We start from the raw sequence: 56,888 nt of genomic DNA, 5'->3' as shown, positions 1-56,888 counted from the left end.
TTCAATATACAGAATTTAATTTTCAAAAGTGTTCAATTTGAAATTGCAATTTTCGAATAAATAGTGGGAGGTAAATTTTGATTCTTATGTATATGAATTTGATAGTATATTTGCTATCAAAAAAAGGGAGTAATGCGCGAAAAAAGCTAAAATTTGAAATGTACGAGCGTTTAAACGATCATAATGAATTTTATGAGTATTTGAATTCATTGACAGTTAAGGAACAGGCAAAATTGTTATCACTTATTAAGCAAGTAGAGCTTAATGGTATAAGTGTCGCTATTCAGCAACATTGGGTAGGAGTAATTGATTCAAATATTTTTGAACTTAGGGCTAGATTCTCTAATAAACGGATGAGAGGTTTGTACTTTCACGTAGATGGTGACAAGTACATAATTACGCATGGTTTTACAAAAACGACCAAAAAGACGCCTCTTCGAGAAATTAAGCATGCTCATGATATAAGAAATGAATATTATGAAAGGAAAAATTATGAGTAAAAGTATTGATGATGTAATTCAAGAAAAAATGAAAAATCCGGGATTTAAAAAAGCATTTGAAAAAGATATGGCTCAGTTTAGTAGCTCAGTGGCACTTTTAAAAGCTAGAGAAGATGCGGGCTTAACGCAACGTGAACTAGCTGAAAAGGCTGGTGTACCTCAAAGTACAGTAGCTCGTATTGAACGTGGATACAGTACGAGTACCAAAACGCTTTCTAAACTTGCAAATGCAATGAATAAAACTATGAGAATTGTAATTTCATAATAATCAAAAAAGCCCACAACTTCTACAATTTGTAAAAGCTGTGAGCTTTTTCTTTGTTTTAAATTAACGATCTTCGTGGTTAGTGAAGTAACGGTAATCTTTACTCTTGTCGAATAATACGGCACGAGCGTTTTCACCATTTGAGATGGAGAAGATTGCGTCAGGGTATTTATCCTTAACTTCGTCTTCAATAAGTCCTCTCATCATTTCGTTGTTAGCCAAAACTGAACCAGTCAAAGCAATCTTCATTGGCTTTGGATCTTCGTAACGATTAAGACCAATAATAATATCGCGAGCTAACAAGTGAGCTTGATGTTGGATGATCTTGATTGCGTCATCGCTGCCTTCATCTGCAAGCTTAGCAACATGAACTGCCATGCCGGCAACTTCAGGATTAGACATTCTGTAGAATTTAGCGTTACATTCATCCATGTGTTCTACGCCGAATAACTTAGTGAACATTGGAATAAGTGCGTTATCTTCACGCTTGTCCCAGCTAAGAAGTGCAGATTGCATAGCTGAACGAGCAATAGCATAACCTGAACCTTCGTCACCTAAAATGTTACCGTAACCACCAACAGCGATTAAGTGACCGTTTTGTAAGCCGTTGTATACTGAACCAGTACCAGCGATAACAAGAGCACCGTCATCACCTTCAAGACCAGCATAAAGGGCTAAGAGTGAGTCAGTAATAGCACGGGTAGGTAAGTTGTTGATTCTTGATGAAATAGTAGCAGCAACTTCAGGTGCGTTACCAACAACTGAAAGACCGGCAATACCTACTAAAACGCGCATACAGTCGCCGTCAATCTTGTTTAACAATTCGTTAATAGTATCTGAGATGTTTTTAATTCCGCCTTCGTAATCAGCGTTAATTTGACCAGGACCGCCTTCTGCGCGACCAAGTTCTTTGCCGTTTTCGTCATATGCAATGGCAGTTGAGTGAGTACCGCCTGCATCTACACCAATTTGGTATGTAAGAGCCATATTCAAATCTTCTTTCTATATTAATTTATCCATATGATAACGTATTCATTTTATTACATTTTTATATTATAGGTCTAGTATTATTTTTCCATGTTAACGCTAACACTGATACTTTTGTTTATTTTTATGTAAATTACTAAGGTAATCAAGCTGATTAATAAGCCGGTTATGAGAATCCATGGAATATAAATCAAAGTTATCTGATGTTTACCGGGATTAAGGTTAAAACTCAGAAAAGCATTAGCAAATAATACTTTATTTTTATGAAGAATTTTACCATTATCAATTACTAACCAGTTAATACTACTTGGGATAGTAGATTTCATGGTCATTTTTTTATGAAGGGAAAAATGATTGGATTTGATAACCAAGGCAGAGGGTTGAGTAATTTGAGGTTGAATTTGCTTAAATGAATGCATTTCTTGGGCTAGCTTTTTGGTATCTAAACGCCATAAATTTGCTGCATTTAAGTCTAAATTGTCTTTTTTCAGAGTAATAGCAATTTGGATACGTTGGCCACTTTGTCTACTTCCTAAATTTATCAGTCGAGTATTTGAATCACGTACTGTAAGGTTAACGAAACTACCGTTAACGTACATATCAATAGCGTTGTCATCAATATCACCAGGCAACTCGAGATAATAAGAAGAATTTGTTTTAGGCCTAAGGTTAAAAATTAGACGAGCTGATTTATTCTTTCTCTTTTTGGAATATTGCATCCAGCCGCCATCCCAACTTGAAACATTAATCTTTTTTGGATCGGGCCAAATTACATTATGGAAGAGAGTAGTAGTATTGCCAGTTGCCGCTTGTAAAAATTGAGTTTGATTTTTAGTGATATTACTAGGATCGAACTTCATCTTTTTGGTAGAAGTTGGTGATAAAAATAAAAGTGGCAGTGCATAATTATTTTTCATTAAAATTAATTGGTTAAATCGTTTTTGTAAATGATAATCACCAACGTCGATTCTTTGATTTTTATTATCATATTTCATTTGTTTTTTTTCTTTAAGTGGGGTGATTTCTTCATTAGGAAGAATGTAATATTTAATGCCAAAAAGATCGTCAGTAATTGGAGTACCGCCAAAATTGGTATAAGAATTGCTGTTATTAACAAAACCTAGATTATTTAACAGCGACAGCACATGTTGGTTGGAGATGGAATTGAAGTTGCTCAAACCATAATAATTAGCACTAAATGGATCATCATCGGAACGATAAAAATTCTTTTCGGTTCTATATAAGCTTTGATCATGATTAGTTTCATAGTTAGTAACTTGCGTTGTATTTTTTACAAAATTTTGATAATCGTAATTTTTTTGATAGGCCAAATTTCCTAATGATAAGACCAAATTAATTACCAATTCCAATTCAATTATTAAATAAAAGAATATTGCTGCATAATTGTTTTTATTATAAATAAAAGCGATAAACAGTAAGCCCAAAGCTAAAAAAGCTCCTGTGGCAATTTGAGCATTTTCATTTAAGAAATCAAATGATTGATCATTAAACGTGACAAAAAGAATCAGTCCCAAAGCAACAATAGCTAATGGCAGAACTTGCCATAGTTTGATTTTTTCTTGCTGATTTAATGCGATGATTGCTAAGTTTAAAGCTAAAAAAATCAACACAAAACTAAAGCGACCAGGGTACCAGACAGGAAATTGACCTAAGTGCCATAGTAAGACTAATGGTGTCCAAAATAGTGAAGCGATTAAAAATAAAAGCAGGAGGCCATTAGCTAATTTAGTTTTCCAATTAATTTTTTTATTTAGAAAGTAAAGAATAGTCAACAACAAAAAAGGAAGAGGAATAAAAATATTTGGCATCCCTTCTTGCATTTCATGAAAATTATAAGCACCATCGGCAAGCTTAGTTATTTGATTATATGGGATAAATTGAAATCCCCATGACCAATTTGCAGAAGATGCTGCCTTTCCTTGCAACATTTCAATAAAAACTGGCAATAACATAAAAGCATCTAAAAAAGACCCCAAAATACTTTTTATTAAATATGATTTAAAAATAGACCATTGCTTTTTTCTATTGAAGAAGAAAATCTGGGTCAATAAATAAAGAAAGCCAAAAGCTAATGTCATAAATGCGGTATAAAAATTGGTAAACCACAGTAAAAATGTGATTAAGATTAGATGGCTTTTCTCTTGCTTTAGCGTGCGATCGATTTCATTAATTAAAAGAGGCAAAAGTATAACTGAATCTAGCCACATCAAGTTGAAGTGGTTGGCGATAACATATCCTGATAATGCATAGGCGCTGCTTGCAGCTAAAGCGTAGAATGGCATATTTATTTTTTGCTGCCAGTAATAATAACTAGTTAAGCCACTTGTAGCGATTTTTAGTCCGATAATTATTAAAATAGCTTGCGGTAATAAATTTTCTGGAAATAAGAATAAAAGTAAATTAAACGGGCTAAAAAGATAATAAGCATCTGTTGCTAACATCGATCCGCCTAATCCATTTGAAAAGGAATAAATTAAGCGAAGGGGATGAGAAAACAAGTTATTTCTAAAAAAAGCGAGGAAATCAACATATTGTTGCCCCAGGTCTACTGTTAAAACGCCATTTTTGGTATAAAAGAAGTAGCTGAAGAAAATTAAACCAGGTAAAATAAAACTTAATAAAAAAAGAAGATTTTTTTTAGCAGTAAATAATTTATGGATAGTAAAATAATTATTCATCTTAAAATTTAGCTAAGCTCCATTCTCAATCGTAGAATTAACGTTCAGTTTTTGTTAAAATACATACAGTTTTAGTAAGGGACGATATACGTGGATTATTTTAGAAAAAATAGTGGGACTGGTTCAAATAAACAGTCTTCTACTCCAATAAGAATGCGAATCATCGTAGGGGTTATCCTTGTGCTTTTTGCGATGTTGATCGGACAACTGGCTTATTTACAGCTAGTATATGGATCTCGTTTTAAAGCAGAAGTACAACAATCGGATTCGACAGTTGTTTCAAATCAGGTGCCGCGAGGTGTTATGTATGATGCTAAGGGACATGTATTAGTAGGAAATAAGGCTACTAATGCTATCACTTATACTAAGAGTGCTTCGACCACCACAACGCAGATATATCAAATTTCTAATGCGTTGAGCAACTATATTAAGATTACAGATGAAAAGCCGACAAAGCAAATGATTGCCGATTATTATTTAGCTGATGAAGATAATAATACTAAGATTTCAGCTGAATTGCCTAAATCAGCTAAGGTAGATGCAAGCGGAAATAAGAAAACTAATTCCGAGGTTTACCAAGCCGCAATTGCTTATGTTGAAAAAATGGATCCTAAGTTAACTGAAAAGCAAAAAACGGCCGCATTGATCTTTAATAAGATTTCTGGTGCCTATACTTTATCAACTATTTATATCAAAAATAAGGGCTTAACTGATAAGGAAATCGCTCAAGTGGGTGAACACCTATCAGAGTTGCCAGGTGTCGGTATCGGAACTGACTGGCAAAGATCTTATCCAAATGGTTCATCTATCCAAAGTATTATTGGTTCAGTTTCTACTGAAAAATCCGGATTACCTAGCGATAACTTGCAGTACTACTTGAGAAATGGCTATTCTCGTAATGATCGAGTAGGTACTTCATATTTGGAAAAGGAATATGAACCGCTATTAAAAGGAACGAAGTCAACTAGCAAGGTAACTACTAAGTCTAATGGTAATATTCAACAGACTAAGACAGTTTATGATGGACAAGCTGGTGCCAGCTTAATGTTGACGATTGATGCCAAGTATCAAAAGGAAGTTCAGGCATCTTTGAAGCGAATTTATGGTTCAGCTATTGGTGCAGGAGCAGCTCGCTATTCTAACGGTGCCTACGCCGTGGCAATGAATCCAAATACGGGAGCATTATTAGCGGTAGCTGGTATTAACCGTAATACGAATACAGGCAAGACTACCGATAATGCCTTAGGTGTAATCAATCAGTCATTTGTTATGGGGTCAGTAGTTAAGGGTGCAACTGTTTCTGGTGGTTTGATTAATAAAGTTATTACTCCTACTAGCAACACTTTGCCCGATACGCCAATTTATCTTCCAGGTTCACCAGTTAAGAAATCTGTTTACCCAGTCGGAACATTCAGTTCATTGGATGCCGAAACAGCGCTAGAAGTTTCAAGTAACATCTATATGATGAACTTAGCAATGAATTGGGTTGGTGCAAAATATGTACCTAAGACCTACATCCATATGCCAGACAATGCTTTTAATACTTTAAGAAGAAACTTTGCAATGTTTGGTCTTGGTCAAAAGACTGGTGTTGACCTTCCTGGTGAAGTTGCCGGAATTGAAGGTAAGTCCTTCAATTCTAAAGGAAATATTCTTTCTGGTTCAGTACTTGACTTGGCATATGGTAACTATGATGCTTATACACCAATTCAGCTTGCTCAATATGTATCTACAATTGCTAATGGTGGTTATAGAATGCAGCCATATATTGTGCAGTCTGTTGGGAAGACAAGTAAAGACGGCAAGAAGATTTATATTAACTACAATAAGAAGCCAAACGTTCAACAGTCTATTCCATGGACTCCAGATGAATTAAACGTAGTTAGAAAAGGATTCTGGCGTGTAGTACATGGTACAAATGGTTGGGGTACTGCTCACTACTTGAAAGATGTTAAACCATCAGTTTCAGGTAAAACTGGTACTGCCCAAACTTTCTACTATGATGCTGAACACCCTAATAGAAAACATAATATTGAATTAATTAACGCTACTTTCATTGGTTACGCTCCATCTAAAAATCCAAAGCTTGCTGTAGCTGTGGTGTTCCCAGGTCTTGATCCAGACATGGAAGGGAAGTATACTTTGCAAGTCGCTAAAGCAATGATTCAGGATTATTTTAAACTTCATTCAACAAAATAAAGAATTAACACTGGTCAAATTGCTTGAAAAATGCTATTCTAGTACAGTCAGAATAAAAGTGTAGGTGGTGAAAAAAATGGCAGATAACATCATTTTAGAATGCACCGAATGTGGCGATAGAAGTTACTTATCTAAGAAGAACAAGCGTAAGCATCCGGAACGTTTATCTTTGAAGAAGTATTGCCCAGTTGAAAGACGCGCAACACTTCACCGTGAAACTAAGTAATAAATCAAAGTAGCAGGTTGTGTGCCTGCTATTTTTTGTAGGTAAAAAATGAAAAAGTCAGAATTAAGAAAAATACAAATAAATAAATTAAAGCGTTTTGCCAAAACTGAAGATAAAAAATTAGAAGATACAATTTTACTTAAAAAGTTAATGGAATCTGATTTAATCAAAAATAGTCAAACTATTGGAATAACTGCTTCTCTACCTTTAGAGGTGGATACTTCCGAAGTAATTGCTCATTTATGGGATGAGGGTAAAGAGGTATATTTGGCCAAAGCTGAAAATGATCAAGATCATACTTTAAATTTTTTGCATTACACATATATGAGTAAATTGAAAAAATCTAGTTTTGGTGTAGAGGAAATCGCTGACCCAGATGCTATGGTTAATAATCATTTGGACTTGGTGATTGTGCCTGGATTAGCATTTGCACTTGATTCTCACGTTCGTCTTGGTTTTGGTGGCGGCTATTACGATCGCTTTTTAGCAAAATATAATCCTAAGACTGTATCACTAGTGAATTCTCAGATGCGATTCCAACATGCTGAATGGCCTGTTGAAAACACTGATATACCAGTTCAGACGCTGATAACTACTGAAACACATTAATTAATTTAAGGAGGCTGGAATGAAGCAAAAAATTAACCTCTCACAAATATTTGTGACCTTAGGAATTTTAATAGTTTTATTAATAGTCTTTTTAGTTGAAGTCTTTTTAGGTGGCTCCGAAAACGTCAATGTTTTGATGAAAATGGGAGCAATGAATAATTATGCGGTAGTCGCTGGTCATCAATGGTGGCGTTTATTTACTGCTCAGTTTTTGCATATTGGTGTCATGCATTTAATATCAAATGCTGTCATTATCTATTACATGGGTCAATATATGGAGCCAATTATGGGTCATACGCGCTTTTTAGTTACGTATTTATTGGCTGGAGTTGGTGGTAATTTATTTAGTTTGACTTTTAGTTCAGATCGAAGTTTAAGTGCAGGAGCTTCAACAGCCTTGTTCGGACTTTTTGGGGCTATGGTTGCCATTGGCTTGCGTAATTTCCATAATCCAATAATTAGTTTTTTAGGAAGACAAGCTTTTGTCTTAGCACTGATTAATTTAGCGTTAGATATTTTTGTACCCGGTATTGATATTTGGGGTCATATTGGTGGTTTAATAACTGGCTTCTTGCTAGCTATCATTTTAGGTGATCGCGTAATGCGGACGTATAATCCTAAGTGGCGCGTTTTAGCGGGCGCTGTTTTGATCGTTTATATAGTGTGGACTGTTAGAACAGGAATGGTTATTAACTTTTAAATGAAGACTTTATACGATGTACAACAACTTTTAGAAAAATATGGCATTTTAGTTCATGTTGGTAAAAGAATCTGGGATATTGAATTGATGGCGCTCGAACTTGATAATATCAATAAAGCCGGTTTAATTGATAAACATGATTATATGATTGCAAAATTGATTTTACGTAGAGAACATAGAATCGAAGAACTAAAAGAGGAAGATAAAAAGAAAAAGGATAGCAAGTAAATTAGTTTAGCGGTATCATTATATTTGTAAGTTTTTATGGAAGGGCAGATTAAGGTTTATGTCGAGTTTTTTAATTATCTTAGATTTAGTTTTATTAGCCATTATTTTAGTTTTTGTAGGTATTTGGGGATGGAATAAGATCCAAGCCAAATCTATCGGCGGTGAATTGACTAATGAAGAATTTAAAGCAGGCATGCGCAAGGCACAAATTATCGATCTGCGTGAAAAAGAACCGTTTAAGCGCAAGCATATTGATGGTGCCCGCAATTTGCCATATACAATGCTTAAATACCAATATAATGAACTTAGAAGTGATTTACCGGTTTATCTTTACTCAGATTCAAACACAATTACTTTGAGAGCTGCCCGTTTCTTAAAGAAGAAGGGCTTTGTTTCAATCCACTGGCTTAAAGGTGGTTTTGAAACTTGGGATGGTAGAACTAAAAAGTCTAAATATTAATAAAAAAAGACACATTTAGAGCTGAAGGAGCCTAAATGTGCTTTTTTGTATCAAAAATAAAATTGAAAAGATGATGATATGCAAAAAGTACTAGCAATAGTAGGGCCAACTGCCATTGGTAAAACAAATTTGGCAATTTCTTTGGCGAAAACATTAAATGGTGAGATTGTCTCTGGTGATTCTATGCAAGTTTACCAAGAAGTGGAAGTCGGTACAGCTAAGGCAACTAAAGAAGAGCAGGCAGAAGTTAAGCATTATTTAGTTGATACACGATCAGTATTTGATGAATATTCTGTCAAAGATTTTGTTGGTGAAGCTACTAAGGCGATCACAGATATTAGTGAAAAAGGTAAATTTCCTATTTTAGCAGGCGGAACAGGCTTTTACGTTAATGCTCTGTTGAATAAAATGCAGTTGGGAGAAAAAAAGGACGAAGACAGCGGAACTTCCCAAAAGTGGGAAGTTTATTTAAAGCAGAATGGACCGCAAAAGTTGTGGGATATTTTAAATGAAAAAGATCCAGAAGCTGCTAAGAAAATCCCAGTTCCTAATTCGCGCAGAACGATGCGGGCATTAACGGTGATTGATCGTACAGGTGAAAAATTTTCACAACAACAAAAAAAGATTGAACCTAGATATGATTATCTGATTATTGGTTTAAATTCTGACAGGCAAGAAATTTATCGCCGAATTAATTTGCGCGTTGATCGCATGATGCAAAAGGGGATGCTAGAGGAGGCAAAGTTTATTTATCAAAATAGGGATAAAGAACATCAAGTATTGCAAGCTATCGCATATAAAGAATTTTTTCCTTATTTTGAAGGCAAAAAAGCTTTAGACGAGTGCGTTGAGCAACTTAAAACTGCATCTAGGCGGTATGCGAAGAGACAGCTGACATACTTTAGAAATCAGTTGCCAGTTAATTGGTTTGATCCATTAAATGATCCTGATTGTAAGGCAAAAATTATTGAAAAAGTAGAGGCATGGAAGAATGAATAATATATCAGATGAATTGCAAAAAATAGTAAAAGAAGTAGATAAACAAATAGCTCCTAAATTGGCAGAAATTGAGGATCAGATTGTTTATAACCAGGCTAAGGTATTGCAAGCATTTCAAGATAATAGCGTAGCAGAAGCTGATTTAAACGGTGCTACAGGCTATGGTGATGATGACATTGGTCGTGATAAGTTAGATCGAGTTTATGCGCAAGTCTTTGACACGGAAGATGCATTAGTGCGCCCTCAGTTTGTTTCAGGTACTCATACTTTGTTTACAGCATTGAATGGTAATTTGAAATATGGCGATACTTTGACTTATTTGACGGGGATGCCATATGATACTTTGCAAAAGGTAATTGGTTTAACTGATGACAAGCGTGGCACTTTGGCTGAAAAAGGCGTTAAGTTTTCATATGTTCCGCTAAAAGATAATTTGGTTGACTATGATGAAGCTGAGAAGATTCTCCGTAGAGATCAGCCTAAGGTGGTAGCGATCCAGAGATCACGTGGTTATTCGACTCGTAAGACTTTTACTATCGACCAAATTAAAGAGATGATTGCTTTTGTTAAGAAAGTTAGTCCACAAAGTATTGTCTTCATTGATAATTGCTACGGTGAATTTTCTGAAAAGCATGAAGCAACCGAATATGGCGCAGATTTAATGGCCGGTTCTTTAATAAAGAATGCCGGTGGTGGTCTTGCTAAGATGGGTGGCTATATTGTCGGTAAAAAAGATTTAGTGGAAAATGCTCGTCTTGCACTTACCGCTCCAGGTTGCACTGATGAAGGAGCAACAATTGGTAACTTGCATGACTTCTATGAGGGCTTTTTCTTAGCACCTAATGTAACTGGTATGGCTGAAAAAGGTATGATTTTTGCGGCAGCCTTGTTTGCTAAAATGGGAATGAATGTCACTCCCGCATGGGATGAAAAGCGTAGCGACATTATTGAAACAATTATCTTTAATGATCCTGACAAAATGATCAAATTCGTTCAAGAAGTACAAAAGAATTCTCCAATTGACTCTTTTGTTACTCCAGAAGCAGTTCCAATGGAAGGCTACGAAGATAAGATTATTATGGCAGCGGGGAACTTTGTTTCAGGCTCAACTATTGAGTTTTCTGCAGATGGTCCAGTTAGACCACCTTATGCGGTTTATATGCAAGGTGGCTTAACATATGCGCATGATAAAGTAGCTGTTATTAATGCTGTAAGGGATACATTCTTTAATCAAAAATAATTTTAATTTTTTACTAGACCAATTTGACATTTATAAATTGGTCTGCTATTGTATTAGTCAGTTCTAGGAGATAAAAATAAATCATAGGACCATATCAATTTAATATTTTTGTTTTTATAGGTGGATAAAACTATGAGTAAACAATATACTGCAGAAGAAATTAGAAAAGAAGTTGAAGATAAAGACGTTAGATTTTTACGTCTTTGCTTTACTGATATTAATGGTACTGAAAAGGCTGTTGAAGTACCTAAGAGTCAATTAGACAAAGTTTTGAATAACGATATTCGTTTTGATGGTTCTTCAATTGATGGCTTTGTTCGTCTTGAAGAAAGTGACATGGTTTTATATCCTGACTTTTCAACTTGGACAGTTTTACCTTGGGGTGATGAACACGGTGGTAAGATTGGACGTTTGATTTGTTCAGTTCATACAACTGATGGCAAACCTTTTGCAGGTGACCCAAGAAACAACTTGAAGCGTGTTATTGGTCAAATGAAAGAAGCAGGCTTTGATACATTTGATATTGGTTTTGAAATGGAATTTCACCTTTTCAAGTTAGATGAAGATGGTAATTGGACTACCGACGTTCCAGATCATGCATCATACTTTGATATGACTTCAGATGATGAAGGCGCAAGATGTCGTCGTGAAATCGTTGAAACTTTGGAAGGTATGGGCTTTGAAGTTGAAGCAGCTCACCATGAAGTAGGTGATGGTCAACAAGAAATTGACTTTAGATTTGATGATGCATTGACTACTGCAGATAGATGCCAAACCTTCAAGATGGTTACTCGTCAAATTGCAAGAAAGCATGGTTTGTTTGCTACATTTATGGCTAAGCCTGTTGAAGGCCAAGCTGGTAACGGTATGCACAACAATATGTCACTCTTTAAGGGTAAGCGTAATGTCTTCTACGATGAAAATGGTGAATTCCACCTTTCAGATACTGCTCTTTACTTCTTAAATGGTATTTTGGAGCACGCTCGTGCAATTACTGCAATTGGTAACCCAACTGTTAACTCATACAAGCGTTTGATTCCTGGTTTTGAAGCTCCTGTATACATTGCTTGGGCTGCTAAGAACCGTTCACCACTTGTACGTATTCCTAGTGCTGGTGAAATTAACACTCGTTTGGAAATGCGTTCAGCTGACCCAACTGCTAACCCATATCTTTTACTTGCTGCATGTTTGACTGCTGGTCTTAACGGCATTAAGGAACAAAAGATGCCAATGAAGCCAGTTGAAGAAAACATCTTTGAAATGACTGAAGAAGAAAGAGCAGAACATGGTATCAAACCATTGCCAACTACTCTTCACAACGCAATTAAGGCATTTAAGAATGATGATTTAATCAAGTCAGCTTTAGGTGATCACTTAACTCATAGCTTTATTGAATCTAAAGAATTAGAATGGTCTAAGTATTCACAATCAGTTTCAGATTGGGAACGTCAACGTTACATGAACTGGTAAAATAGCTAATTAATAAGAATCCTCATAGTTCGAAGCTATGAAGGTTTTTTGTTGTATAATCAAAAATGGATATTTTGATTATAACGATGGAGAAAAAAGTTGAACAAAAAGATAAAAGTTGGGTTAATTACTTGTTGTAGTTTGTTACTTTTGACAGGGTGCAGTCCCGTGAGTCATAAAACGCAGCATCAAGAAAAGAAAATAGCGGTAGTCAAAAAACATTCTTCTAAGAAAATCGTAAATGAAGATGGAGTCAGGTTATCTACAAAGCTGACACCTAAAGAAATTGCAAGTGCTATTACGGTGTGTGCTGCAAATAAATATCATGGAACTTGGGTAAAAGTATTAAATGAAGCAAGAACTAATGGCTTAAAAATTAGTTTTCATAATCGAAGCGATTATCCCAAAATCACTAATGGTCAGGGATATGTATATGGAGTAAGTGCTGATAAACAAAATAGTGGAGCATGCTATACATTAAATGATGACCAGATTTTTATCTATGATAATCAAACTGAATTAGGCTCAATTACAGTAGATAAAATGGTTAAATATTTAAATACACATAATAGTGCTGGCATTGTTAAAAGACTAGCTAATGATGTGGTTTTAGGTACAGCTGATAATAATTCAAATGGCTCTAGTACTACGAAAATAGCAGGCGATAGAGGTTTAGATAATGCACCTGCAGAGATGCTAGGAACTTGGTACTCATATGATAATCATGAAAAAGCAACCGTAACTTTTACTGAACATACTATCGAAGAGACAGAAGATGGGCGTACAGTTACGACAGAACTGCATAAAATGAACCCAGATCGTGATCGCGGTGATCATGATCAAGATAAGGCTTATTGGGCTAAAACCAAGCATTGGGCAACTATTTCTAAGTTTAAAGTGCCTGAAAGCAAGCCAAAAGATAATAAGCTGTACTATAACATCTATGGTTGGAATGAAACCGCTGGCGATGGTGAGTTTTATGCTCTCCATACAGAAGAAAGTCAACCTGTATTAATATTAGCTGGAGGTGCAGGCATATGGACCGATGCGGTATATTGGAAAACACCAGAATTAGCTCAAAAATATGCTGGAAAGAAGTTCCATGATTTGCGTTATCGAGAAATGGATTAATTTGCTAAAAAAGCTTTAATGAATTTAACAAAATCAACTTTCTAATGTAAAATGCTATATAATAAAAATGCTAATTAGTATCCCTAATTTTCGTTAGGGGTATTTTTGTATTATCGGGAAGAATGTTGAAAGTATTGCAATGAGCAAAAAGATATTAGTATTAATTTTTTTAATAGCTACAGCTCTAAATCTCAGTGCTTGTAGTCAAAATTCCACTCAGCATGATAAAAGTGTCGACAACAATACTCAAAAGCAAGTTTCAAAGAATTTAACTGCTAATAAATTAACCAAGACATCACAGGCTAGTGCAATTACAATTTATGCAGCCATGAAATATAAAGGAAAATGGCAAGACGCATATAAGCAAGCGGTAAAAAATCATTTAAGTATCAGTATTAAAAGTAAAACAGGTTTTAGCCGTATTTTTAAAGGGCAGGGCTATATTTACCAGGTTACTGGTAACGGAAAAGAACAAAATACTTTCTACACGTTGAAGAAAGATGAAGTCTCATTTTTTAACCATAAAAAGAAAATAGCTACTGTTAGTTTGAATTCGATTTTAACTTTTTTAAATGATCATCAAAAATCTGAAGAAGTGAAAAGATTATCTGCTAAGACTGTATTGGGTGCTCGGATTACTTCAAATAAATATGGGGTTAAAGGGGATGCAGGGTTAGCTTATATTCCTAAAAAACTTCGTGGTATTTGGTACAATAAAAAGGGTAAAAAGCTAGTGATCACTGCTCATACTATTGAAGGAGAAGAGATTCATAGGATATCAACTTCTGTAGTTACTACGGAATCCTTCCAACAAACTAAGCACTGGGCTAGAGCTCGAATCGAGAATATTAATGGTATTGATTGTTATCATGTCCAAAGCTTAGGAGCACAAAACTTTGGCTTTTTGTATACTGTACAAAAAAATGGTAGAAATCCGGCGGTAGTAACCTATAGTGTAGATACCGGAGATTATCTTGATTCCTATTGGAAATCAACAACAATTGCTAAAAATAATGTGAATGCTGAATTTAAAAGCTTAAAGTAAGTATAAGTTTTAGGAAATTTTTGCTTTAAAAGTTGGCATTTATTCTTTTTCATAATATTATTAGGAAAAGCAATAGAAACGAATAAGAAAAGGGGAAATTCTGTTGAAACATAAATTAACTGTGTTGGTTGCAATTTCTGCGGCTTTAACTTTAGCAGGATGCAGTCAAACTACACAAAGCAATACACAATCATCACAATCTAAAACAAGTAAAGTTGCTAAGAATTCAAGTGATAACTCTAGTACTTCAACAGCTAGTTCCAAGAATAAAGATACATATACTAAGTTGTCTGCAAGCAAGATGGATTACAAGACCACTGCCAGTGCCATTGCAGTTTATGCGGCACAAAAATACGGTGATACTTGGGAAATTGCTGTTAATGCCGCTAAGCAAGGAAATTTAGGTGTAGCATTTAGAAGTAAAGATGCTACAGGCATTACCTCAGATAATAGCGGTTATGTTTATGAAGTTAGTGGTACCGGCAAGAGCAGTAATGCGCGTTATATGCTAGCTGGTGATGGTGCCAATAAACAAGTTACTATTTTTGTTAAGCAACGTAATTTAGGAACTACTAGTTTGAAAGATATCGTTGCTTACCTTAACCAAAAGAATGATGCTGATTTAGTAAAACAATTAGCTGAAAAAACACAATTAAATGTCAAATTAGAAGGCGATGAAGATGCACAAAAGACTACAACTACTAGTGCTAGTGTGATTCCTTCATCACTTCAAGGTACTTGGTACACTGCTGATACAGGCAACGGCAATATTGACACTTTGACTGTAACTGATAATAAAATTAATGATGAAGCTGGTTTTAGCATGAATGTTAAGGCTAAGAACAGTGGTTCAAGTACTTCAGATGGTTATATGAAGCAAACTACAATTAATGGTATTAGTTTCTATAGCTTTACCAATATGGGTCAAACTCCAGGACAGGGTAGTACATACTTGGCACCACATACTGAAGATGGTCAAAGTGTGATCGTCTCAGCTAATTCAAACGGCCGCACTAATGCTGTTTACTGGAAGAGTGAAGCTCTTGCAAAGAAGAATTCTAATAAGCAATTTAGTGATTTGAAGTATTAGATTATGAATGTAAAAAAGACGTCGATTGTCGACGCCTTTTTTAGTTTGGATTAATTAAATCTTCTAGTTTAAATTTTCCATTTTTGTAATCAATTACAAGAATAGAACAATTGCCAAATCTCTTTTTTAAAAATTGCTGTGGATCAACTCCGATGGCAATTAAGAAATTAAAGCAGGCTCCGGCATGTGAGACGGCAATAACTTTCTCATTGGGTTGGGCTTTAGCCATAAAACTTGAAATTGTATCAAATACACGCTTTTGCACGTCTTTTTGATTTTCACCACCATATTGAACAAAAAAATCGTTGTAAGGAACTTGAGGGTTAAGACGTTCATCTTGACCTTCGAAAGAACCGAAATACTCTTCTTTTAAGCCTTTTAGTCTTTGATAAGATATTGTTTATTAGTAACAATTTCTAAAGTATCGCTAGCTCTGAGACTGTCAAGAAGTTTGTGTAAATAGATCTTTCTCATCGATTGATTTTTTATCCTTTATTTAGTCAAAATAAGATAACGGACTACATTATGATAATTATAATTCTTGTAAGCCTTTTCATTAACAAAAATAATGTTTTGGTGTAATAATGAAAGCTGAACAGATTTATAAAATTTATGTAGAAAGAGGCACAAGATATGACAGTATATTACAAAGGATTCCCACAAAGCGATCGGGAAGAATATTTGCATATGATTAATGTCGATGAACTTGAACAAAGAGTTAAGAAAATTATGCCAGAAGGGGCATATTACTACATTGCTTCTGGTTCAGAGAATGAATGGACATGGCGTAATAACACCGCAGCCTTTAATCATTGGCAAATTATTCCTCGTGCCTTAACTGACATGGAAAATCCTTCTACAGCTACTGAATTCATGGGGATGAAGCTCAAGACTCCAGTAATGATTTCACCAATTGCATGTCACGGAATTGCACATACAATGGCTGAAGTTGATACGCAAAAGGGTGCTGCAGCTGCTGGTGCATTGTTTGCATCAAGTACCTATGCTAACAAGAGTGTTGAAGATATTGCTAAAGCCGCTCCAGATGCTCCAAGATTTTTCCAACTTTACTTAAGTAAGGATTGGAAATTTAACGAAATGGTCTTTGATGCAATTAAAAAGACAGGTTATAAGGGCATTTATTTGACTGTTGATGCTTTAGTATCAGGTTATCGTGAAGCTAACTTGAGAACTAAATTTACTTATCCAGTTCCATTGGACTTCTTTACCCGCTATCTTGATGGTAAGGGTGAAGGACAAAGTGTAGCTCAAATGTATGCTTCATCAGCTCAAAAGATTGGTCCTGAAGATGTTCGTCGCATTAAGGAAGAAACTGGCTTACCTGTAATTGTTAAGGGTGTTGAATCTGTTGAAGATGCTTATAAAGCAATGGGTGCTGGCGCTGATGGTATTTATGTTACCAACCATGGTGGCCGTCAATTAGATGGTGGTCCTGCAGCTATTGATGTTTTGCCAGCAATTGCCAAGGCTGTTAACCACCAGGTACCAATTATCTTTGATTCCGGCGTACGTCGTGGCTCACATGTCTTTAAAGCATTAGCATTGGGTGCCGATATGGTTGGTATCGGTCGTCCATATCTTTATGGTTTAGCCTTAGGTGGAGCACCAGGTGTTCAAAGTGTAATTGATCAATTAGACAAAGAATTGTTGATCGATATGCAATTAACAGGATGCAAGACTATTGAAGACGTTAAACATGCTAAAATTGCACATATTAATTACACTGCAGATAATTTGGATTCAATTACTTCTCCTGACAGAATGAAGCCATATCCAAAGACAGCCGATAATCAAATTAAGACAAATGGTGCCTCTGATGCAACGTCAGGAGCATCAGAGCATTAAATAACTAATTGAAAAAATCTTCTTTTAATAAGATGATTTTTTTATTTTTAGTAGGTCACTTTCTTAACTAATACTGATATAAGTACGATTATCTGATTAAAAAGAACCGATTATTTAATAACATAAAAATATTTTTAAAAATTTTTATGAGGAATAAAGCTGAATAATTTATAAATACTAATAATAACAGCTGTTATTGTAAGGCCTAAAGTGAAAAATTAGAATAAAATAAGATAACACTACTGAAAACGCATTATTGCCCGACTTGAAAGACTTTTTAAGAGGTATACACTATAAGTGAGCCTATTAAAAGATTAGGGAGTTTAGAATTTTATGGAGGCGTAATTATGAATGTGTTAAGTTTAGCACGTTTCCAATTCGCAATGACGACCATATTCCACTTCTTCTTTGTACCATTTACAATTGGTACAATCTTCGTGGTTGCGATTATGGAATCAATGTATGTCCACACTGGAAACCCTAATTATCGCAAAATGACTAAATTCTGGGGAAATGTCTTCCTCTTAACTTTCGCCGTTGGTGTGGTAACTGGATTAATTCAGGAATTCCAATTCGGTATGAATTGGTCAGATTATTCAAGATTCATGGGTGATATTTTCGGAGCTCCATTAGCATTTGAAGCCTTGCTATCATTCTTTATTGAATCAACATTTATTGGTCTTTGGTTATTTACCTGGGATCGTGTAAAGAAGGGCTTGCACCTATTCTTTGCATGGATGATTGTCTTTGGTACTTTAACTTCAGCACTTTGGATTTTGACAGCTAACTCATTTATGCAGCATCCCGTTGGATTTAGTATCCGCGGTGGTCGTGCAGTCATGGTTGACTTTGGTGCATTGCTTAGCAACCGTCAATTATTATATGAATATACTCACGTAATTTTTGGTGCATTGCTTACCGGTGCTACCATTCTTACAGGTTTAGCTGCATTCCAATTACTTAAAAAGCGTAGCATATCAGATGTTAACAAGAAGATTTATCATAAAACTATTCGTTTAGGATTGGTTTTAATGTTAATTTTCTCATCTTGTGAGTTTGTTGCCGGTGACTTCCAAATGAGATATTTGGTTCATGAACAACCAATGAAGTTCGCTGCAGCAGAAGGTGTAACGACTACGACCGGTGAAAAAGCACCATGGACTGTAGTTGGCTATGTCGATCCTAAGACTCATGACATGAAAGGAAACATTGATATTCCCGATGTATTGAGTATTCTTTCATACCACAAGACCATAGGCGCCGTAACTGGTATGAAAGAAGTTAATAAGCAACTTGAAAAGAGATATGGAACTAAGATTGACAACCATAAGATGGATTATTATGTTCCAGCTAACACTTTGTTCTGGTCATTCCGTGTAATGTGTGGCTTTGCTGCATTATTATTCTTAGTTTCAATTGTAGGATTGATCATGACACGCAAAGGCAAAGAAAGTCTTTACAGCCATCGTTGGTGTCTATGGGTACTGGCAATTTTGACTTTCTCACCATTTATTGTTAATACTGCAGGTTGGTTAATTACTGAACTTGGTCGTTATCCATGGACTGTTTATGGACTATTTACTATTGCACAAAGTGTATCACCAAGTGTATCAGCAACATCATTGTTAATTTCCAATATTGTTTACTTCTCATTGTTTACAATTTTGGCAATTGTAATGATTGCTTTAACTGTTCGCTTCTTGCGTAATGACCCAGAAGAATGGGAAAAAGCTGGAGACGAAAAGAGAGCTACTGATCCATTTGCAAAGGGGGCCTTTTAAATGTCAGCGTCAGTTTTGCAAATATTATGGTTTATCTTATTAGCCGTTTTGTTTTCCGGCTTCTTCTTCCTGGATGGTTTTGACTTCGGTGTGGGAATGGCTGTAAAAACATTAGCTTATAATGATGCCGAAAGAACTCAAATTGTCAGAACTATTGGACCTGTGTGGGATGGTAATGAGGTATGGCTTATTACCGCAGGTGGTGCTATGTTTGCATCATTCCCATATTGGTATGCAACATTATTTTCAGGATACTACATTATTTTGCTGATTATCTTGGTTGGCTTAATTATTCGTGGTGTATCCTTTGAGTTTAGGTCAAAGAGTAGTGCAGCCCATCGTCATATTTGGGATAACATAATGGCAATCGGGAGTTTCCTTGTTCCATTCTTCTTCGGAATCATGTTTATCTCAATGATTAAAGGGATGCCAATCGATGCAAATGGTAATATTTATGGTCATTTCTTCGATTACATTAACTGGTTCTCAGTAGTAGGTGGTGTTGCTTTAACACTTCTTTGCTACTTACATGGTTTGAACTATATTACTTTAAAGACAAAAGGCGTAATTTCAGATCGTGCCCAAAATTATGCTCATGCACTTTACTGGGTACTCTATATTGGTGAAGTTATTTTTGCTTTACTATTATTCTTCCAAACAGACTTCTTAAAGGTTCATCCAATTTTGACTCTAATCTGCCTAGCTTTAATCGTGGGCTTCTCAGTTGCAGCACACGTTTCAACCTTTAAGAACAAGCAAGGTACCGCTCTTACATTTAGTGGTCTTACCTTGATTTCATTGGTAGCATTAATCTTCTGCGGATTGTTCCCAAGAGTAATGATCTCATCAATTAGTAGCAAATACGATTTGATGATCCAAAGTGCATCATCATCAAATTACACTTTAGTTGTAATGACAATTGCTACTGTAATCTTGGTACCTTGTGTTTTGGCTTACACAATCTGGGCTTACTGGATTTTCCGCAAGCGGATTGCAATGCCTAAAATTGGAGAGGTTAAATAATGATTGATCGACAGCTATTCAAACTTGCTGGCGCTAGTGCAATCATGAGAAAGCTTGCAGTGATTGAGATTCTGCAGGCTTTTTTCATAATTGGTCAGGCTTTGGCATTAAGTGCAGTTTTGACGGGACTTTGGGAAGGTCATGCTTTAAATTGGCTATTATTATTGCTATTTATTGTATGCTTTGCCTTGCGTCAATTGATTAATACTATTAGGGATGCAATTTTAAATAAATATTCTGGAAAAATTGCAGAAGACTTACGAGAAAAACTTTTAACCAAAGTATTTAATGAAGGACAAGCTCTAGTTCAAAAGCAGGGAACGGGTAGCTTGATTACGATGGCTTTGGATGGAGTTGATGAGGTTCGACAATATGTCAAACTGATTTATAGCAAAGTCCTTACGATGATGATCGTTCCGATCATAGTGTTTATCTGCATGCTTTGTTTAAATTGGCTTTCTGCAGTAATTCTGCTTTTGATGTATCCTTTAATTGTTCTTTTCATGATGATTTTGGGACATGCAGCACAAGATAAGGCGATTAAACAATTTGGTCGTTTCCAGGTTTTATCAAATAATTTTATTGATTCCTTACGTGGTATTGATACACTAAAATATTTGGGCCTAAGCAAGCGCTATTCAAAAAGTATTTATCGTTTAAGTGAAAACTTTCGCAAGAAAACAATGGCAGTGTTAAAAGTCGCAATGCTTTCAACTTTTGCTCTTGATTTCTTTACTACTTTATCAATTGCTATCATTGCAGTTTTTCTTGGTTTTGATTTGATGAATGGAAAAATCAATTTATTTCCTGCTTTGGGGATCTTGATTTTAGCACCAGACTTTTTCTTACCAATCCGAGATTTTGCAGGCGATTTTCATGCCACTCTAAATGGAAAAAATGCGTTTAAGAGAATTAATGAGTTAATCGCTGCTCCGAAAGAACCTGTAAAGAAAATTGCATTAACTGACTGGAGTGCAAATGATGAGTTAATAATTAATGACCTGCGTTTCAATTATTTAAAGGGTGCAGAAATTGGACCAATTAATTTTAAGATTAAAGGCTATCAAAAAATCGGAATTATCGGTATGAGTGGTTCTGGTAAGAGTACTTTGATTAACCTAATTAGTGGCTTTTTAACACCAAGTCAAGCTGATATTGAAATAGAAGGTCATAAAACTAACACGATGAACATCCCTGATTGGCAGAGGCAATTAATCTACATTCCGCAACAGCCATATGTTTTTTCAAAGTCTTTACGTGAAAATATTGCTTTTTATCACCCTGAAGCAACTGATCAAGAAATATTGCAGGCTATTCATGTCATGGGATTAGATGATTTATTAAACGACTTGCCTAAGGGCTTAGATACGGTTATCGGTCAAGGTAAAAGAGCTTTGTCTGGTGGTCAAGCGCAAAGAATTGCTTTAGCAAGGGCATTTCTAGATCCTAAACGTAAAGTGATGATCTTTGATGAGCCAACTGCTCACTTAGATATTGAAACTGAAATTGATTTGAAGACTAAAATGTTGCCTTTAATGCAAAAGCGCCTGGTCTTCTTTGCCACTCACCGGTTGCACTGGTTAAAAGAAATGGATTATATCCTAGTCATGAATCATGGACAGCTAGTAGGTCAGGGAACGTTTGCAGATTTGCAGGCAAATAATAGTTACTTTATTGATTTAATTCACGGAATGAGAGGCGAAAGCAATGATCAATAGGATTCCAATTTTAAAAGCTCTAAAAAATGATCGTTGGGTTCGTCCTTTCTTAAAGCGCTACAAAAAAACTTTGATCTTAGCAATTTTCTTGGGTATTTTGACGTTCTTCTGCGGTGGAGGATTGATGTTCTGCGCAGGTTACTTGATTAGTAGATCTGCTGCACGACCTGAAAATATTTTACTAGTTTATGTACCGATAGTTTTGACCAGAGCATTTGGTGTGTTCCGTCCAGCTGTCCGTTATGTTGAACGGTTAGTAAGTCATAACTGGGTCTTTAGAATGACTTCCAAATTCCGCCAGCAGCTTTATGATTCGTTGGAACGGGATGCTACTAATTTTAATAGTAAGTATCAACTAGGCGATATCTTAGGCTTATTGTCTGATGATGTTAGCCACATTCAAAACCTGTATTTAAGATCTATTTTTCCAATGATGGTAGCTTGGGGCCTATATGCAATTATTGTAATTGGCTTAGGTTGGCTATCTCCATTAATGGGATTATGGATGCTAGTAGTTTTTGGCTTAATTATTTTTGCTATTCCAATTTGGTCAGTGCTTGTAAACGGAGCTAGACAGACCTATGAAAAGCAGATGCAAGATAAACTGTATGCTGATCTGACAGATAACGTGATGGGTGTCAACGATTGGGTTTTATCCGGTCGTGGTTCAGCCTTTTTGAAGCTCCATGTTAAAGATCAACAAGAACTTTTTGAAGTTGATCAGGTGATGAAAAAGTTTGAACGTTGGCGTGATTATACTTTTCAGCTAGTATATCTGTTAGCGATTGTCAGTTTGATAATTTGGGGCATGTTTCGCTTTGGTCAAAGAGATACCTATTATACAAACTGGATTGCAGCGTTTGCATTGGCACTATTTCCAACCGTGTCAGCCTTTGCGGGATTGCCAGCCGCAGCTCAGGAAACAAATATTTATAAGGATTCGTTAAATCGATTAAATAATTTACCTGGACCAGAAGTTGAAAATAAGAAAGCAATTACCCTTAAGGCTCCATATGAAATTGATTTTAAGGATGTGCATTATACTTATCCCAAGACTGATAAAGAGATTTTGCACGGTCTTAATTTAACCATTAAGAATGGTGAAAAGTTAGCAATTTTAGGACGTAGTGGTGCTGGTAAAAGCACGCTCGCTTCATTATTGCGTGGAGATCGTACTCCTGATAGCGGTAGTATTACGCTAAATGGAATTTCGACAGATCAATTTGGTGATCAGATTGCTAATTATTTCAGTATAATTAATCAAAATCCTTACTTGTTTAACACAACAATTGGCAATAATCTCCGCTTAGGAAATGAAGATGCTACAGATGATCAATTGTGGGATGTGTTAAGACGAGTAGGATTAGATCAAATGGTTGAAAAACTGCCGCAGGGTTTAGAAACAGAAGTAGATGAAGCAGGTTTACGTTTTTCAGGTGGTGAGCGTCACCGCTTGGCTTTGGCAAGAATTTTGTTAAAAGATACGCCGATTGTATTGCTTGATGAGCCAACAGTAGGATTAGATCCTATTACTGAACAAGCTGTGATCGATACTTTTATGACTCAGCTTAAAGGAAAAACTTTGATTTGGATTACACACCACTTGCAGGGAATTGATCAAATGGATCAGGTTATTTTCCTAGAAGATGGGAAAATTTATATGCAAGGCAGTCCAAAAGAGTTGTGGCAAACTGAGCAGCGTTATCGTGAATTAAAGAGAGCAGATCAAGGTCTGTGAGGAAAAAGCAATGTTAACAAATAAAGTACCTGAAAAAGACGTTAATGATTTATTTACCCGCGTTGCTCCCAATTATGATTTGATGAATAATATGGTCAGTTTGGGCATCCAGAATATTTGGCGGAAACAATTTTTAACCAGATTAAATTTGAAAAGCACAGATCAATGTTTAGATTTATGTTGTGGCACTGGCGATTCTACTATTGCTTTAGCGAAAAAAGTTAAATTGGTAACTGGCCTAGACTTTAATCAAGCAATGTTAAAACTGGCCCACGAAAAGATAGTGAAAAAGCATTTGCAACCGAAAGTTAAATTAGTTAACGGGGATGCAATGAATTTGCCTTTCGCGGCGAGAAGTTTTAATTGTGTTACCATTTGTTTTGGCTTACGCAATGTGCCCGATGCAGAAAAGACCATTAAAGAAGCTTATCGGGTTTTAAAACCTGGCGGACAATTTGCCATTTTAGAAATGTCGCAGCCTAATAATCAGATCATTAAATTAGGTTGGCGTGCGTATTTTGAAATTTTCCCTTATTGGGCAAAGCTGGTTAAGAGCAATGTGCGAGATTATCAATATTTATCTAAAACAAGTAAAGAATTTTTATCTGCTCAACAATTAAAGCAATTATTAGTTAAAAATGGATTTAGTCATGTCGCGGTTAAGAAATTAACTGGTGGAGCGGCAGCGATTCATATAGGAATTAAATAGATAAAAATTAGATGTATCGAAAGGATGTGGGCTAATGGCTTTAAATGTATTTTTGGAATTAATTGAAATTAAGGCCAAGACAGCTAGTGTAATACCATTTTTGTTAGGAATGTGCTTTAGTAAATTTTATTATCATCAACTAAATTGGCAGCTAGCTTTAATCTTCTTTATTGCGATGTTTTTATTCAATATGGTTGTCGATATGTTTGACAATTATTGCGATTATTATCATGCGGATAGTAAGAGTTACCAAGAAAAAACTAATATCATTGGTCGAGAAAATATTAACCCTAAGTTGGTTTTGGGTTTAATAATCGGATTTAGTGTGATTTCGGCATTGTTAGGTCTTTATCTTGTAAGTCAAGCTGGGTTGCCTGTTTTATGGATGGGTATCTTCTGTTTTGCCGTTGGGTATCTATATTCGTTTGGTCTGCATCCAATTTCAAGTTTGCCATTAGGCGAGCTATTTTCCGGTTTCACCATGGGCTTTATGATTGTTTTACTGAGCGTATACCTTAATACCTATCAAGTCTTTACCTGGAATTGGTTAACTATTGGACAAATCTTTTTGGTAGCTCTGGCAGATGAATTATGGATCTCTAATTTAATGCTGACCAACAATTTATGTGATGCTCAAGAAGACGAAGATAATCACCGTACGACTATCATTCATTTTATTGGTAAAAAGGGCGGATTAATCGCTTTAACCGTCAAAAATGTATTGGCATTTTTGATTATTGGAATTTTACCTTTCTTGGGACTTGCACCAAAAACTGTTTGGCTAACGATCTTAATCGTTCCATTTATCTATCAACAAAATAAGATAATTATTCATAAACAAGTTAAAACGGAAACCTTTAGTACCGGTGTTAAAACACTGTTAGTAGGGTCTGCCGCATATCTATTTACATATTTCTTAGGAATTATATTTTAAAAGAGTAGGAGGATTCAATCATGAAAAAGGTTGTTGTATTAGGTGCTGGTTTTGCCGGCATTAAGACCGTCGTTAAACTGCAAAAAAAATTGCGTGAAGAAGTTAAGATTATTTTAGTTGATCGCAATCCATTTCACTGTGAGACATTCCGTTTGTATGACGTGGTATCTGGTGAAGCGCCATACACCGCAATATCGTATCCAGTAGCAGATGTGATTAATCCAAAGATGACTACCTTTATCCAAGATGAAGTTAAGAAAATTGATTACCAAAATAAAACGGTAGAATTAGCCAAGCATACTCCTTTAAAATATGATTATTGTGTAATTGGATTAGGCTTTACGTTAAGCACATTTGGAATCGATGGCGTGCAAGAACATGCATTGCCTATGTATAATGTGGAATCTGCCGAGGCTATTCGGAATCATCTGTATGCAAGCATGCGTGATTATAAAAAGACTAAGAATCCGAATGATTTGGTAATAACAATGTGTGGGTCAGGCTTTCAGGCAGTAGAAGTAACCAACGCTATAGCTATGAATAGACCTCGTTTTGCCAAATTAGCAGGAGTTAGTCCTGATCAAATCAAAATCAAGATGTTTAATAGCTCTAAGAGAATGTTGCCAATGTTTGGCGATAAGCAATGTAATTATGCTTTGAATAAGATCAAAGAAAATGATATTGATATCATTAATCAAGCGCGCATTAGTCAAATTCAAGCGGATGGCGTTTGCTATAAGATTGGTGATCAAGCTGAAGAAAAGAAGTTGGCAACTAATAACATAATTTGGATGATGGGCTTTAGTGGTAATCCAGTAATTGCGGACTCTGGTTTTAAGGGACAACGTGACAAGATTACAGTAACTGATCATTTAACAGCTCCTGAAAGTGAAGACATCTATGTTTTAGGGGATGTTGCTTCAGTGCCACAACCAGGAAAGAGCTGGCCTTTGCCAAATACTGGTCAATTAGCTTTATCTATGGCTAATTATGCAGCCGATGATATTCATGCGAGAGTGAATGGCTATAGTCGTCCTAACCCATTTGTTTACCATGACTTAGGTGTTGTGGTTGATTTGGGTAAAAGTGCTGTAGGCTTAGCATTAGGCGTTAAATTATATGGCTATTGGGCTTCAGTGATGAAGAAGATCACTATTGATAAATCGATCTTTGAAACCGGCGGCGTTAAAGGAACGTTATCTATTGGTCGTTTTGACTTTTATCATTAAAATAAAAATTTACATAAATAAAATAAGTGATGGATCTTTGATGATTCATCGCTTATTTGTTTTGGTATTATATTTCTTTCTGAATTCGGTCGGTGAAATCTGATATCTTTTACGAAAAAGGCGATTAAAGCTCTGATAGCTTTGAAAACCGGAAGAAAGTGCAATGTAAGAAATCGTTCCAGAATCCGATTTTAGTAGTTCACTTGTTCTTTTTAAGCGGTAATCGATTATAAATTGTTCTGGACTTTGATTAGAGTTTTTCTCCTGAATTTTTAATCATAAAAAACAAGAATTTATCATAGATCGCGGAAATTGCGGAGTTCATTTTGGTGAAAGTTATGGCAATAGTCGCAGTTGTCATTTAAATCTAGATCAAAAAATAAAAGTTAGAATCTTACAAGATGAATCTTCAGCTGAAATTTTCTTAGATGATGGTAAAAAAGTATTTTCAATGCGAGTTTTTCCTGATGAAAAAGCTAACCGAATTTTTGTAACAAGTGAAAATGGTGAAGCTAAAGTAGAAGGTACTATTTATCAATTAAGATCAGCTGAACTATAAAAAAGAAGCATAGAAAGTTCTATGTTCCTTTTTAGTAAGTAGAATACGGAGAAAAATATGCAAAATTTAATTACAGTTGATGAAGAAAATAAAGTTTTTCATTTACACAGTAAACAAATATCATATTTATTTTCAGTGGAACAGGGAGCTACTTTAGCTCATTTATATTTTGGTAAAAGAATTCGAAAATATCATGGACAGTTAAAATATCCCCGTTTGCTTCGAGGCTTTTCAGGCAATTTGGCTGATGTACCAGGACGTGAGTTTTCTCGTGATACTTTGCCTGAAGAATATAGTAGTGCAGGCGAAATGGATTATCGCACACCAGCAACGGTTTTATATCAAAAAAATGGTTCAAATTCTATTTTGTTAAGATATAAGAGTTATGAAATAGTTGCAGGGAAGCCAAAATTGAATGGTTTGCCACATAGTTGGGTTAAAGACGAAGATGAAGCCCAAACTTTGATTGTTACTCTTGAAGATCAATTAACTCAGGTGGAATATCAATTGTTTTATACAATTTTTAGAGATTTACCAGTTATTTCTAGAGCTGTAAAAATAATTAATTCTGGAGAAGAAGTCGTTCACTTAAGAAAAGCCGCTTCAATGCAAATTGATTTTGGCAATGAAGATTTTGAAGCAATTACCTTGTCCGGAGCGCATGCCAATGAACGTCATCAGCAAAGAAGCAAGATTGATCAGGGGATTCGCGTCTATGGTAGTCATCGTGGCGCTTCCAGTCATCAGATGAATCCATTTCTTGCTTTAGTTAGACCTAATACAGATGAATTTGCAGGAGACGCATATGGTTTTACTTTTGTTTATTCAGGTAATCATATGTTTGAACTTGAGAAAGATCAAATTAATCAAATCCGTTTAAATATTGGGATAAACGATTTTAATTTTGATTGGAAACTGGAGCCAAATGAAGATTTTCAGACTCCGGAAGTTTTGATGACCTATTCTCCAAATGGCATAAATCAAATGAGCCAGACATTTCATCAAGTGATTTTTGACCATATTATTCGCAGTAAATTCAAAAATAAGGTTCGACCTATTTTGGTTAATAATTGGGAAGCAACGTATTTCGATTTTAATGAAAAGAAATTACAAGCAATTGTTGATCAAGCTAAGGATTTAGGGATTGAAATGTTTGTCTTGGATGATGGCTGGTTTGGACACAGGGATGCGGATAATTCATCTTTAGGCGATTGGTTTGTCGATCAGAGAAAGTTTCCTACTGGTTTGAGTCATTTTATTGATTATGTACATAATCAAGGATTAAAATTTGGTATTTGGTTTGAACCAGAGATGATTTCCTATGATTCTGAATTATATAAAAAACATCCCGATTATTTGATGCATGTTCCTAATAGAATTCCTAATCCAGATCGTCACCAATATGTGCTTGATTTAGGGAGGAAAGAAGTACGACAAAATATTTTTGACCAGATGGTTAAGATCCTAGATCAAAATCAAATTGATTATATTAAATGGGATATGAATCGTCATATCTCAGACATTTATGAAGCAGATTTAACGCCAGATGAGCAGGGTGAAGCATATCATCGTTATATTTTAGGATTATATGATTTGCTTGAAAAATTGACGACCAGATATCCTAATATTTTGTTTGAAGGATGTTCTGGTGGTGGCGGTAGATTTGATGCTGGTATGGCTTATTACACACCGCAAATTTGGGCTAGTGATAATAGTGATGCGATTGCTAGATTAAAGATCCAATATGGTACAAGTCTAGTTTATCCGCAATCATTGATGACCCACATGTTTCCGTGTGTCCAAATGAACAAAATGGTAGAGTAACACCATTAGCTACACGGGATGCTGTAGCTATGTGGGGAGACCTAGGCTATGAACTTGATTTAACTAAATTGAATGATGATGAAAAAGAAGAAGTTAAAAAGCAAATAACTTTATATAAGCAAATTAGAAAGCTTACTCAATTTGGCACTTTATATCGTTTGAAGTCGCCATTTAATAGTAATCAGACTGCTTGGGAAGTAGTTAGTTCAGATAAACGTGATGTAATTTTAACTGTAGTAAATATTCTGAGTTCAGCTCAGCCTAGCTTTACTAAGCCTAAATTAGCTGGCTTGAATCCAGAATATGATTATAAAAATATCGCCACCAATGAAATAATCGGTGGCGATGAATTAATGGACACAGGTATTTATGATGAGGCGGCCCATCAAGATTTTGTGGCTAAAATGTATCATTTTAAAGCAGTCAATTGATTGCCTTGATTGATTCACGTTTATTTAAGTTGCTGTGACAAGTAACAGTTAGAGGAATACTGATATTTTCAGTAATTAAATCTTTAGCAAGACGGACTGCAGTTTTACCCATTTCTTTGGTATCCATATAAACACTGGAAAGAGTAGGAGTTAAAAAGCGATTGATATCAACATCATCAAAACTTACGACTGAAATATCATCAGGAATAGAAATATGGTGGTTGTTAAGAGCTTTGTAAACGCCTAGTGCCATTGGATCGTTTCCCACTACAATTGCTGTAGGCCGCTCTTTCAAATGAATGACTTGATCAGTAATTTTAAGAGCGGAATCTGCAGACCAATCGGTAATAAAAGAGTGACAATATTGATCCAAGTTGTGCAATTTCATCCAGGAAATATAACGAGTTTCTCTCAAGTCGCATTTTTCAGTAGTGATTTTTCCGTCTAAATCCATAATGGAAGATTTACCACCAATATAAACAATATTTTCATGACCAAGAGAATGAAGAAGATCCAAGATGTAAGTAGTTTTTTCTACGAAGTCATTTCGAATAATATTGCAGTTAAGAATATTAGTGTTGACATCGAGAAAAATTACATTATGATTGATGGTTTGAATCGATTTTATAGCTTCAGGCGTCATTTCACCTTCAATTAATACTGCTCCGTAGTTAGCTAAAATAGACCAATCTTTTTCTTGATCATTCATCTTAAAAGGTTGATCAATTCTTAAATGCCATTTTTTAGCCTCATCATTAATCCCCATATGCATATTAAGAAAATATGGATCATCTATTTCTCGTGCATGGTCATGACGCATAATTAATGCAATTGAAAGTTGCGGATCATTTTGTTTAGGGCCCCGCTTTTTCTTGCCTTTGCTGTAATGCAGTTTGTTTGCTACATGAATTACACGTTTTCTTGCTTCGTCATTAATGTGAAAAGTAGGATCATTATTTAAAATGCGGGATACACTTGCAGGTGAAACGCCAGCGATCCGCGCAATATCTCTAATACTTGCCATAAAAGCCACCTCATATTTCTTCTTTTCGTAATTATAACATTTTAAATGAAGCCAAAGAAAAACACGCTATTAAAGCGTGTTTTTTTAGATAATAAAATAGTTTAGACAGTGTGTTGTGTAGAAATAATAATCTTATTTATCTTCGTAACCCTTTGGGTGGCCCTTGTGCCACTTCCAAGCAGTTGCGATTACGTCATCAACATTTTCGTGTTTTGGCTTCCAGCCTAAAACAGTTCTTGCCTTAGTTGAATCAGCAACAAGTGAATCAGGGTCACCGCCACGACGTGGTCCCATAGTATAAGGAATATCAATACCAGTAACCTTCTTAGCACTTTCCAAAATTTCAAGGTTGGAGTAACCATGTGCAGTACCCAAGTTGAAGACATCTGACTTGTTAGTCTTCATCATATGCTTCAATGCCAAAATGTGAGCATCGATTAAGTCTTCTACTTGAACATAGTCACGTACATTAGTACCGTCTTTAGTATTGTAATCATCACCAAAGATAGTAAATTTACCATCACCAGAAATAGCACTCTTTAAAATATTTGGAATCAAGTGAGTTTCTGGAGCGTGGTCTTCACCGATAGAACCGTCACTTGAAGCACCAGCAACGTTGAAGTAACGAAGGGCAGTGTACTTAATGCCGTCAGCCTTGTCAGCCCAAGCCATGATCTTTTCCATCATCATCTTGGTTTCACCGTATGGATTGATAGGGTTAAGTGGAGTGTCTTCTGTGATTGGCAATTTCTTAGGAATACCATAAGTTGCGGCAGAACTTGAGAAGACTAAGTATTTAACGTTGGCATCATTCATAGCTTGTAATAATGAAATCATACCAGTAACGTTGTTGTCGTAATACTTAAGAGGCTTTTTAACTGATTCTGGAACAAGTGAGTAAGCTGCAAAGTGCATTACTGCATCGATCTTTTCATCACGCAAAATCTTTGATACTAAGAAAGTATCTTCGATGTCGCCTTGATAAAACTTGGCTTTAGGATCAACAGCTTTTCTGTGACCAGTGTACAAAGCATCTAAGACAACAACGTCATTGCCTTCTTTAACTAATTTACGAACAGCATGTGAGCCGATATAGCCCGCACCACCGATAACTAAAACTTTCATGTGTATAACTCCTTTAATAGTTGTTAACTTTTTACTGAAATCGATTACATTGTAACACACAATTTAGTAAATTATTTACTAAATTCAATAAAATGCTTAAAATTAATTGAGTATAAATGAAAATTCGTGATCTAATTCTGGATTAATATGATAAGCACTCTCAACATCAGAGCCCCAACTATCGATTCCGCCAACGCCTCGAACTGCACCTGCAATTACTAACACAGTTCTGCGAACAAGTGGTAATTCCTCAATATGGGTGGCATTTTCGAGTTCTTCAGCGGTATAAGGCAAACAACTAAAATTGAATGGCTTTTTATCTTGTAGAATTGATAAACTGAATTTTTCATTTGTTTGATCAGAATTATTTTGAGTGGCTTCACGGTTAATAACTAACTTTTTAGTTTGCATGTGCATGCCATTTTCTTGCGGAACCAGATATTTGGTAACCGGTAATCCATCGATATGGAAACGACCTTCTTTAGCTCCGGCCATTCTATCAGGATAAGTTTCGCCGGATAAACCTTCATAATCGAATCCAGTAGCGGCAGTTGGCATAATTAATCGAATACCAATCACAGGTAAGGGTGATAATCCCTTCTTACCATAATAATGCATCGTGACTTTAATGTGACCGACATCATCAATATTATAGATGATTTTTGCATTTGTTGCAGGGATAGTTAAAGTTTGATAAGTAAATGAAATTTGAGCACTGCTTGCATATTCGTGATTGCTGAATTTATTGTTAAATGGAGCAATAGGTAATTCAGGAAAATCATGTTCATCTACTTTTAAATGAATATCAGTACATTTAGTGAACATATCGGCTCCGAGCCATTGAGCGGCCTTTAGATTGAATCCGCTGCCGCGATCGTTATCTGTAGTTGCTCGCCAAAAAGTGGGAGTAGGTACACGATAAAGCCATTCTTTGCCGTGTACTTTTAAAGATTCAAGTCCGCCGCGCTCATAACTAAAGATATATTGAAAATCTTGGCCATTCACGCCAAATGTGCCATCGCCGTAAATAATATGCAATTTTTTATTTGTGTAATCCATAGTAGTATCTAACCTCCTGCATTGCTGGTTTGGGTGTGCGGTCTGCGAACATTAAACCGTCGCCAGAGAATTCATAATCGGAGTGACGATCATCAAAGTCGCCACCGTAACGCAATACGTCCTGTCCGCTGACTGGATCATGCACAAACAGAGCCTGATCGATGAAATCCCAGATAAAGCCGCCCATGTACTGAGGGTATTTATCAATTAGCTTGATGTAAGAGCCCATGCCACCGTCGGAGTTGCCCATATCGTGCATGTATTCACATTCGACAAGTGGCTTTTTAGGATTTTGGAGATATTCTTCTGCCTCTTTAGGTGGCAAATACATACAGCTTTCAAGGTCTGAGATTTCTTTCTTAAATTCTGGTGCATGGAAGACGCCTTCGTAGTGGGTGAGGCGAGAAGAATCGTGATCTTTGTAGAATTTGTTCATAGCGGCGATGTTGCTGCCGGCATATGATTCGTTGCCAAGTGACCAGAATAAGATTGCAGTGTGATTCTTGAAGGTTTCATAATTGCTGCGGGCACGGTCGACGACGACTTCACGCCATTCGGGGATGCTGCCGGGTACATTGGAAGTAGCTTCAACTTGGCCTAACTTTTGCCAGGTACCGTGGGACTCCAAATTGTTTTCCGCCATCATGTAAATTCCGTTTTGATCGCAGAGATAGTACCAAGGAATTTGATTTGGATAGTGGCAGGTTCTAACGGCATTGATGTTGTTGTGTTTAAAGATAGCAATGTCTTGCTTCATGTCGGCTAGGGTAATGCTGCGACCACGCTTAGCATCCCATTCGTGACGATTAACGCCGTTGATGATTAATCTTTTGCCGTTAAGCAAAACCACATGATCCTTGGTAATTTCAATTTTTCTAAAACCAAATTGGTAAGGAATAAGTTCAACTAATTTGCCATTTTGGTCATGAACTTCAATGATTAATTGATAAAGGTATGGATCATGGTTGTCCCATAGGTGAACATTGGCAAAAGTTTCGTTTTCAATTTCAACGGTTGATTTAAGTGGCAACTGTTTATTAAGCAAAGTTTTGCCATCGATGTCTTCAACTAAGACGTGGACATTGCCACTGGTTTTACCCATAAAGTGCAATTTAGCGTTGAAGACACCGTCATGGTAATCATTAACAACAGTTGGTTTGATATCTAGATCCATTAGATGAGTCCGAGGTAAGGCTAAGAGTTCAACTGAACGAAAAATACCGGAGAATCTAAACATATCTTGATCTTCTAGCCAGGAAGCAGTGCTGTGTTTGAAGACTTCGACAGCTAAGATGTTGTCTTTTGCTTGAATGTAAGGTGTAAGATCGAATTCGGAAGGTGTGAAACTATCTTCGGCGTAACCGATGAAGTGACCGTTGAGATAGACATACATGGCCCGTTCAACGCCTTCGAATTGAATATGGATGTCATGGCCGGCTAAAGCAGGATTTAAGTCAAAGTGTTTAAGATATGAACCGACTGTGTTGTCTTTTCCTTGACTAAAATCGCCATTCTTGATGCCGCGCCCCAGGGTATAGGCAGGCTTACGATAGATTTTGCTTTCCCAGGGATACAGAATGTTAGTGTATTGATTTTGGGCGTAGCCGTTTAATTCAATTTCACTAGGAACGGGGATGGTGTCAAAGGAAGATGAGTCAAAGCTGCGTTTGTAAAAATCAATGGGCCGGCTTTGAGGATCTTTTGAAAAATGAAACTGCCAGGCACCGTTGAGGCTTTGTTTAAAACTGCTGCTGTGGTTTTGCCATTCACGGTAATCTTTGTAAAAGGGATGATCACTGTGAGCTGGCAGTTGATTAATCCTGAAGACTTCGGGATCATCAAGCCATTTGATATTTGCTTTCATGATAAGACCTAGTTTCTATAAAAAAATATATTTTGAAAACGGTTTTATTATAACACCAAATTAAATAATTTATCAAATAAATAAATAATTTAGTAATATAAAGTAAATAAATTAATTGACAAATCTCGAGAAAAATATTTTTGAATAAAATTTATCTTTATTGGAATTAAGTAAATATTTTGTATAATAAAGACAGGAATATTAGTAAATGGGAAAGAAATAATTATGACAACTATTAAAGAAATTGCACAAAAGTCGGGGTATTCTTCTGCGACTGTTTCGCGGTTGCTCAATAATGATCCTAACTTATCGATTACTGCAGATACCAAAAATAAAATTTTAGAAATTGCTAATAAGCTTGGTTATTGGAAAGACCACCAAGAAAAGGAAATTAAGCCTACAATTGCGCTTCTTTACCGCACTAACCATAAAGAACAGTTGCAAGATGAGTATTTTACTTCTTTAAAGCAAACCTTGGTAGAAACCGTTAAGCAAGAATCAATGAAGATGAAGACCTTTTACAATGCGGCTGACTTAATTGAAAATGCCTCATTGTTCCAAGGTTTTATTGGAGTAGGAGCAGCGCCAATCGAAAATGCTGAGTTGGTAAAATTGCACGAAGTTTTACCAAATGGGGTGTTTGTTGATACTAATCCAGCTCCCGAATTGTTCGATTCAATTAGACCTAACTTAACTTTAACAGTTAAGAATGCTATTGATTTGTTTATTAAAAACGGCTATGAATCGATTGGTTTTATTGGTGGTGTTGGCCCTAAGCATGATCATATTCAAGAAAATGATCCACGTTCCGTTGCCTTTGCGGAATATATGAAGGTTCGCGGAAAAGATGACAGCAACATGTTCGTTTCAGGACCATTCAGCGTTGAAAATGGTTATAAGCTTGGCAAAGAAGTAATAGAGAAGTGCAAGAACAATTTACCAGATGCATTTTTAATTGCTTCTGATACATTAGCAGTCGGTGTTTTACAGGCCTTTAACGAAGAAAATATTAACGTACCAAAAGATACCGCAATCTTGAGTATCAATAACAGTAATGTAGTGAAGTACGTATCACCACCACTTTCTTCTTACAACATCAACCAGCAGGAAATGATTGATTTAGCTTTAACTATGCTGACCAATTTAATTATTCAACCTGATCGTGCGCATATTGATGTGAATATGAACACTAACTTGGTGGTACGTAAAAGCTTTATTCCTAAAGGTGAGTAAATTTTTTAGTAAATAAAAATTTTTCATTTTGAATATTTTGAAAAGAGAATGCTGAAGCATGGCATTCTCTTTTATTTTTACTATAAGTAAATAATTTAGTTATATTAAATAAATAATTTACCAAAACTGATACTAAGCGTATACTCAGATATGTAAACGATTACAGATGATAACAACTTAGGAGGAAGCATTATGACAAACGGTCATAAAAATTCAGGGAAACAAATAATTTCCTATGCATCATTCTGTCTGGGTAACTTAGGACACGCAGCTTTTTATGGTGTAATGAGTACATACTTTATTATTTTTATTACTAGCGGAATGTTCAGTGGGCTAGAGCAATCAGTAGCTGATAAATTGATTGGTTTAATCACTGGCTTAGTGGAGACTACAATCCCGATCAATGGACAGAAGAAACATGCCTGAAGACATTAAGGTCTTTAAAAATGCAGATTTAAATTCAGCTACAATTAATATTTTCTCTTGGGCAGTTCTTGAACCTAGAGAAGGAGTCTATGACTTTTCTAAATTAGACAAGATCGTTCAAGAATTATCTGATGCAAACTTTAATATTGTGATGGGTACGGCAACAGCCGCAATGCCAGCCTGGATGTTTAAAAAGTATCCGGATATCGCAAGAGTTGATTACCAAGGCAGACGTCACGTCTTTGGTCAGCGGCACAATTTCTGTCCGAACAGCAAGAATTATCAAAGACTGGATAGTGAGTTAGTTAAAAAATTGGCCCAGCACTACGCTGACAATCCGCATATCGTAGTTTGGCACGTGAACAATGAATACGGTGGCAACTGTTACTGTGGAAATTGTCAAAACGCCTTCCGTGACTGGTTGAGAAACAAATATAAGACCTTGGGTGCGCTCAACAAGGCTTGGAACATGAATGTTTGGAGTCACACGATTTATGACTGGGATGAAATTGTTGTTCCAAACGAGTTGGGGGATGCATGGGGGCCAGAAAGTAGCGAAACCATTGTTGCTGGCCTTTCAATCGACTACTTGCGCTTTCAATCTGAAAGTTTGCAAAACCTCTTCAAGATGGAAAAGGCAGTCATCAAGAAGTACGATCCTGAAACGCCTGTAACTACTAACTTCCACAGTTTGCCAAACAAGATGATTGACTATCAAAAGTGGGCCAAGGATCAAGATATTATTTCCTATGATAGTTATCCAACTTACGACGCACCTGCTTATAAGCCAGCATTCTTGTATGACTTAATGAGAAGCCTTAAGCATCAACCATTTATGTTAATGGAATCTGCACCTTCACAAGTTAACTGGCAATCTTACAGTCCACTAAAGCGTCCAGGTCAAATGGCCGCAACTGAATTGCAAGCTGTTGCTCACGGTGCTGACACTGTTCAGTTCTTCCAATTAAAGCAAGCAGTGGGTGGTTCCGAAAAATTCCACAGTGCAATTATTGCTCATTCACAAAGAACCGATACTAGAGCCTTCCGTGAATTGGCTGATTTGGGTCAAAAATTAAAGGAGGCTGGTCCAACAATCTTAGGTTCAAAGACTAAAGCTAAAGTCGCAATTGTCTTTGATTGGAGCAACTTCTGGTCGTACGAATATGTTGATGGCATTACTCAAGATTTGAATTATGTTGACTCAATTTTGGACTACTACCGTCAATTCTATGAACGCAACATTCCAACTGATATTATTGGTGTTGATGATGACTTTAGTAACTATGACTTGGTTGTTGCACCAGTGCTTTACATGGTTAAAGCAGGTTTAGCTGAAAAGATCAACAGCTATGTTGAAAAGGGCGGCCACTTCGTTACTACCTACATGTCAGGTATGGTTGATTCAACTGACAATGTTTACCTTGGCGGCTATCCTGGTCCATTGAAAGATGTCACCGGCATCTGGGTTGAAGAAAGCGACGCAATGGTTCCAGGTCAAAAAGTTAGAGTTAAGATGGATGACAAGGAATACGAAACCAGCTTAATGTGTGATTTGATTCATCCAAATAAGGCCAAAGTTTTGGCAAGCTACGCTGATGAGTTTTACGCTGGCACTGCTGCGATTACTGAAAATGATTATGGCAAAGGCAAGGCTTGGTACGTTGGAACCAAGTTAGGTCACCAAGGTTTGACACAATTATTCAACCACATTGTGCTTGAAACTGGAGTTGAATCATTAGTTTGCGACAGCCATAAGCTTGAAGTAACTAAGCGTGTCACAGCAGATGGCAAGAAACTTTACTTCGTGCTTAACATGAGCAATGAAGAAAGAGAATTGCCAAATAAATTTGCGGATTATGAAGACATCTTAACTGGTGAAAAAGCTAAGAGTTCAATGAAAGGATGGGATGTCCAAGTCTTAACCAAGTAACAAATCCTATTTCTTTCCCTCGAATTTAGATCAATAAATAAGGAAGCTAGGCGAAATGTCTAACTTCCTTTTTGTGTTGCTTATATATTTTTTATAAATAGTTCTAAGATCATTAAAACGATAGTGAAAATGACGCCTGCTTTAAATACTAGTACAAATAGTGGGTAATCTAGTAGCCAGTACGATAGTATAAATACCCTCTAAATATAAGAAAAAAACATCAGCTAATTTAGGATCTGCGGAATTACTTAAGATTGATCAAGATTACGGTTCTTTAGAAGTAGGAAAATATGCAGATTTCTTAGTGCTGAAAGATAATCCGTTAAAAGACGTATCTGCAGTTGAACAAGCTGATAAATAAGTTTATCAACATGGTGAAAGAAAATTTTAATAAGCAAAATGGTCTTAGTGTGAGCAAAGGCTATTTTTTTGCAGACAAACGTCTGGCTTTTTTAGTTCACTTAATTAAATATTTTATTTATTATAGTAAACTATTTACTAAAAGAAGCGAAAGAGATATACTAGTAGCTGAAAACGATTACAGTACAAATTTGAGGTAAATAAAAATGAATAAAGAAGAATTACTTACAGAATACGAAAAAACTTTTGGTGAAAAGGGTCAAGACGTCTTTTTCTCACCTGGCAGAATCAACGTAATTGGTGAACACACCGACTACAACGGCGGTCATGTTTTTCCAGCCGCAATCAGCTTAGGTGTTTATGGTGTCTATGGCCCAAGAGAGGATAAGAAAGTTCGCCTATATTCAGGTAACGTTGACGGCGATATTGTAGGATTTGAGATCGATGATACAACTGTTGAAAAGGATGATCGTTTCTGGGCTAACTACCTTAAAGGTATGATCACTTATTTGCGTGAAAAATACAATAATATTGATCATGGCTTTAACTTATACATTAAGGCTAACTTGCCATCAGGTTCAGGACTTTCATCAAGTGCCGCAATTGAAATGTTAATGGGAATCATCTTGAAAGATGAATTTAACTTAGACGTTGATCGCGTTAGCCTAGCCAAGATGGGTCAAAGAACTGAAAATGAATTTGTCGGCTTAAATTCAGGAATTATGGATCAATTTGCCTGCATTATGGGTAAAAAAGATAGTGCAATTTTCTTAGACTGCAACACCTTAAAGTATGAATACATGCCACTTGCATTAGGCGATTACGAAATTATTATCATGGCAACTAACAAACCACATACTTTAGCTGATTCTGCTTATAATGATAGGGTTGCTGAATGTGGTCGTGCTCTTAAAAAGTTGCAACAAAAGCTTGATATTAAGGCATTAGGTGAACTTGATAACGATGCTTTTGATGAATATTCTTACCTCATCAATGATGAAACAGAAATTAAACGTGCGCGTCATGCAGTTAGTGAAAATCAAAGAACTTTACGTGCAACTCAAGCAATGAAAGACGGCGATCTTGAAAAACTTGGTCGTTTAATTAATGCTTCTCACGAATCTCTTCACTATGATTATGAAGTAACTGGTAAAGAGCTCGATACTTTGGCAGAAGCTTCATGGAAACAACCTGGAGTGCTCGGTGCCAGAATGATCGGCGGTGGCTTTGGCGGTAGTGCAATTGCTATTGTTAAGAAGTCAGAGGCTGAGAACTTTAAGAAGAATGTTGGTAAGATTTACCGCGATACAATCGGTTATGATGCTAGCTTCTATGATGCAGAAATCGTTGATGGTACTAAGAGAATTTAATTAGTGTGAGAAGGGAAAGTTATGAAGGTTATTGAAAAATTTGCGGGTGAAGTTATTAATAGTGGTGCTTACGAGCCATTAGATCGAGTATATGTTATTAACAAAATTAGAGGATTAGTTGGTGATCATGATGAAGAAGAAAACGATAAGCCAGCTGCCAAGCAATTAGTTGACTTGGCCGTTAAAAATGAAAAAATTCCTGACGATATCACCTCACGTGAAGTATTAAATGATCAACTTTATGATTTAGCTATACCAACACCATCTAAGACTAATAGTATTTTCTGGCAAAAAATGCAAAAGTCTTCAGAGAAGGCTACAGATTGGTTTTATAAATTATGTGAAGACAATAATTATGTTAAAAAAGAGGCTATTGCCAAAAATGTTGTCTTCTCCGGCACTAGCTCAAAAGGTCATGGCTTAGAAATTACGATTAATTTATCTAAACCTGAAAAAGATCCTAAGGCTATTGCTGCAGCGGCACATGCAACAGGCAAGAAGTATCCTCAATGTGCACTTTGCCTTGAAAATGAAGGTTATTTAGGTGGCTATGGTAAAAATGCCCGTTCTAATTTAAGAATCATTCGTATGAATATCGCAGGTCGTCCATGGGGCTTCCAATATTCACCATATGCTTACTTTAATGAACACTGTATTTTCTTAGATCAAAAGCATATTCCAATGGTAATTAATGAACAAACATTAATTAACTTGGTTGAAATTGAAAAGATCTTCCCACACTATTTCGTTGGTTCTAACGCTGACTTGCCAATTGTTGGTGGTTCAATGTTAGCACATGAGCACTACCAAGGTGGTCGTCATACCTTCCCAATGATGAAGGCAGGCATCAAGAAGACCATTGTCTTTGATTCATACCCAACTGTAATGGCTGGGATCGTTGACTGGCCAATGAGCGACTTGCGTTTAACTAGTGAAAATTCACTTGACTTAATTGACCTTGGTGCAAAGATTATCAAATTCTGGGATAACTATTCAGACACTGCACGCAGCATTAAAGCTTACGATGGTAAGACTCGTCACCACACGGTAACGCCAATCATGCACCGTGAAGGCAAGAACTTCGTGCTCGATCTAGTTTTGCGTGATAACAATACTAGTGATCAATATCCTTTGGGCATTTTCCACCCACACGAAAAGTTATGGCACATTAAGAAGGAAAACATCGGCTTAATTGAAGTAATGGGTCGTGCTATTTTGCCAGGACGTCTTAAGAGTGAACTTGAAGAAGTAAAGAAATACTGGCTGGGTGAAGATAACAATATGGCTGCTAGTCATAAAGAATGGGCTGATCAAGTTAAAGCTGAAAACGAAATTAGCTGGGACAATGTTGATCAAGTAATGCAGCAATCACTTGTTGAAGTATTTGAACAAGTTCTTCAGGATGCTGGCGTGTTTAAGAATGATGCAGACGGTGATGAAGGCTGGGATAAATTTATTACAGCTTTAACCAAAAAGATTAAGTAAAGTAATTGAAGCGAGATCTTGAGGGTCTCGCTTTTTGTTACCGGTAACGCATATGTTATTGATAAGAAATACTTTATAATATCAATGAAAGCGAATACAAAGAGAAAAGGCGAGAACATGAAAACAAGTTTTAATAAATATGGTCGAAAAGATGACAAAGATCTTTGTGAAATTAGTTTAAAAAATGACAACGGCATGGTTGTTAAGGTACTTAACTATGGTGCAACGCTAGAAAAAGTTTTGCTTAACGACAAGAATATGATTTTGTCATTAAATTCACCAGCTGATTATTCTCAGGAAAGAAATTATTTAGGTGGTACAGTTGGCCGAATTGCCGGTAGAGTCAGAAAAGGTCAATGGAGACATGGTCTTGAAATTCATCAATTGCCAATTAACGAAGGTGAGAATCACATTCATGGCGGAATTGGTACAGATACTGAAGTATGGGATTTTGAACCTTCTTGTGATGAAAACAGTGCACGAGTAGATTTAACGTTATTTGATCCAGATGGTCATAATGATTATCCAGGCAATTTAAAGATTCATGTCAAATATGAATTGGACAATGATGATACTTTGCATTATTCAATTAATGCGGTGAGTGACCAATTAACTATTTTTAATCCGGTAAATCATGTTTACTTTACCTTAGGTGAAAAAGATAATATCAAAGATCTTAAGCTAAAAATGAATGCTGATTATTATTTGCCAGTTGATCACTCTGGAATGCCTGATCGTGGAATGGAAGAAGTTGCTGGCACTGCTTTTGATTTTAGAAAGACTAAGCGTGTAGGGGATGCTTTGGAAGCTGACGATCCTCAAATCAAAGACAGAGGAGGCATGGATCATCCATTTATTTTAAATGGCAATCGGCCTGGCGCTGTTTTAAGTTCAAATGAACGTAAGGCGACCGTGAATACTGATGCGCCATCATTGATTATTTATACTGGTAATGGTTTTGATCATACTGGTAAGTACACTGCTGATTTCGGCCAATATGCGGGAATTACTTGTGAAGCACAAATTCCACCGGCTGAAGGCAATGATTTGGGGCGCATTACTTTGTTACCAGGTGAAGAATTTAAGCGCAATGTAAGTTGGAAGTTTGAGTAAAAATATAGGATTGGAAATTGTGGTTTCCAATCCTTTTTTGCTTGTCTCAATGTTTAATACAAGTAATAATTTTCTTAAGATAGTACAATTCAGCTATAGTTTATGAAACGAGGTAACTATATGCGTTTAGGAAAAGTGATTATTATATCTGCACTCTTGGGAGTCAGTACTCCGTTTTTAGTAAAGCAGACTCCAGTTGTTCAAGCAGCACAAGAAACGCAAAATAATACGTTTACTCTGGAAATTGCTTCTTATGCTTATCGCAAAGATGGTAAACAGGTTCATCTAGATGAGTTGCGGGATGCAAATGGAGAGAAAGTGGCTTTAAAACAAAATGGCCAGGTCACTTTGATTCCGAAGGGAACGGTTCTTAAATATTATGGTAAGCCTGTCCCGTTGAAAACATATATTGGTACTTCGTCTCAGACTAGTAACGGCGATATTAAGATGTATTACAGCATTGGTAATGGTTATTATATTAATGCTAAAAATGTTGGCTTGCCAAATGGTCCAGCCAATTTGACTATCGATCATAATTCATATGTGTACAATTATAAAGGCCAACGTAAAAAGGCAAAAACAATAAAAAAGAATACTACTCTAGAAGTACCTGGTAAATTTGAAGAAATTAATTCTCCTAAAAAGTTTTATTCTGAGTACTTGTCTTCCTCCGGTATTAAATTTGTTTCTTGGCAAAAGCGGCATCGTTTTTGGTTAAAGTATAAGACAATTCATGGTAAACAATACTACCGCATTGGCAAGAATCGCTATATCAAGGCAAATAATGTGCGCTATCTTGATGGTAAGCCGATTTACGTCGATGAGAAAGAGACTACCGTTGTTTTGAAGAGCAGTCAGCAAATCGTCAATAGAAATTCTAATCGTGAAAGTGGACGTTACTATAAAAAAGGTAAGAAACTAGTAGTTGATAAGTATATTTCAACTTTCCGCGGCTATCCTGATGACTTCTGGTTCAAAACAGGAGTTGGAGATTCAGTTTTCTACCATGTTAAAGGAACTAAAGATGATTGGGTTTGGGGACGTGTCTCCGAAGTTGATGTCAAACGTCATATTGAGCCGGTTAATGTTTTTAACCAAAAGAATACAACTATTCAGGCAAAGCCGGGAATTACCAAGGCTGCGATTTACAATAGTCATGGTGAACAAGAGTATGACGACAAGTTCTTAAAAGCTACTAATTACAATCAAGCTGGATATTATCCAATAATTGTTAAAGAACTAAAATATATTTACGTTCCAAGTAGCAAGAAAGTAGAGTTGTTCTATCGGATAAAGAATAATGACTACATGCAATTCTTTGTTAATAAAGAGAGGAAAGGCATTGGATCGGACCCTAGAATTAACGACTTCTATTTGAAAGTTGAAGACTTTGAATATGTTGCTGGTCCAAAATTAACGCCAGTTAACACGCCTGCTGAAGCTGAGAAAGATAAATAATGGAGAATCAATAAGTAAAAAAGATTGGAAACCAAATGATTTCCAATCTTTTTATTTCGTCAAACTTTGGCGATAGATTTTTGGACTGAAGCCAGAATACTTCTTGAATGCCTTTGAAAAGGTAAATTCATCATTATAACCAATAATTCTTGAAATCTCCTGAATCGTATTATCAGTATTAGCTAGATATTCTTTAGCTTGTTCCATCCGTAAATTGATCAAAAATTGTTGTGGAGAAAGCCCTAGATTGTTTTTAAAAAGAGTATAAAGATAACTGCGAGAAAGATCCATCTTGTTGCAAAGATCAATGATTGACAGAGATGAATCTTCGAAGTTTTGTCTTAAATAAGTAATAGCAGCACGCAATTGCTCGTCCTTAGTGGCTGAATTCTTTCTTCTCTTGGTAGGATATTCAATATTCAAATTGTAAAAAGTGTAATAAAGCAAAGCTTCGATCAGTATGTCATTAGTAAGAGAGCTAGGTGAATGTGCGGCCTCAAATAAATTCTGCAGGCTCTGACAAAATTTGCTGTCCTGAACCTGCCTTAAATAATTTTGCGTAGATAAAATTGAGCCTGAAAGCATCGCTCTAATTTTAATACCGGATAATCCTAACCAAAAATAACTCCAAGGCTCTTTACTATCTGCTTGATAAAAGCAGGGTACGCCTTTAGGAAGAATAAACACATCCCCAGCTTGCAAGGTAACCATGGAGTGATTTGCCGAAGCAAAAGTTCCTTTACCTCGTTGAATGTAGTGGATAACATAGTTGTCACGCACATTATTACCTTTAAAAGTGTAATTAGGTGCACAATTTTCTTGTCCCCAGAATAAAATATTGCTTTCTAAGCTTTTATTGCTTAATGCTCTGTATGATCCATCCATAAAAATTCCTCAATTTTACTATTTATACATGTCTTTATGTCTTTAGATTTGCTATATAATACAATGATATCACTGATTGGTGAATTAAACATGTTTTTATGTTCATTAAAAATAATGACATAAATCGTGATGACAGTGCTATGGTTAAAAATTCTTCTCTGACAGATAATAATAACTATAATGAAAGCGAATACATGAACGCTATAGAGGGGGAAAGATCTGATGAAAAAAGATCAAGGAAAAATGTCAATAGGCGCACGACTAGCTTATAGTTTTGGTGCCTTTGGTAATGATTCATTCTATGGATTGTTATCAGGATATTTAATTATGTTTATTACGTCACACTTGTTTAATACTGGTAATGCGGCAGAAGATGCCAAAATGATCAGTATCGTGACATTGATTATCATGGGTTTAAGAATTGTAGAATTATTCATTGACCCATTTATCGGTAATGCGATTGACCGTACTAAAACTCGTTGGGGTCACTTCCGTCCATGGGTTGTAGTTGGTGGTTCAATCTCTGCAGTCATTCTTTTAATGTTATTTACTAACCTAGGTGGTTTGTATCAAAAGAATGCTATCTTATACATGATTGTCTTTGGTGTTTTGTATATCACCATGGATATCTTCTATTCATTTAAGGATGTCGGCTTTTGGTCAATGCTTCCATCATTAACTACTGATTCACGTGAACGTGAAAAGACAGCTACTTATGCTCGTGTTGGTTCAACTGTCGGTGGTGGTTTAGTTGGTATCCTAGTTATGCCAGCTGTAATCTTCTTCTCAGCCAAAGCTACTTCAACTGGTGATGACAGAGGTTGGTTTATTTTTGCAGCAATCATTTGTGGTATCGCATTTGTTTCTGCTTGGTGTGTTGGTTTATTCACTCGTGAAGTAAACAGTGATATTCGTAAGAATAAAAAAGATACTAAAGGTATCGTTGGTATCTTTAAAGCATTATCTGGTAACGACCAATTAATGTGGGTAGCTTTAGCTTACTTATTCTACGGTATTGGTATTAACATTACCAACTCTCTTGAAGTCTACTACTTCACTTACATTATGGGTATGCCAAAGGCATTCTCAATCTTTTCAACCATTAACATTTTATTAGGTATTATTGCAACATCATTGTTCCCGATCTTGTCTAAGAGAATGAGTCGTAAAGCACTTTTCACAAGTTGCTTAGTTGTAATGCTTTGTGCAATGGGAATCTTTGCTTTTGCAGGTAGCAATCTTCCATTAGTTTTACTTGCTGCATCATTATTCGGTTTCCCACAACAAATGGTCTTCTTGATCGTTTTAATGATTATTACCGACTCTGTTGAATATGGTCAATTAAAACTTGGTCACCGTGACGAATCACTTGCTTTGTCAGTTCGTCCATTGATCGATAAATTCGGTGGTGCCGTTTCTAACGGTGTTGTTGGTCAAATTGCCATCATGGCAGGTATGACTACAGGTGCAACAGCCGCATCAATTACCGCTGCTGGTAAGATGAACTTTAAGTTGATGATGTTTGCTGTACCAGCCGTAATGCTTGTTATTGCGATTATTATCTTTGCTACTAAGGTCATCTTAAGTGAACAAAAGCACGCAGAAATTGTTGCTGAACTTGAAAAAACTTGGGGTAAGAAGTATGCTGGCGATCAAGATGCTGCTAAGTCAGCTACTGGTCAAATTGAATTAGCTACTCCAATTGCTGGTAAGTTAATGAATTTATCAGAAGTTAACGATCAAACATTCTCAAGTGGCTCTGTTGGCCAAGGCTTTGCAATTAAGCCAGAAGATGGTCGAGTATTAGCACCATTTGACGCAACTGTTCGTCAGGTCTTTACTACTAGACACGCAGTTGGTCTTGTTGGTGATAATGGATTAGTATTATTAATTCACATTGGTCTTGGCACCGTTAAATTAAAGGGTACTGGCTTTGTCTCATATGTTGAAGAAGGTCAAAAAGTTAAGAAGGGCCAAGAATTAATCGAATTCTGGGATCCAACTATTAAGAAGGCTGGACTTGATGATACTGTAATTGTAGTAGTTACTAACTCAAATGAATTTGAAAATATTAAATTAACAGCTAAGGCAGGTACTGAGGTCAAGGCAGAAGATGAAGTCATGACTTTGGCAGCTAAAGAAAAAGTTGAAGCTAAATAGGAGAAAAATTATGGCAGAAGAATTAATTACTTTCGACGAAAAGAATAAAGTCTTTCATCTTCATAATGAGCAAATTTCATATCTTCTTTCAGTAGAAGATGGCGATACGCTTTGTCATTTATACTTCGGTAAAAAAGTAAATAATTATCATAATGAATTGCGTTACCCAAGAGTCGATCGTGGTTTTTCCGGTAACTTACCTGGCTCATTAGATAGAACTTTTTCTCGCGATTCTTTACCTAAGGAATATAGTACAGCAGGCGAAATGGATTATCATACGCCAGCTGCGGTTGTCCGCCAAAAAGATGGTTCTAATGCTTTGTTTTTAACTTACAAGGATTACCAAATTGTGGATGGTAAGCCGGACTTGAAAGGATTGCCTCATTCATGGGTAAAGGATAATAATGAAGCTCAAACTTTGATCATTACTCTTGAGGATCAAAAGACTAAGCTTGATTTTGACTTATTGTACACCATCTACCGTGATCGTCCTGTAATTGTAAGATCAGTAAAGGTTAAAAATTCAGGCGATGAAACAGTCAATATTGAAAAAGTTGCTTCAATGCAGCTTGATTTTGTCGATCGCAACTTTGATTCAATTACTTTACCGGGTGCTCACGCCCATGAAAGAAGAGTGGATCGCGAACACATTAACCAAGGTATTCACGTCTTTTCTAGTCACCGCGGTACTTCCAGTCACCAAATGAATCCATTCTTGGCTTTAGTTGATCCAGATACCAATGAATTTAATGGGGATGCTTATGGTTTTGCCTTTGTTTACTCTGGTAATCATAAGTTTGAAGTTGAAAAAGATCAATTTGCTCAGACTCATGTTAATGTTGGTATTAATGATTTCAACTTTAACTGGCAACTACCTGCTGGGGATGAATTCCAAACTCCAGAAGTCTTGATGGTTTACTCAGATCAAGGTTTAAACAAGATGAGTCAAGCATTCCATAGCTTGATTCATGATCGAATTATTCGTAGTAAATACAAGAATGAAGTACGTCCAATCTTAGTTAATAACTGGGAAGCAACCTACTTTGATTTTAATGAAGATAAGTTAAAGACTATTGTAGATGATGCTAAGAAGCTTGGCATTGAGATGTTCGTTTTAGATGATGGCTGGTTTGGTCATCGTGATGACGATAATACTTCATTAGGTGATTGGAAAGTTTATAAAAAGAAGTTTCCAAATGGTTTAGGACATTTTGCAGATTATGTTCACGATCAAGGGATGAAATTTGGTCTATGGTTTGAACCTGAAATGATTTCATATGATTCTGATCTTTACAAAGAACATCCAGATTATTTGATGCATGTTCCTGGCAGAAAACCAAGTCCATCCAGAAATCAATACTTGCTTGACTTGGGACGCAAGGAAGTACGCGACAATATTTATAACCAAATGGAAAAGATCTTGGGATCAGGCAAGATTGACTATATTAAGTGGGACATGAATCGTCACTTATCAGATATCTATGAAGCTGATTTACCAGCTAATCGTCAAGGTGAAGTTTACCACCGTTATGTATTAGGTCTTTATGATTTACTTGAAAGAATAGTTGATGCTCATCCAGATCTGTTAATTGAAGGCTGCTCAGGCGGTGGCGGTAGATTTGATGCCGGTATGGCTTACTATGACCCACAAATCTGGGCTAGTGATGATAGCGATGCAATTGATCGTTTAACCATTCAATATGGTACAAGTTTGGTTTACCCGCAATCAATGATGACTTCTCACGTTTCAGTTAGTCCTAATGAACAAAATGGCAGAATTACTCCATTTAATACCCGTGGCGTTGTTGCCATGTGGGGTGATCTTGGTTATGAACTTGATTTAACTAAGATGAATGAGGAAGATCGTGAAGCTGTCGCAAAGCAGGTGGCAGAATACAAGAAGATTAGAAAAGTTACTCAATTTGGTAAGTTCTACCGCTTGAAATCCGCTCAAACCAGCAATCAATGTGCTTGGGAAACTGTTTCAGATGATCAAAATGAGGCGGTTTTGAGCGTAGTCAAAGTAATGGCTTCAGCTCAGCCATATTTAACTAAGACTAAATTAGTTGGCCTTGATCCAAATAAACAATATGAAGATCAAAGAACGCACCAAGTTTATGGCGGCGACGAATTGATGAATATGGGTATCTATGATCCAGTTGAACATGGTGACTTTAAGGCTTATATGTACTACTTCAAAGCAATAAAATAGGAGTAAATTATGGCAATTACAAATAAGGTCATGCTAATTACTTATCCAGATAGCTTGGGTAAAAATTTAACAGAATTAAACGAAGTTTTAGAAAATGACTTAAAAGGTGCAGTTGGTGGCATTCACTTGTTGCCATTCTTTCCCTCAACTGGTGACCGCGGTTTTGCGCCAACTGATTACACTACAGTAGACCCTAAGTTTGGTGATTGGGCTCAGGTTGAAGCATTAGGTGAAAAATATTACTTGATGTTTGACTTCATGATTAACCATATTTCTAGACAATCTAAATATTATCAGGATTTTCAAGAGCACAAAGACAAAAGTCCATATGCCAAGCTGTTTCTTAGCTGGGACAAGTTTTGGCCTGAAGGCCGTCCTACTCAAGCTGATGTTGATTTAATTTATAAGCGTAAGGACCGTGCGCCTTATCAGGAAATAACCTTTGCCGATGGTACCAAAGAGAAGTTATGGAACACTTTTGGACCTGAACAAATTGATTTGGATGTTCGTCAAAAAGTAACTCAAAAGTTTATCAAAGATACTTTGATTAGCCTAATTAAACATGGGGCAGATATTATTCGCTTAGATGCCTTTGCTTATGCAGTTAAGAAACTTGATACCAATGATTTCTTCGTTGAACCAGAAATCTGGGATTTATTGAAGCAAGTTCAAGACGATATTGCAGACGAGGGTGCAACCATTTTACCGGAAATTCATGAGCATTATTCAATGCCATTCAAGATTGCTAAGCATGGCTACTTTATCTATGATTTTGCCTTGCCAATGGTAACTTTGTATTCACTGTATTCTGGCAAGAGCAATCGTCTTGCTGCCTGGCTTAAGAAATGCCCGATGAAGCAATTTACAACTTTGGATACCCATGACGGCATTGGTGTGGTTGATGCGCGTGATATCCTTTCTCCTGAGGAGATCGACTATACCAGTCAAGAGCTATATAAAGTTGGTGCCAACGTTAAGAAGAAGTATTCTAGTGCTGAATATCATAACTTAGACATTTATCAAATCAATACTACGTTTTATTCAGCTCTTGGTGATGATGATCAAAAGTACTTCATGGCACGACTCTTGCAAGTCTTTGCACCAGGCATTCCACAAGTTTATTATGTTGGAATGCTAGCTGGTAAAAATGATATTAAACTGCTGGAAGAAACGAAAGAAGGCAGAAATATTAATCGTCATTATTACAGTAAAGATGAAGTGGCCCAGGAAGTTCAACGACTTGTAGTAGCTTCGCTACTTAAGCTGTTTACCTTCAGAAATAATGAAGCTGCGTTTGATTTAGATGGCTCAATCGATATTTCCACTCCTAATGAAAATGAAATTCGGATTGTTCGCATGAATAAAGAACAAACTAGAAAAGCTGAACTAGTTGCAAACTTGAAAGATTTAACTTATCAAGTGCTAGTGAATGGTGAACAGATAAAATTCTAACCCCTTTCTCTTACTCTCTCTCAATTTAAAAAGCATATGTCGATAATTATTCGATGTATGCTTTTTCATTTGTAATCTTAATTCCTTAATAATTGTTCCTTCAAAGAAAAGTCAAATTTCATTGTTATGATGAATATAGAAAGAAGGAATAAATGTTGAATATTTACGGAGAATATACCCCTGCTTTAGATAAATTGCTTAAACAAATGACGGAGCAATTTACTACTTTAAATAAAAATTATGAAAAAAAGTATCACGAAAGACTTTATGAACACTTGCGTGGTCGAGTTAAAAGCGAAAAGAGCATGGAAGATAAATGCCAACGGAAGGGATTACCACTTACGCCCAATTCTGCCTTAAGGGAAAATCGAGATAGCGTTGGTTTACGTATCGTCTGCAATTTTGTCGATGATATCTACACTTGCATTGCAGCTATTAAAAAATGGGACAACGTTAGTGTAGTGAAAGAAAAAGATTATATTACTAATGCTAAACCTAATGGTTATCGTTCTTATCATATGATTTTAGATGTAATGGTTCCCGAGCAAGATGTCGATGGTAATATTCCAGGACATTATTTTGTCGAAGTGCAATTAAGAACAATTGCCATGGATACTTGGGCAAGCTTAGAGCATGAAATGAAGTATAAACATCAAATCAAGAATCCAGAAATGATTGGTAAAGAACTGAAAAGAGTTGCTGATGAATTGGCATCTTGTGACATTAGTATGCAAACCATCAGACAATTGATTAGAGAAGGGGATTGATTATTTAATGAAGATTTTAGTCGCAGAAGATGAACCACAACTACTCAGAGTATTAACTGTTGCCATGCAAAAGGCAGGTTATGAAGTTGATCCTGTCGATAATGGCTTAAAAGCCGTTGAACACACTAAGGAAAATTCATATGATGTCATTATCTTGGACATTATGATGCCGGTAATGGATGGAATTACCGCTTTAAAAAAAATTAGAAAAAGTGGTGATAAGTCATATATTTTAATGCTTACCGCAAAGTCAGAAATTGATGATCGAGTAACTGGCCTTGATAGTGGGGCAGACGATTATATAACTAAACCATTCTCATTAAGAGAATTGCTGGCTAGACTGCGTTCAAAGGAGAGAAGAGAGGATGACTTTACTCCTAATGAAGTGAGCTTTGGTGATGTTACTCTGAATGTGTCTGAACAAGAATTAGTGAGTCATAATTCCATTCGGTTAAATGGACAAGAAACGCAGTTGATGGATTACTTTATTTTGAATGAAGGAAAAGAATTATCGACTGAAGAATTACTTAGCCATGTATGGCGCAATGACGAAGATGCAAACAGCGACATAGTTTGGATATATGTCTCCTATTTAAGACAAAAATTGCAATCAATTCAAAGTTCTGTGAAGATTAACGGAATAAAAGATGGTAATTATAGCTTAGTTAAGTAGGTGATAAGATGATTCAAAAATTTCGCTGGAAATTTATTAGTGCTTCTGTCGCTGCTTTATTGATAGTTTTGTTAATTACACTAGGTAGTTTGATAGGAATTACTCGTATTCAAAATCAAAATGAAGTTAATCGAGTTTTGACCGCTTTAGTAAAAAATGAGGGTCATCTTTCACCGCATAATGCGCAGCCGGCTTTTGGCAATCAAGATGACTTAATTAATCGGAATTTTTTAGCGGGAAAATATAATCCTGAAGCTGTTTATCAATATCGCTATTTTGCCGTAACAGTTGATGCTAGCCATCAAGTTAAGGTTATTAATAACAATAACGTTTATAAGATTAAAAATACTGAAATTGCTGATATTACTCGCAGAACATTGGCTGAACATAATAAGCAAGGAAATATTAAGGCGGGACAAAATCAGTATGCTTATAGAGTTACCAAAGATTTAGCTGGTCAAACTTTAATCGTCTTTTTAAATGAGACCTTAATTTATAATCGTTTTTGGTTGATGTTCAGAGTGGCAGTGGTTTTAGGAATTGGCGCATTAATTGTATTCGCATTAGTGCTAATCTTAGTTTCTCGCAGAGCAATTAAGCCGATTATTGATACATATCACAAGCAGCAGGAATTTATTACTAATGCGGGGCATGAGCTGAAGACACCTTTAGCGGTGATTTCTGCTAATACCGAAATGGAAGAAATGTTAGGTAATGACTCGGAATGGAATCAAAGTACCAAAGAACAGGTTGATAAGCTAACTAAATTAGTTAATCGATTAATTTCATTAGCTAGAGCGGGTGAAACGGGAGAATTAACTTTAAGTAAAGTTAATTTCTCAAAAATTGTTGAACAAACAACTCAAGATTTTAAATCGATCATGAAAAAGAATGACCTGACATATCAGGTTTCTATTCGTGAAGGATTAAATGTAATTGCTGAAAAGCATTCATTGGCAGAAATCATTAATATTTTGCTTGATAATGCTAGAAAATATTGTGATCCACATGGCAGAATTAGAGTGGAATTATCCAAGAGTCCTTTGAGCAAGAATGCTGTTTTGCGTATCAGCAATACTTATAAAGAAGGCAAAAACAAAAATTATACTCACTTTTTTGAAAGATTTTATCGAGAAGATGAATCGCATAATTCTAAAAAAGGCGGCTTTGGCATCGGTCTCGCAATGGCACGCGAGTTAGTACAGGCTTTTCGTGGCAAGATCTCAGTTGGCTACAAGGGCGAAGACATTGTTTTTACCGTTAGTCTTAAAATAGTCAAATAGTTTCTTGATAGTTGTATAATAAAAATAGAAATCGAGGGACTGATTTGACTAAGAGAAAATCTATTTATAGCAAAGATGTTGTCTTAGTAATGGCAGCATCTTTTTTCTTTATGTTTAGCACGATGTTTGTTAACCCACTGATTAATGGGTACGCTAAAAAATGAGGAGCCAGCAGTGCCTTTGCCGGCGTGATTGTTGGGATTATGAGTATAGCGGCCATGTTTTTACGCCCTGTTGCAGGTAACTTAACTGATAAATTTTCAAAGTATCGTTTGTCTTTAATTGGCGGTGTTTTGATCTTGATTGGCGTGTTAGGCTATATTTTTACTCCATCAAGTGGACTGTTGTTATTATTTAGACTAATCAACGGAACGGGCTATGTTCTGTGTACTGTTTGCATGACAACCTGGCTAGCATTTTTAGTACCGCGTCAACACGTAGGTGAAGCGATGGGCTTTTACGGTTTAATGAATGCACTAGCTATGGCATTAGCACCAGCGCTTTCAATTAATATTTATCAAAAAATTGGTTATCGTGAAAGTTTAATTGCTGCAGCGATTGCGGCCTTTTTGATGATTGTGGTGATTCAGTTTGTTGGCAATCATGCTTTGCCACTTAAGAAAAAAGGACAGACGCAGAAAAAGCACTTTAAGATTATACAGATGAACGTTTTGCCAGTCGCAATTTTAACCACGTTGTTTGGAATGCCCTATTTTATTACGCAGGCTGATATTGTGACTTATGTTGAACAGCGTCATTTAACTGTCGCTGTTGGTAGTTACTTTTTGATTTATGCGTTAGTCTTATTAGTGATCAGAATAGGCTTAAAGCGGTATTTTGATACTGTTCGTTTTGGTGTGTGGTTCTGGCTTAGTCTGGTGTCTACTGCAGCTTATATCTTTTTATTGGCAGTGATGAATAATAACTGGCAAATGGCCTTAGCTGCTGCTGGAATGGCGTTGGGCTATGGTATTATTTATTCCGTTTTGCAGTCTACGGCATTATTGCTTGCCCCCATTGAGGAGCAAGGTTTAGCCAGTTCTACTTTTTACCTGGGATTGGACGTTGCAATGTCCTTTGGCCCGATGATTAGTGGGGTAGTTGACAGCGTATTGCCGGTTAAATATTTTTATTGGGTTGATTTGGTATTGGTACCTCTGATGTTAGTAGTTTACTTTATTTGGCGCAAGCGACTTAATGGAGCAATTGATCACCATTAACAGAGAAAGGAAAATATTATGAGTGACTATTTAGTAAAATCTAAACTTGAAGATACAGAATGGCAGATTAAGAGTGATGCTCGTGACCATAGCTTTATTTGTGATGTAAGTGATGACAAGTACAATGCAGGACCTAATCCAGTTGAATATTTGTGCGGCAGCGTTAATTCTTGCATTGAAATATCGGCAGGGATGATTAATAAAATCCATCATCTTGGTATTAAAAATCTTCGTATTGAAAATCAAGCTAAAACAGAAAAATTAGACCATGGCAAATCTGTGGTTACTGAAATGAAGATTAAGGTTTTCTTTGATTCAGATATGACTAGAGCTGAAAAAGAAGAATTTTTAGCCCATAGCTTGCACGTATCTACGGTATATCAAACCCTTAAAGAAGCAATTAAGATTTATGTTGAGCTGGGATAGGGATGAATTTTGATGTCAATTTTTGATGAAGCAATTGTACTAAATGATGGTAGCTTAATACCTAAAGTTGGTGTGCAGGTTGATAATGATCAAACTTTTAATGAAGCCGTTGCAGCAGGATTTCGATTGATTGAACAGACTGCTGATCAAAAAATGTACATGCGAAAAAAGTTACCACAGCTCTTTTTGGAAACTGTGATTTCAGAGGATGTAAAGACCCGTGAGGAATTACGCAATTATTTTGCTACAGTTAGGGCTAATTTAATTAGCAGCCGTCCTGATCTTTGCTTATTAAAATTGAGTGATGATCAAAAACGTAATCAGGAAATTTGGCATGAATTGGAAGAAGCAAAGTGTAAAGGCTGGGTTAAGTGTTTAGGCGTTGCCGACGCAACTACTGATATTTTAGGTGAATTGCTTAAAGAAAAAGTTAAGCCAGTAGTAATGCAATTAAACTACGAAGATCCAGTATTAATTAATCTAGCTCGTGAGCATAAAATGCAAGTTGAGATTTCGATTAGAGAAGATATTGATGCTTTAGCAGAAATCGCAACTAAGTATAAAGTTAGTGTCATAGACTTGGTTATTAGTTACTTTAACCAAAAGAGAATTATTCCATTGATTGAAGCAGATGCGATGAAGGAACAACCTAAAGCAGATATTAAAATTCAAGCAGAAGATATGGAAATAATCGGACAATTATTTGCTAGTAATTAAGATGTAAATATAGTTGGATTTGTATTTTGATGAATAATAATGAATGTTATAATGAAACTATAAGAGTTTAAGTTAGGAGATTAATATGAAAACTAAAAAATTATTTACTTCATTAGCTGCAGCTGTGATGCTTTCAACTAGCTTAGCTGGTAGCGGTGCTGTATTAAGTCAAACTGCACATGCCGCTGATACAACTCAAACTGCAAGTACCAATTCACAAGCTAAAAAAGGTACGATGACTGTTAAATATAGAACAGTAACTGCTACTATTAAGAATACTAACCCTACTTTGTATACTATCGGTGATGATGGTAAGACACTTAAACCAGTTACTATTGGTTATACAAAAGGTCAAGCAATTCAACTTACTTACATAGTTCCAACTTCAGGGAAGAATAAAGTATATGCCATTGAAGGAACTATGAATGTTAATGGTAAGGATGTTCAATTATTTGTTCCAGAAACAGAAGTAACAGTAAGTGGTACTGTTCCAACTTTTGATGACGCTGTAAAGCAAAGAACTGCAGATGTTAAGACTATTCAAGATGCCTTTAATAACAGAGATTTAAAGTACATCGTTATAACTCCTAAGTCAAAGAAGGGCGCAAAGATTTACTACGCTTACAAGAAGACTAAGAAGTCAAAGAAGATCTACTTCAAAGCTTCTAAGAAGAAGATCAAGAAGGGCAAGAAGTTTAAGTCATCAATGATCGTTAAGCACGGTAAAACTAGATATGTTTACATTGGCAAAAAGCGCTATGTAAAGCAAAGTGCTGTTAAGTTAGTTAGTGCTAAATATGCACCAGTTAAGTTATCAGATGATCTTAAGAGCTTAATCGTAGAAAACTAAAATTAAACACAAAATGACAAAAAGTCGAGATTCGTTCATGAATCTCGGCTTTTTTGTGTTGATTAATAAAAATATTTTCTTCGTAAATTGCAATAATAACTTGAACACTTTTGTTTAGGCTGTTTGATAGATGCGA

General features: G+C 36.1%; 46 protein-coding genes and 5 pseudogenes. 42 read left to right on the top strand and 9 right to left on the bottom strand.

The features are described 5' to 3' along the window. The first annotated feature begins 86 nt into the window (after positions 1–86). Both CP355_RS02530 and CP355_RS02525 read left to right on the top strand, forming a co-directional pair. Positions 87–500, top strand: a complete 414-nt coding sequence (locus CP355_RS02530; RefSeq protein ID WP_369823209.1) for a type II toxin-antitoxin system RelE/ParE family toxin — start codon at positions 87–89, stop codon at positions 498–500. After that, complete coding sequence (locus CP355_RS02525; RefSeq protein ID WP_025005336.1) at positions 493–765, top strand: helix-turn-helix transcriptional regulator; 273 nt, start codon at positions 493–495, stop codon at positions 763–765. The genes CP355_RS02530 and CP355_RS02525 overlap by 8 nt, the downstream gene beginning before the upstream one ends. A 63-nt stretch (positions 766–828) precedes the next feature. On the opposite strand, the gene CP355_RS02520 is transcribed toward CP355_RS02525, so the two are convergent. Both CP355_RS02520 and CP355_RS02515 read right to left on the bottom strand, forming a co-directional pair. Next, positions 829–1,752 carry an N-acetylglucosamine kinase gene (locus CP355_RS02520; protein WP_098043825.1) on the bottom strand — a complete coding sequence of 308 codons (924 nt, stop codon included), beginning with the start codon at positions 1,750–1,752 and terminating at the stop codon, positions 829–831. A gap of 80 nt (positions 1,753–1,832) precedes the next feature. After that, positions 1,833–4,451 (bottom strand): YfhO family protein, encoded by a 2,619-nt coding sequence (locus CP355_RS02515; protein ID WP_098043824.1) that lies wholly within the window; start codon positions 4,449–4,451, stop codon positions 1,833–1,835. 90 nt (positions 4,452–4,541) lie between these two features. Here CP355_RS02515 and CP355_RS02510 point away from each other — a divergent pair, with 90 nt between their 5' ends. The 12 genes from CP355_RS02510 to CP355_RS02450 all read left to right on the top strand — a co-directional run bounded on the left by CP355_RS02510 (position 4,542) and on the right by CP355_RS02450 (position 15,848). Continuing rightward, positions 4,542–6,650, top strand: coding sequence for a penicillin-binding protein 2 (locus CP355_RS02510; RefSeq protein WP_098043823.1), 2,109 nt, complete (start codon positions 4,542–4,544; stop codon positions 6,648–6,650). Between the two features lie 76 nt (positions 6,651–6,726). Beyond that, positions 6,727–6,876 carry a 50S ribosomal protein L33 gene (gene rpmG, locus CP355_RS02505; protein ID WP_003548272.1) on the top strand — a complete coding sequence of 50 codons (150 nt, stop codon included), beginning with the start codon at positions 6,727–6,729 and terminating at the stop codon, positions 6,874–6,876. A 48-nt stretch (positions 6,877–6,924) separates the two neighbouring features. Then, complete coding sequence (locus CP355_RS02500) at positions 6,925–7,485, top strand: 5-formyltetrahydrofolate cyclo-ligase (RefSeq protein WP_098043822.1); 561 nt, start codon at positions 6,925–6,927, stop codon at positions 7,483–7,485. Positions 7,486–7,504: 19 nt separating this feature from the next. Beyond that, on the top strand, positions 7,505–8,185 hold the full coding sequence (locus CP355_RS02495) for a rhomboid family intramembrane serine protease (protein WP_087176485.1): 681 nt from the start codon (positions 7,505–7,507) through the stop codon (positions 8,183–8,185). Further along, entirely contained in the window at positions 8,186–8,413 is a 228-nt protein-coding gene (locus CP355_RS02490) for a YqgQ family protein (RefSeq protein ID WP_025005341.1), read from the top strand. A 58-nt stretch (positions 8,414–8,471) separates the two neighbouring features. Continuing rightward, positions 8,472–8,873, top strand: coding sequence for a rhodanese-like domain-containing protein (locus CP355_RS02485; protein ID WP_025005342.1), 402 nt, complete (start codon positions 8,472–8,474; stop codon positions 8,871–8,873). A 78-nt stretch (positions 8,874–8,951) separates the two neighbouring features. Continuing rightward, positions 8,952–9,872, top strand: coding sequence for a tRNA (adenosine(37)-N6)-dimethylallyltransferase MiaA (gene miaA, locus CP355_RS02480; protein ID WP_025005343.1), 921 nt, complete (start codon positions 8,952–8,954; stop codon positions 9,870–9,872). Continuing rightward, positions 9,865–11,112, top strand: a complete 1,248-nt coding sequence (locus tag CP355_RS02475) for a methionine gamma-lyase family protein (RefSeq protein ID WP_098043821.1) — start codon at positions 9,865–9,867, stop codon at positions 11,110–11,112. Before miaA ends, CP355_RS02475 begins: the two co-directional genes overlap by 8 nt. A 132-nt stretch (positions 11,113–11,244) precedes the next feature. Beyond that, positions 11,245–12,582 carry a type I glutamate--ammonia ligase gene (gene glnA, locus CP355_RS02470; protein ID WP_025005345.1) on the top strand — a complete coding sequence of 446 codons (1,338 nt, stop codon included), beginning with the start codon at positions 11,245–11,247 and terminating at the stop codon, positions 12,580–12,582. Positions 12,583–12,750: 168 nt separating this feature from the next. Then, positions 12,751–13,713 carry a hypothetical protein gene (locus CP355_RS02460; RefSeq protein WP_025005346.1) on the top strand — a complete coding sequence of 321 codons (963 nt, stop codon included), beginning with the start codon at positions 12,751–12,753 and terminating at the stop codon, positions 13,711–13,713. A gap of 139 nt (positions 13,714–13,852) precedes the next feature. Continuing rightward, positions 13,853–14,758 carry an ABC transporter gene (locus tag CP355_RS02455; RefSeq protein WP_098043820.1) on the top strand — a complete coding sequence of 302 codons (906 nt, stop codon included), beginning with the start codon at positions 13,853–13,855 and terminating at the stop codon, positions 14,756–14,758. Positions 14,759–14,861: 103 nt separating this feature from the next. Beyond that, positions 14,862–15,848, top strand: coding sequence for a hypothetical protein (locus CP355_RS02450; RefSeq protein WP_087176489.1), 987 nt, complete (start codon positions 14,862–14,864; stop codon positions 15,846–15,848). Positions 15,849–15,888: 40 nt separating this feature from the next. Here CP355_RS02450 and CP355_RS02445 read toward each other — a convergent pair whose 3' ends face one another. Continuing rightward, positions 15,889–16,245: a histidine phosphatase family protein gene (locus tag CP355_RS02445; RefSeq protein ID WP_087363845.1), complete on the bottom strand. Its 357-nt coding sequence runs from the start codon at positions 16,243–16,245 to the stop codon at positions 15,889–15,891. Positions 16,246–16,481: 236 nt separating this feature from the next. On the opposite strand from CP355_RS02445, the gene CP355_RS02440 reads away from it, so the two are divergent. The 8 genes from CP355_RS02440 (at position 16,482) to CP355_RS02405 (ending at position 26,846) form a co-directional block, all read left to right on the top strand. Continuing rightward, complete coding sequence (locus tag CP355_RS02440; protein WP_025005350.1) at positions 16,482–17,714, top strand: lactate oxidase; 1,233 nt, start codon at positions 16,482–16,484, stop codon at positions 17,712–17,714. Between the two features lie 347 nt (positions 17,715–18,061). Further along, complete coding sequence (locus tag CP355_RS02435; RefSeq protein ID WP_098043819.1) at positions 18,062–19,495, top strand: cytochrome ubiquinol oxidase subunit I; 1,434 nt, start codon at positions 18,062–18,064, stop codon at positions 19,493–19,495. Then, positions 19,496–20,518 (top strand): cytochrome d ubiquinol oxidase subunit II, encoded by a 1,023-nt coding sequence (gene cydB, locus CP355_RS02430; protein WP_098036705.1) that lies wholly within the window; start codon positions 19,496–19,498, stop codon positions 20,516–20,518. Beyond that, positions 20,518–22,236, top strand: a complete 1,719-nt coding sequence (cydD, locus tag CP355_RS02425) for a thiol reductant ABC exporter subunit CydD (RefSeq protein WP_098043818.1) — start codon at positions 20,518–20,520, stop codon at positions 22,234–22,236. Before cydB ends, cydD begins: the two co-directional genes overlap by 1 nt. Further along, positions 22,226–23,974: a thiol reductant ABC exporter subunit CydC gene (gene cydC, locus CP355_RS02420; RefSeq protein WP_098043817.1), complete on the top strand. Its 1,749-nt coding sequence runs from the start codon at positions 22,226–22,228 to the stop codon at positions 23,972–23,974. Before cydD ends, cydC begins: the two co-directional genes overlap by 11 nt. A gap of 10 nt (positions 23,975–23,984) precedes the next feature. Then, positions 23,985–24,683, top strand: coding sequence for a bifunctional demethylmenaquinone methyltransferase/2-methoxy-6-polyprenyl-1,4-benzoquinol methylase UbiE (ubiE, locus tag CP355_RS02415; RefSeq protein WP_098043816.1), 699 nt, complete (start codon positions 23,985–23,987; stop codon positions 24,681–24,683). Between the two features lie 34 nt (positions 24,684–24,717). After that, on the top strand, positions 24,718–25,617 hold the full coding sequence (locus CP355_RS02410; RefSeq protein ID WP_087235797.1) for a prenyltransferase: 900 nt from the start codon (positions 24,718–24,720) through the stop codon (positions 25,615–25,617). 20 nt (positions 25,618–25,637) lie between these two features. After that, complete coding sequence (locus tag CP355_RS02405; protein WP_098043815.1) at positions 25,638–26,846, top strand: NAD(P)/FAD-dependent oxidoreductase; 1,209 nt, start codon at positions 25,638–25,640, stop codon at positions 26,844–26,846. Between the two features lie 45 nt (positions 26,847–26,891). Here CP355_RS02405 and CP355_RS10775 read toward each other — a convergent pair whose 3' ends face one another. Next, entirely contained in the window at positions 26,892–27,116 is a 225-nt protein-coding gene (locus tag CP355_RS10775) for an AraC family transcriptional regulator (protein ID WP_087176499.1), read from the bottom strand. On the opposite strand from CP355_RS10775, the gene CP355_RS02395 reads away from it, so the two are divergent. Both CP355_RS02395 and CP355_RS02390 read left to right on the top strand, forming a co-directional pair. Then, the gene (locus CP355_RS02395; protein WP_098043814.1) at positions 27,115–27,405 is read left to right on the top strand and encodes a GH32 C-terminal domain-containing protein; all 291 of its coding nucleotides are present in this window, start codon (positions 27,115–27,117) and stop codon (positions 27,403–27,405) included. The two genes, CP355_RS10775 and CP355_RS02395, sit on opposite strands and share 2 nt — an antisense overlap. A 57-nt stretch (positions 27,406–27,462) precedes the next feature. Continuing rightward, positions 27,463–29,660, top strand: a pseudogene (locus tag CP355_RS02390) (alpha-galactosidase). On the opposite strand, the gene CP355_RS02385 reads toward CP355_RS02390, so the two are convergent. The 4 genes from CP355_RS02385 to CP355_RS02370 form a co-directional block, all read right to left on the bottom strand. Further along, positions 29,653–30,684, bottom strand: coding sequence for a LacI family DNA-binding transcriptional regulator (locus CP355_RS02385; RefSeq protein WP_098043813.1), 1,032 nt, complete (start codon positions 30,682–30,684; stop codon positions 29,653–29,655). The pseudogene CP355_RS02390 and the gene CP355_RS02385 overlap by 8 nt on opposite strands. A 132-nt stretch (positions 30,685–30,816) precedes the next feature. After that, positions 30,817–31,809: a UDP-glucose 4-epimerase GalE gene (gene galE / locus CP355_RS02380; RefSeq protein WP_098043812.1), complete on the bottom strand. Its 993-nt coding sequence runs from the start codon at positions 31,807–31,809 to the stop codon at positions 30,817–30,819. Positions 31,810–31,911: 102 nt separating this feature from the next. Then, the gene (locus CP355_RS02375) at positions 31,912–32,868 is read right to left on the bottom strand and encodes a beta-galactosidase small subunit (RefSeq protein WP_061204852.1); all 957 of its coding nucleotides are present in this window, start codon (positions 32,866–32,868) and stop codon (positions 31,912–31,914) included. After that, positions 32,852–34,732, bottom strand: coding sequence for a glycoside hydrolase family 2 TIM barrel-domain containing protein (locus CP355_RS02370; RefSeq protein WP_098043811.1), 1,881 nt, complete (start codon positions 34,730–34,732; stop codon positions 32,852–32,854). The genes CP355_RS02375 and CP355_RS02370 overlap by 17 nt, the downstream gene beginning before the upstream one ends. Before the next feature lie 225 nt (positions 34,733–34,957). Between CP355_RS02370 and CP355_RS02365 the strand changes: the two genes are divergently transcribed. The 8 genes and pseudogenes from CP355_RS02365 to CP355_RS02325 all read left to right on the top strand — a co-directional run bounded on the left by CP355_RS02365 (position 34,958) and on the right by CP355_RS02325 (position 44,107). Next, positions 34,958–35,965, top strand: a complete 1,008-nt coding sequence (locus CP355_RS02365) for a LacI family DNA-binding transcriptional regulator (protein WP_087235793.1) — start codon at positions 34,958–34,960, stop codon at positions 35,963–35,965. 192 nt (positions 35,966–36,157) lie between these two features. After that, positions 36,158–36,349: pseudogene (locus CP355_RS02360) on the top strand (PTS sugar transporter subunit IIA); the annotation flags it as partial. Continuing rightward, a pseudogene (locus CP355_RS02355) lies at positions 36,322–38,321 on the top strand (beta-galactosidase). The pseudogenes CP355_RS02360 and CP355_RS02355, both read left to right, overlap by 28 nt. Before the next feature lie 223 nt (positions 38,322–38,544). After that, positions 38,545–38,682 (top strand): annotated as a pseudogene (locus CP355_RS02350) (amidohydrolase family protein); the annotation flags it as partial. A gap of 205 nt (positions 38,683–38,887) precedes the next feature. Beyond that, positions 38,888–40,051 carry a galactokinase gene (locus tag CP355_RS02340; protein ID WP_098043809.1) on the top strand — a complete coding sequence of 388 codons (1,164 nt, stop codon included), beginning with the start codon at positions 38,888–38,890 and terminating at the stop codon, positions 40,049–40,051. Positions 40,052–40,072: 21 nt separating this feature from the next. After that, positions 40,073–41,536, top strand: coding sequence for a UDP-glucose--hexose-1-phosphate uridylyltransferase (locus CP355_RS02335; RefSeq protein WP_098043808.1), 1,464 nt, complete (start codon positions 40,073–40,075; stop codon positions 41,534–41,536). 117 nt (positions 41,537–41,653) lie between these two features. After that, entirely contained in the window at positions 41,654–42,649 is a 996-nt protein-coding gene (locus CP355_RS02330) for an aldose epimerase family protein (RefSeq protein WP_098043807.1), read from the top strand. 120 nt (positions 42,650–42,769) lie between these two features. Beyond that, positions 42,770–44,107: an SLAP domain-containing protein gene (locus CP355_RS02325; RefSeq protein ID WP_158227537.1), complete on the top strand. Its 1,338-nt coding sequence runs from the start codon at positions 42,770–42,772 to the stop codon at positions 44,105–44,107. A 51-nt stretch (positions 44,108–44,158) separates the two neighbouring features. Here CP355_RS02325 and CP355_RS02320 read toward each other — a convergent pair whose 3' ends face one another. Continuing rightward, positions 44,159–44,992, bottom strand: coding sequence for an AraC family transcriptional regulator (locus CP355_RS02320; RefSeq protein WP_098043805.1), 834 nt, complete (start codon positions 44,990–44,992; stop codon positions 44,159–44,161). A 222-nt stretch (positions 44,993–45,214) separates the two neighbouring features. Between CP355_RS02320 and CP355_RS02315 the strand changes: the two genes are divergently transcribed. From CP355_RS02315 to CP355_RS02270, 10 genes and pseudogenes are all read left to right on the top strand, one after another. After that, positions 45,215–47,152, top strand: a complete 1,938-nt coding sequence (locus CP355_RS02315) for a PTS sugar transporter subunit IIA (RefSeq protein WP_035434136.1) — start codon at positions 45,215–45,217, stop codon at positions 47,150–47,152. A gap of 10 nt (positions 47,153–47,162) precedes the next feature. Next, positions 47,163–49,364, top strand: coding sequence for an alpha-galactosidase (locus CP355_RS02310; RefSeq protein WP_087176469.1), 2,202 nt, complete (start codon positions 47,163–47,165; stop codon positions 49,362–49,364). 9 nt (positions 49,365–49,373) lie between these two features. Then, positions 49,374–50,816, top strand: coding sequence for a sucrose phosphorylase (gene gtfA / locus CP355_RS02305; RefSeq protein WP_098043804.1), 1,443 nt, complete (start codon positions 49,374–49,376; stop codon positions 50,814–50,816). Positions 50,817–50,971: 155 nt separating this feature from the next. Continuing rightward, a complete protein-coding gene (locus CP355_RS02300; RefSeq protein ID WP_199161203.1) occupies positions 50,972–51,583 on the top strand; it encodes a GTP pyrophosphokinase family protein in 612 nt (203 codons plus the stop codon). Between the two features lie 7 nt (positions 51,584–51,590). Further along, a complete protein-coding gene (locus CP355_RS02295) occupies positions 51,591–52,256 on the top strand; it encodes a response regulator transcription factor (protein WP_098043802.1) in 666 nt (221 codons plus the stop codon). Positions 52,257–52,264: 8 nt separating this feature from the next. Then, complete coding sequence (locus tag CP355_RS02290; RefSeq protein ID WP_098043801.1) at positions 52,265–53,539, top strand: cell wall metabolism sensor histidine kinase WalK; 1,275 nt, start codon at positions 52,265–52,267, stop codon at positions 53,537–53,539. Positions 53,540–53,583: 44 nt separating this feature from the next. After that, positions 53,584–54,759, top strand: a pseudogene (locus CP355_RS02285) (MFS transporter). An 18-nt stretch (positions 54,760–54,777) separates the two neighbouring features. Continuing rightward, positions 54,778–55,185, top strand: a complete 408-nt coding sequence (locus CP355_RS02280; protein ID WP_025005375.1) for an OsmC family protein — start codon at positions 54,778–54,780, stop codon at positions 55,183–55,185. Between the two features lie 12 nt (positions 55,186–55,197). Beyond that, positions 55,198–55,902 (top strand): aldo/keto reductase, encoded by a 705-nt coding sequence (locus tag CP355_RS02275; protein WP_087176466.1) that lies wholly within the window; start codon positions 55,198–55,200, stop codon positions 55,900–55,902. 85 nt (positions 55,903–55,987) lie between these two features. Continuing rightward, positions 55,988–56,752, top strand: a complete 765-nt coding sequence (locus CP355_RS02270; RefSeq protein WP_098043800.1) for a hypothetical protein — start codon at positions 55,988–55,990, stop codon at positions 56,750–56,752. Positions 56,753–56,888 lie beyond the last annotated feature (136 nt).

The organism is Lactobacillus sp. UMNPBX4 (assembly GCF_002554115.1).
Classification (GTDB): Bacteria; Bacillota; Bacilli; order Lactobacillales; family Lactobacillaceae; genus Lactobacillus; species Lactobacillus gallinarum.
This window is presented reverse-complemented; position numbering and strand designations above follow the sequence as displayed.

Bases quoted from the DNA above. Each gene is read 5' to 3' on its own strand.
- CP355_RS02490 (WP_025005341.1), top strand. From the start codon at position 8,186: ATGAAGACTTTATACGATGTACAACAACTTTTAGAAAAATATGGCATT.
- CP355_RS02325 (WP_158227537.1), top strand. From the start codon at position 42,770: ATGCGTTTAGGAAAAGTGATTATTATATCTGCACTCTTGGGAGTCAGT.
- galE (WP_098043812.1), bottom strand. From the start codon at position 31,809: ATGAAAGTTTTAGTTATCGGTGGTGCGGGCTATATCGGCTCACATGCT.
- CP355_RS02525 (WP_025005336.1), top strand. From the start codon at position 493: ATGAGTAAAAGTATTGATGATGTAATTCAAGAAAAAATGAAAAATCCG.
- ubiE (WP_098043816.1), top strand. From the start codon at position 23,985: ATGTTAACAAATAAAGTACCTGAAAAAGACGTTAATGATTTATTTACC.
- CP355_RS02315 (WP_035434136.1), top strand. From the start codon at position 45,215: ATGAAAAAAGATCAAGGAAAAATGTCAATAGGCGCACGACTAGCTTAT.
- CP355_RS02410 (WP_087235797.1), top strand. From the start codon at position 24,718: ATGGCTTTAAATGTATTTTTGGAATTAATTGAAATTAAGGCCAAGACA.
- CP355_RS02310 (WP_087176469.1), top strand. From the start codon at position 47,163: ATGGCAGAAGAATTAATTACTTTCGACGAAAAGAATAAAGTCTTTCAT.
- CP355_RS02280 (WP_025005375.1), top strand. From the start codon at position 54,778: ATGAGTGACTATTTAGTAAAATCTAAACTTGAAGATACAGAATGGCAG.
- cydB (WP_098036705.1), top strand. From the start codon at position 19,496: ATGTCAGCGTCAGTTTTGCAAATATTATGGTTTATCTTATTAGCCGTT.
- CP355_RS02500 (WP_098043822.1), top strand. From the start codon at position 6,925: ATGAAAAAGTCAGAATTAAGAAAAATACAAATAAATAAATTAAAGCGT.
- CP355_RS02530 (WP_369823209.1), top strand. From the start codon at position 87: ATGTATATGAATTTGATAGTATATTTGCTATCAAAAAAAGGGAGTAAT.
- CP355_RS02295 (WP_098043802.1), top strand. From the start codon at position 51,591: ATGAAGATTTTAGTCGCAGAAGATGAACCACAACTACTCAGAGTATTA.
- CP355_RS02330 (WP_098043807.1), top strand. From the start codon at position 41,654: ATGAAAACAAGTTTTAATAAATATGGTCGAAAAGATGACAAAGATCTT.
- CP355_RS02320 (WP_098043805.1), bottom strand. From the start codon at position 44,992: ATGGATGGATCATACAGAGCATTAAGCAATAAAAGCTTAGAAAGCAAT.
- CP355_RS02405 (WP_098043815.1), top strand. From the start codon at position 25,638: ATGAAAAAGGTTGTTGTATTAGGTGCTGGTTTTGCCGGCATTAAGACC.
- CP355_RS02335 (WP_098043808.1), top strand. From the start codon at position 40,073: ATGAAGGTTATTGAAAAATTTGCGGGTGAAGTTATTAATAGTGGTGCT.
- CP355_RS02515 (WP_098043824.1), bottom strand. From the start codon at position 4,451: ATGAATAATTATTTTACTATCCATAAATTATTTACTGCTAAAAAAAAT.
- CP355_RS02275 (WP_087176466.1), top strand. From the start codon at position 55,198: ATGTCAATTTTTGATGAAGCAATTGTACTAAATGATGGTAGCTTAATA.
- glnA (WP_025005345.1), top strand. From the start codon at position 11,245: ATGAGTAAACAATATACTGCAGAAGAAATTAGAAAAGAAGTTGAAGAT.
- CP355_RS02455 (WP_098043820.1), top strand. From the start codon at position 13,853: ATGAGCAAAAAGATATTAGTATTAATTTTTTTAATAGCTACAGCTCTA.
- CP355_RS02270 (WP_098043800.1), top strand. From the start codon at position 55,988: ATGAAAACTAAAAAATTATTTACTTCATTAGCTGCAGCTGTGATGCTT.
- rpmG (WP_003548272.1), top strand. From the start codon at position 6,727: ATGGCAGATAACATCATTTTAGAATGCACCGAATGTGGCGATAGAAGT.
- CP355_RS02385 (WP_098043813.1), bottom strand. From the start codon at position 30,684: ATGGCAAGTATTAGAGATATTGCGCGGATCGCTGGCGTTTCACCTGCA.
- CP355_RS02495 (WP_087176485.1), top strand. From the start codon at position 7,505: ATGAAGCAAAAAATTAACCTCTCACAAATATTTGTGACCTTAGGAATT.
- cydD (WP_098043818.1), top strand. From the start codon at position 20,518: ATGATTGATCGACAGCTATTCAAACTTGCTGGCGCTAGTGCAATCATG.
- CP355_RS02485 (WP_025005342.1), top strand. From the start codon at position 8,472: ATGTCGAGTTTTTTAATTATCTTAGATTTAGTTTTATTAGCCATTATT.
- CP355_RS02475 (WP_098043821.1), top strand. From the start codon at position 9,865: ATGAATAATATATCAGATGAATTGCAAAAAATAGTAAAAGAAGTAGAT.
- CP355_RS02340 (WP_098043809.1), top strand. From the start codon at position 38,888: ATGAATAAAGAAGAATTACTTACAGAATACGAAAAAACTTTTGGTGAA.
- CP355_RS02435 (WP_098043819.1), top strand. From the start codon at position 18,062: ATGAATGTGTTAAGTTTAGCACGTTTCCAATTCGCAATGACGACCATA.
- CP355_RS02375 (WP_061204852.1), bottom strand. From the start codon at position 32,868: ATGGATTACACAAATAAAAAATTGCATATTATTTACGGCGATGGCACA.
- CP355_RS02520 (WP_098043825.1), bottom strand. From the start codon at position 1,752: ATGGCTCTTACATACCAAATTGGTGTAGATGCAGGCGGTACTCACTCA.
- gtfA (WP_098043804.1), top strand. From the start codon at position 49,374: ATGGCAATTACAAATAAGGTCATGCTAATTACTTATCCAGATAGCTTG.
- cydC (WP_098043817.1), top strand. From the start codon at position 22,226: ATGATCAATAGGATTCCAATTTTAAAAGCTCTAAAAAATGATCGTTGG.
- CP355_RS02290 (WP_098043801.1), top strand. From the start codon at position 52,265: ATGATTCAAAAATTTCGCTGGAAATTTATTAGTGCTTCTGTCGCTGCT.
- miaA (WP_025005343.1), top strand. From the start codon at position 8,952: ATGCAAAAAGTACTAGCAATAGTAGGGCCAACTGCCATTGGTAAAACA.
- CP355_RS02365 (WP_087235793.1), top strand. From the start codon at position 34,958: ATGACAACTATTAAAGAAATTGCACAAAAGTCGGGGTATTCTTCTGCG.
- CP355_RS02370 (WP_098043811.1), bottom strand. From the start codon at position 34,732: ATGAAAGCAAATATCAAATGGCTTGATGATCCCGAAGTCTTCAGGATT.
- CP355_RS02440 (WP_025005350.1), top strand. From the start codon at position 16,482: ATGACAGTATATTACAAAGGATTCCCACAAAGCGATCGGGAAGAATAT.